The sequence below is a fragment of the Auritidibacter ignavus genome (assembly GCF_003703835.1).
Taxonomy (GTDB): domain Bacteria; phylum Actinomycetota; class Actinomycetes; order Actinomycetales; family Micrococcaceae; genus Auritidibacter; species Auritidibacter ignavus.
In genome coordinates this window covers 1-57671 of the sequence record NZ_RDQR01000008.1, presented here as the reverse complement: position 1 = coordinate 57671, position 57671 = coordinate 1, and the positions used below count along the sequence as shown (strand labels likewise).

The 57671-nt window shown below is 61.2% G+C and carries 49 protein-coding genes (1 of these 49 running past the window's edge); 22 read left to right on the top strand and 27 right to left on the bottom strand.

Annotation, left to right across the window (positions count from 1 at the left end; all coding sequences use genetic code 11):
* Nucleotides 1-1784, top strand: the 3' portion of a protein-coding gene (gene pepN, locus DYI20_RS05870; protein WP_244924662.1) for an aminopeptidase N. 991 nt of this gene lie to the left of the window's left edge; 1784 of the gene's 2775 nt are visible here — the last part of the coding sequence; its start codon lies beyond the left edge, outside the window; the stop codon is at nt 1782-1784.
* A 65-nt stretch (nt 1785-1849) separates the two neighbouring features.
* Entirely contained in the window at nt 1850-3481 is a 1632-nt protein-coding gene (locus DYI20_RS05865; RefSeq protein ID WP_122549076.1) for a Na+/H+ antiporter NhaC family protein, read from the top strand.
* Here the strand turns inward: DYI20_RS05865 and lplAB are convergent.
* Nucleotides 3478-4596: a lipoate-protein ligase LplAB gene (gene lplAB, locus DYI20_RS05860; RefSeq protein WP_424923545.1), complete on the bottom strand. Its 1119-nt coding sequence runs from the start codon at nt 4594-4596 to the stop codon at nt 3478-3480. The two genes, DYI20_RS05865 and lplAB, sit on opposite strands and share 4 nt — an antisense overlap.
* 17 nt (nt 4597-4613) lie before the next feature.
* On the opposite strand from lplAB, the gene DYI20_RS05855 reads away from it, so the two are divergent.
* The 5 genes from DYI20_RS05855 (at nt 4614) to DYI20_RS05835 (ending at nt 10634) form a co-directional block, all read left to right on the top strand.
* Complete coding sequence (locus tag DYI20_RS05855) at nt 4614-5204, top strand: hypothetical protein (RefSeq protein WP_146206403.1); 591 nt, start codon at nt 4614-4616, stop codon at nt 5202-5204.
* Nucleotides 5205-5333: 129 nt separating this feature from the next.
* Complete coding sequence (locus tag DYI20_RS05850; protein WP_122549075.1) at nt 5334-7022, top strand: ABC transporter substrate-binding protein; 1689 nt, start codon at nt 5334-5336, stop codon at nt 7020-7022.
* A 63-nt stretch (nt 7023-7085) separates the two neighbouring features.
* On the top strand, nt 7086-8123 hold the full coding sequence (locus DYI20_RS05845; RefSeq protein ID WP_244924661.1) for an ABC transporter permease: 1038 nt from the start codon (nt 7086-7088) through the stop codon (nt 8121-8123).
* Nucleotides 8120-8935, top strand: a complete 816-nt coding sequence (locus tag DYI20_RS05840) for an ABC transporter permease (protein WP_110110136.1) — start codon at nt 8120-8122, stop codon at nt 8933-8935. Before DYI20_RS05845 ends, DYI20_RS05840 begins: the two co-directional genes overlap by 4 nt.
* A 1-nt stretch (nt 8936) precedes the next feature.
* Nucleotides 8937-10634, top strand: coding sequence for a dipeptide ABC transporter ATP-binding protein (locus DYI20_RS05835; RefSeq protein ID WP_122549073.1), 1698 nt, complete (start codon nt 8937-8939; stop codon nt 10632-10634).
* A gap of 71 nt (nt 10635-10705) precedes the next feature.
* Here DYI20_RS05835 and DYI20_RS05830 read toward each other — a convergent pair whose 3' ends face one another.
* From DYI20_RS05830 to DYI20_RS05815, 4 genes are all read right to left on the bottom strand, one after another.
* Nucleotides 10706-10963 (bottom strand): type B 50S ribosomal protein L31, encoded by a 258-nt coding sequence (locus DYI20_RS05830; protein ID WP_110100582.1) that lies wholly within the window; start codon nt 10961-10963, stop codon nt 10706-10708.
* Between the two features lie 188 nt (nt 10964-11151).
* Nucleotides 11152-11997 carry a TrmH family RNA methyltransferase gene (locus DYI20_RS05825; RefSeq protein ID WP_122549072.1) on the bottom strand — a complete coding sequence of 282 codons (846 nt, stop codon included), beginning with the start codon at nt 11995-11997 and terminating at the stop codon, nt 11152-11154.
* A gap of 53 nt (nt 11998-12050) precedes the next feature.
* Nucleotides 12051-12896, bottom strand: coding sequence for a sulfite exporter TauE/SafE family protein (locus DYI20_RS05820; RefSeq protein ID WP_110100584.1), 846 nt, complete (start codon nt 12894-12896; stop codon nt 12051-12053).
* A 163-nt stretch (nt 12897-13059) separates the two neighbouring features.
* Entirely contained in the window at nt 13060-13917 is an 858-nt protein-coding gene (locus DYI20_RS05815; RefSeq protein ID WP_110100585.1) for an ABC transporter ATP-binding protein, read from the bottom strand.
* A gap of 49 nt (nt 13918-13966) precedes the next feature.
* Here DYI20_RS05815 and serB point away from each other — a divergent pair, with 49 nt between their 5' ends.
* Complete coding sequence (gene serB / locus DYI20_RS05810) at nt 13967-14998, top strand: phosphoserine phosphatase SerB (protein ID WP_110100586.1); 1032 nt, start codon at nt 13967-13969, stop codon at nt 14996-14998.
* Between the two features lie 21 nt (nt 14999-15019).
* Here serB and DYI20_RS05805 read toward each other — a convergent pair whose 3' ends face one another.
* The gene (locus DYI20_RS05805) at nt 15020-15805 is read right to left on the bottom strand and encodes an SDR family oxidoreductase (protein WP_110098312.1); all 786 of its coding nucleotides are present in this window, start codon (nt 15803-15805) and stop codon (nt 15020-15022) included.
* Nucleotides 15806-15871: 66 nt separating this feature from the next.
* On the bottom strand, nt 15872-16612 hold the full coding sequence (gene fabG / locus DYI20_RS05800) for a 3-oxoacyl-ACP reductase FabG (RefSeq protein WP_110098311.1): 741 nt from the start codon (nt 16610-16612) through the stop codon (nt 15872-15874).
* A 189-nt stretch (nt 16613-16801) separates the two neighbouring features.
* On the opposite strand from fabG, the gene DYI20_RS05795 reads away from it, so the two are divergent.
* The 4 genes from DYI20_RS05795 (at nt 16802) to DYI20_RS05780 (ending at nt 20185) form a co-directional block, all read left to right on the top strand.
* Complete coding sequence (locus DYI20_RS05795) at nt 16802-17329, top strand: DUF3099 domain-containing protein (protein ID WP_110098502.1); 528 nt, start codon at nt 16802-16804, stop codon at nt 17327-17329.
* Nucleotides 17326-17586: a hypothetical protein gene (locus tag DYI20_RS05790; RefSeq protein WP_233242744.1), complete on the top strand. Its 261-nt coding sequence runs from the start codon at nt 17326-17328 to the stop codon at nt 17584-17586. The genes DYI20_RS05795 and DYI20_RS05790 overlap by 4 nt, the downstream gene beginning before the upstream one ends.
* A gap of 11 nt (nt 17587-17597) precedes the next feature.
* Nucleotides 17598-18494 carry an SURF1 family cytochrome oxidase biogenesis protein gene (locus tag DYI20_RS05785; RefSeq protein ID WP_110098310.1) on the top strand — a complete coding sequence of 299 codons (897 nt, stop codon included), beginning with the start codon at nt 17598-17600 and terminating at the stop codon, nt 18492-18494.
* 170 nt (nt 18495-18664) lie between these two features.
* On the top strand, nt 18665-20185 hold the full coding sequence (locus DYI20_RS05780; RefSeq protein WP_147472535.1) for an HNH endonuclease: 1521 nt from the start codon (nt 18665-18667) through the stop codon (nt 20183-20185).
* Here DYI20_RS05780 and DYI20_RS05775 read toward each other — a convergent pair.
* The 7 genes from DYI20_RS05775 to DYI20_RS05740 all read right to left on the bottom strand — a co-directional run bounded on the left by DYI20_RS05775 (nt 20158) and on the right by DYI20_RS05740 (nt 27693).
* Nucleotides 20158-21756, bottom strand: coding sequence for an ABC-F family ATP-binding cassette domain-containing protein (locus DYI20_RS05775; protein ID WP_122549070.1), 1599 nt, complete (start codon nt 21754-21756; stop codon nt 20158-20160). The two genes, DYI20_RS05780 and DYI20_RS05775, sit on opposite strands and share 28 nt — an antisense overlap.
* A 110-nt stretch (nt 21757-21866) precedes the next feature.
* On the bottom strand, nt 21867-22598 hold the full coding sequence (locus DYI20_RS05770) for an RNase H family protein (RefSeq protein ID WP_110098307.1): 732 nt from the start codon (nt 22596-22598) through the stop codon (nt 21867-21869).
* A gap of 253 nt (nt 22599-22851) precedes the next feature.
* Nucleotides 22852-23178, bottom strand: a complete 327-nt coding sequence (locus DYI20_RS05760; RefSeq protein ID WP_110098306.1) for a metal-sulfur cluster assembly factor — start codon at nt 23176-23178, stop codon at nt 22852-22854.
* 66 nt (nt 23179-23244) lie between these two features.
* The gene (gene sufC / locus DYI20_RS05755) at nt 23245-24012 is read right to left on the bottom strand and encodes a Fe-S cluster assembly ATPase SufC (protein ID WP_110098305.1); all 768 of its coding nucleotides are present in this window, start codon (nt 24010-24012) and stop codon (nt 23245-23247) included.
* Between the two features lie 83 nt (nt 24013-24095).
* Nucleotides 24096-25307 carry a Fe-S cluster assembly protein SufD gene (gene sufD, locus DYI20_RS05750; protein ID WP_110110204.1) on the bottom strand — a complete coding sequence of 404 codons (1212 nt, stop codon included), beginning with the start codon at nt 25305-25307 and terminating at the stop codon, nt 24096-24098.
* Nucleotides 25308-25372: 65 nt separating this feature from the next.
* Nucleotides 25373-26833: a Fe-S cluster assembly protein SufB gene (sufB, locus tag DYI20_RS05745; RefSeq protein WP_122549069.1), complete on the bottom strand. Its 1461-nt coding sequence runs from the start codon at nt 26831-26833 to the stop codon at nt 25373-25375.
* 80 nt (nt 26834-26913) lie between these two features.
* Entirely contained in the window at nt 26914-27693 is a 780-nt protein-coding gene (locus DYI20_RS05740) for a helix-turn-helix transcriptional regulator (RefSeq protein ID WP_183145603.1), read from the bottom strand.
* A 174-nt stretch (nt 27694-27867) separates the two neighbouring features.
* Between DYI20_RS05740 and DYI20_RS05735 the strand changes: the two genes are divergently transcribed.
* The 3 genes from DYI20_RS05735 to DYI20_RS05725 all read left to right on the top strand — a co-directional run bounded on the left by DYI20_RS05735 (nt 27868) and on the right by DYI20_RS05725 (nt 30891).
* A complete protein-coding gene (locus DYI20_RS05735) occupies nt 27868-28857 on the top strand; it encodes an ABC transporter ATP-binding protein (RefSeq protein WP_244924660.1) in 990 nt (329 codons plus the stop codon).
* Nucleotides 28854-29741 carry an ABC transporter permease gene (locus tag DYI20_RS05730; protein ID WP_244924659.1) on the top strand — a complete coding sequence of 296 codons (888 nt, stop codon included), beginning with the start codon at nt 28854-28856 and terminating at the stop codon, nt 29739-29741. Before DYI20_RS05735 ends, DYI20_RS05730 begins: the two co-directional genes overlap by 4 nt.
* A 61-nt stretch (nt 29742-29802) precedes the next feature.
* Nucleotides 29803-30891: a COX15/CtaA family protein gene (locus DYI20_RS05725; protein ID WP_244924658.1), complete on the top strand. Its 1089-nt coding sequence runs from the start codon at nt 29803-29805 to the stop codon at nt 30889-30891.
* A 132-nt stretch (nt 30892-31023) separates the two neighbouring features.
* Here DYI20_RS05725 and DYI20_RS05720 read toward each other — a convergent pair whose 3' ends face one another.
* Entirely contained in the window at nt 31024-31566 is a 543-nt protein-coding gene (locus tag DYI20_RS05720) for a Cpe/LpqF family protein (RefSeq protein ID WP_147472534.1), read from the bottom strand.
* A 113-nt stretch (nt 31567-31679) separates the two neighbouring features.
* Nucleotides 31680-32678, bottom strand: a complete 999-nt coding sequence (locus tag DYI20_RS05715; RefSeq protein WP_110101062.1) for a heme o synthase — start codon at nt 32676-32678, stop codon at nt 31680-31682.
* A gap of 425 nt (nt 32679-33103) precedes the next feature.
* Between DYI20_RS05715 and tkt the strand changes: the two genes are divergently transcribed.
* From tkt to pgl, 6 genes are all read left to right on the top strand, one after another.
* Entirely contained in the window at nt 33104-35263 is a 2160-nt protein-coding gene (gene tkt, locus DYI20_RS05705) for a transketolase (protein ID WP_122549068.1), read from the top strand.
* An 84-nt stretch (nt 35264-35347) separates the two neighbouring features.
* Nucleotides 35348-36481 carry a transaldolase gene (gene tal / locus DYI20_RS05700; protein ID WP_110110120.1) on the top strand — a complete coding sequence of 378 codons (1134 nt, stop codon included), beginning with the start codon at nt 35348-35350 and terminating at the stop codon, nt 36479-36481.
* Between the two features lie 61 nt (nt 36482-36542).
* Nucleotides 36543-38192, top strand: a complete 1650-nt coding sequence (locus DYI20_RS05695) for a phosphoglucose isomerase-related protein (RefSeq protein ID WP_110110119.1) — start codon at nt 36543-36545, stop codon at nt 38190-38192.
* Nucleotides 38193-38251: 59 nt separating this feature from the next.
* Nucleotides 38252-39847: a glucose-6-phosphate dehydrogenase gene (zwf, locus tag DYI20_RS05690; RefSeq protein ID WP_110110118.1), complete on the top strand. Its 1596-nt coding sequence runs from the start codon at nt 38252-38254 to the stop codon at nt 39845-39847.
* The gene (locus tag DYI20_RS05685; RefSeq protein WP_110110117.1) at nt 39847-40797 is read left to right on the top strand and encodes a glucose-6-phosphate dehydrogenase assembly protein OpcA; all 951 of its coding nucleotides are present in this window, start codon (nt 39847-39849) and stop codon (nt 40795-40797) included. Before zwf ends, DYI20_RS05685 begins: the two co-directional genes overlap by 1 nt.
* Nucleotides 40787-41686 carry a 6-phosphogluconolactonase gene (gene pgl / locus DYI20_RS05680; protein ID WP_166769810.1) on the top strand — a complete coding sequence of 300 codons (900 nt, stop codon included), beginning with the start codon at nt 40787-40789 and terminating at the stop codon, nt 41684-41686. The genes DYI20_RS05685 and pgl overlap by 11 nt, the downstream gene beginning before the upstream one ends.
* A 49-nt stretch (nt 41687-41735) precedes the next feature.
* Here the strand turns inward: pgl and secG are convergent, their stop codons facing one another.
* From secG to DYI20_RS05630, 10 genes are all read right to left on the bottom strand, one after another.
* Nucleotides 41736-41987 carry a preprotein translocase subunit SecG gene (gene secG, locus DYI20_RS05675; protein ID WP_110098294.1) on the bottom strand — a complete coding sequence of 84 codons (252 nt, stop codon included), beginning with the start codon at nt 41985-41987 and terminating at the stop codon, nt 41736-41738.
* A gap of 37 nt (nt 41988-42024) precedes the next feature.
* On the bottom strand, nt 42025-42840 hold the full coding sequence (gene tpiA, locus DYI20_RS05670; RefSeq protein WP_122549067.1) for a triose-phosphate isomerase: 816 nt from the start codon (nt 42838-42840) through the stop codon (nt 42025-42027).
* A 97-nt stretch (nt 42841-42937) separates the two neighbouring features.
* Nucleotides 42938-44167, bottom strand: a complete 1230-nt coding sequence (locus DYI20_RS05665) for a phosphoglycerate kinase (protein WP_122549066.1) — start codon at nt 44165-44167, stop codon at nt 42938-42940.
* Nucleotides 44168-44302: 135 nt separating this feature from the next.
* Complete coding sequence (gap, locus tag DYI20_RS05660; RefSeq protein ID WP_122549065.1) at nt 44303-45304, bottom strand: type I glyceraldehyde-3-phosphate dehydrogenase; 1002 nt, start codon at nt 45302-45304, stop codon at nt 44303-44305.
* Between the two features lie 165 nt (nt 45305-45469).
* Nucleotides 45470-46093, bottom strand: coding sequence for a superoxide dismutase (locus tag DYI20_RS05655; RefSeq protein ID WP_110110112.1), 624 nt, complete (start codon nt 46091-46093; stop codon nt 45470-45472).
* Between the two features lie 237 nt (nt 46094-46330).
* Entirely contained in the window at nt 46331-47314 is a 984-nt protein-coding gene (whiA, locus tag DYI20_RS05650; RefSeq protein ID WP_122549064.1) for a DNA-binding protein WhiA, read from the bottom strand.
* Nucleotides 47315-47410: 96 nt separating this feature from the next.
* On the bottom strand, nt 47411-48463 hold the full coding sequence (locus tag DYI20_RS05645) for a gluconeogenesis factor YvcK family protein (protein WP_122549063.1): 1053 nt from the start codon (nt 48461-48463) through the stop codon (nt 47411-47413).
* Nucleotides 48460-49371, bottom strand: a complete 912-nt coding sequence (gene rapZ / locus DYI20_RS05640; RefSeq protein WP_110098287.1) for an RNase adapter RapZ — start codon at nt 49369-49371, stop codon at nt 48460-48462. Before rapZ ends, DYI20_RS05645 begins: the two co-directional genes overlap by 4 nt.
* Before the next feature lie 103 nt (nt 49372-49474).
* Complete coding sequence (uvrC, locus tag DYI20_RS05635; RefSeq protein WP_122549062.1) at nt 49475-51400, bottom strand: excinuclease ABC subunit UvrC; 1926 nt, start codon at nt 51398-51400, stop codon at nt 49475-49477.
* Between the two features lie 6 nt (nt 51401-51406).
* Nucleotides 51407-52096, bottom strand: coding sequence for a lysophospholipid acyltransferase family protein (locus DYI20_RS05630; protein WP_122549061.1), 690 nt, complete (start codon nt 52094-52096; stop codon nt 51407-51409).
* Nucleotides 52097-52401: 305 nt separating this feature from the next.
* Between DYI20_RS05630 and DYI20_RS05625 the strand changes: the two genes are divergently transcribed.
* On the top strand, nt 52402-54324 hold the full coding sequence (locus tag DYI20_RS05625; protein WP_166769811.1) for a VanW family protein: 1923 nt from the start codon (nt 52402-52404) through the stop codon (nt 54322-54324).
* Nucleotides 54325-54354: 30 nt separating this feature from the next.
* Here the strand turns inward: DYI20_RS05625 and uvrA are convergent, their stop codons facing one another.
* Nucleotides 54355-57312, bottom strand: coding sequence for an excinuclease ABC subunit UvrA (gene uvrA, locus DYI20_RS05620; RefSeq protein ID WP_122549085.1), 2958 nt, complete (start codon nt 57310-57312; stop codon nt 54355-54357).
* Nucleotides 57313-57671: the final 359 nt, after the last annotated feature.

The window sequence follows — 57671 nt, the reverse complement described above, 5'->3', positions numbered from 1 at the left end:
AAATGTCACATATGTGGTTCGGTGACTTGGTGACCATGAAATGGTGGGATGACCTTTGGCTCAAAGAATCCTTCGCTGACTTCATGGGAGCCTTAGCCGTGGCTGAAGCTACCGAGTTCCCGGGCTCCTGGACCACGTTCGCTCACGGACGCAAGGGTTGGGCTTACCTCCAGGACCGCTACAGCACTACCCACCCGATCGTGGCCGATATTGCCGATCTGGAGGCAGCCCGACAAAACTTTGATGGCATTACCTATGCCAAAGGTGCCGCGGTGATCAAACAGCTGGTCGCCTTCATCGGCCAAGACAACTTCATGGCCGCCTGTCGGGACTACTTTGACCGTTTCGCCTACAGCAACGCGACCTTGAAGGACTTCATGGAGGTCCTGGGTCGCACCGCCGGGACCGACACCACCGCCTGGGCACAGGCGTGGTTGCATACCAGCGGATTCTCAACCCTGAGATTGCACCCCGACGAGCATCTCAGTAGTGTCACGTTGACCCAACATGGTACCGACCCGGTCACCGGCAACGATCAGCTTCGCCCGCACACCCTCGAGGTCGGTATCTACCAATCCAATCCGGAACGCGCCACCGAAGGCACCACCTGGTTAACCCGGGCCCTGTCGGAACCGGTCTTTTTTGACACGACCGAGACCACCGTGTCTCTGCAAGGTCACGAGTCCCAGGTCAGCGCCCCGCACACACCCCGGTTGCTGCTCGCCAATGACCGTGATCTGACCTACGCACGCCTTCAGCTCGATCCGGCCTCGGTCTCGGCCGCACTGACCTACCCCATAGCAGATGACCTCGCCAGTGGCGTCACCTGGGCGTCGCTGTGGACCATGGTCCGCCACGCCGAACTTCCAGCCGAAGACTTTGTGGCCGGGGTAGCCCGGATTAGCCCCCAGATCAACGATGTGGGCGTCCATGCCCGGATGCTGAACCAGGCGATTACCGCCCTGGAACGGTTTGCACCGACCGGGCAGCGTGTGCAGCTCCGACGCCGTCTTGCCGAATCTCTGACCGGTGGACTCGAAACTCTCGGTGATGGCTCCGATCGTCAGCTCAATGCGGCCCGGGCCCTGGCCCGGCTCGCCCATCACCTCCCTGAGCTCGGTGGCGACCTGGTGGTCCTGCTCGGCAGTAGCGACCCGGTCCACACCTCTGGGCTCGCCCCCGGGCTGCGGGTGGATGATGAGCTACGTTGGCAGTTCTTAATCGCGCTCGCCAGTCACGGTGCTGTCGACCAGCAGCGACTAGACCGTGAACTGGACCAACACGTCTCGGCCGCCAACCGAATCCACTATCTCACCGCCCGCGCTGCCCTGCCCGAGGTCGAACAGCAACATCGCTTCGTCGATCAGGTACTCACCGGTACCGATGATCACGGCACGGCCCTGTCTAACCACGAGCTGACCGCCATCGCCCACGGGGTGAGTATCAGCGGACAGGCTGTCCTCGACAACACCTGGGACCGTCTGCGCGATCACCTTGAGTCCATCTGGTCTGACCGGTCCAACGGCTTGGCCTCCCGGACCATCACCGGACTGTACCCCGGTCACCAGGACTTCACCGGCTCCTTTCAACAAGCAACTCAGCCGGATCAGGACAACACCAGTCAGCTCGTGGACTCCCAGTGGCTCCTGGCACAAAGCACCAGCTGGTTGACGGAGCACCGCAATGCCCCGGCCGCATTGCGTCGGGTCATCACCGAACTGGCCGAAGATCTGCGTTGTGAGCTATACGCCCAGGCCAAACGGTGGCATAATAACCGGCAATAGTTTTCTCGCGGTCCCACGCGTGCGGGCCGTGGAGGTCCGCTCACGCGCCGAAAGACTCATCACTCATGGTTGAACAACTTCCTTGGCTTACTATCCTTCCACCCGTGCTGACCATCGTGTTGGCCATCCTTACCCGTCGGGTGGTGACCTCGCTGGCATCCGGTCTCGTGCTCGCCGCCCTGCTGGTCGCCAACTTTCATCCGGTTGAGTTTCTGGTGGCGGTCTGGGAAGCTTTTGCGGCCCAGTTCTGGGCCGACGGGGAGTTCGACACCTATAACCTCTTTATTGTGATCTTCCTGTGGCAGCTGGGAGTGATGACCACCCTGATGATGATGGCCGGGGGAAATCGAGCCTTTTCCCATTGGGTCAGCACGAAGATCAGCTCCCGCCGTGGCGCCCAAGGCCTCAGTTTGGGTATGGCCTTCTTGTTGTTTATCGACGACTATTTCTCCGCGTTGGCCGTCGGCCAGGTTGCTCGGCCGGTGACCGATAAGTTCGGGGTCTCCCGCGCAAAACTCTCCTATATCGTCGATTCCACCGCAGCCCCGATGACCGTGTTGGTCCCCTTCTCCTCCTGGGGCGCTAGCATCATCGGGCTACTCTCCCCCGTCATTGCCGCCTCCACGCTGGGATTCAACGACGTGGTGCTCTTCCTCGGGGCCGCGGTGTCCAACTACTACGCCATCGCCGCAGTCATCCTGGTGATCGCCGTCGTCGCGCTACAACTAGACCTTGGCAGTATGCGGGTTGAAGAGCGCCGGGCAATCACCGAAGGTAAACCCTACCGGGACGGAGAACTGATCCCCGGCGAATTGGATGAAGACCTTCCCAGTGCGAAAACGGCCGGAGTATCCACCCTGGTGGTCCCCCTGGTGGTCTTGACCCTGAGCGTGATCGGCCTGATGTATGTTACCGGCTGGCTGGAATCCGGTGCGCTGAACCCCATCGATGCGCTCGGTGAAACGATGCTTACCGAATCGCTGGTACTCGGCGGCTTGTTAGGTACGATCGTCGCGTTGTTCTACTACATCCGCAACACCGGCACCGACACATCTTTCTCCCATTCTGCCCGCGCGCTGGGTCGTGGCGTGTTCGCCGGGCTGAAATCCATGACCCCGGCGATCGGTATCCTCATGCTCGCCTGGATGCTCGGCGCCCTGATTGAAGTGCTCGGCACCGGTGAATTCCTCGCCGAGCTGATCAGCGACTCCACCCTGGGGGTCGAGTGGTTGCCACTGATGCTGTTCCTGGTGGCTGGATTCATGGCCTTCTCCACCGGCACTTCGTGGGGTTCCTTCGGCCTGTTGATCCCGATCGCTGGAACCATCGTGGTCTCGTTGGGTGCCGATGACCATTTGATGGTCACTCTGGGCGCGGTACTGGCCGGGGCGGTGCTAGGCGACCACATCTCCCCGATCTCAGACACCACGATCCTGTCCTCGACCGGGTCCCAGGCCAACATCATCACCCACGTGCGCACCCAGCTACCCTACGCAACCGTGGCCGCCGGGGCCGGGCTGGTCGGCTATCTGGTCGCCGGGCTGACCCCGGGGCCCTGGTGGGGTCTGGGTGCCACCGTCGTGGCGCTGTTCATCGAGTTGTGGATCCTCAGCCGGATCCTGACCGATTTGGAAAAGGAAGAAACGCTCCACGGCCGGGTCCACATCGGCGGTTCCCCGCACACCAGCTGGCCCTAAGGCACCCGGTGGGTCCAGGACTCGGTGGAGAACTTCTCGGCCGCCAACGCCTCAGCACGGGTGATCTCCTCATCGGTGAGGTCCCGCACCTCGGCCTGGTAGTGCTCGGCAAAGGTGTTGATCAGCACGTCCCAGATCTGTTGCCGGCTGAGACCGGTTTGGCGCCGGAGCGGATCCACGCGCTTCTTGGCCGAACGAACACCCTTATCAGAGATCTTCTCTCGGCCAATGCGCAACACCTGGGTCATCTTCTCGGCATCAATGTCGTAACTCATCGTCACGTGGTGCAACATTGACCCAGCAGCCAATCGCTTTTGGGCTGCCCCACCGATCTTGCCCTCCGGAGTGGCAATGTCATTCAGTGGCTGGTAGAACGCCTTTACCCCGGTGGAAGCCAATGCGTCCATGACCCAAGAATCCAGGAACGGGTACGAGTCGGTAAAGCTCATCCCATCGACGAGCGAGGTCGGTAAGTACAGCGAGTAGGTTACGCAGTTATCGTCTTCCATGAACATCGCCCCACCACCGGAGACGCGACGCACCACGGTGATCCCGTGCTCGTCGACGGCCTGGGGATCGACCTCATTGGAGTAGGACTGGAAGGAGCCGATCACCACCGAGGGTTGATCTTCGGGCCACTGCCACAACCGCATCGCCGGGCGGGTGCGTCCGGCGGCCACATCCTCGGTGAGCAACTGGTCCAGGGCCACTTGGGTCTGGATCGGAATCACCTGTGGGCGGATGACCTCCCACTGGTGATCCTCCCACCGGGTGGCATAACCGGTGGCACGACGCACCGCGGTGGCGATCGCATTGGCATCAAAACCGAACATCACCGTGCCTTCGGCCACCGCGTGATTGACCGCACTGGCCAGCTCGGCATGCGAGGCATCCACCGGCAAGCCCAACAGGGCCCGGTTGATCTCGGCTAGGGCCTCATCGGGTTCCAAGAAGAAATCCCCGTTGAGGTTCATGGTGGTGATGACACCGTCGGCCACCTGCAGATCGGCGACGACGAGTTTTCCCCCGGGGACCTTAAACTCCCCGTGAAAATCTTGGGTGGCACCGTGGACGGCGGAACGGGACTGCTGGACTTCGTCATGATTTTCGCTCACATCTCTAGCCTACGCTGTTGACCGGTAACCTCGAAGGCATGGCCGAAGATTCCTCCCAGATGACCACCGGTCCCCATCCGCCGCGTCCCGGTCTGGTGGGACTGACCTGGGTGGCACTTATCATGGTGGTGGCATGGGTCGGGCTCTCTCGTGTGCTGATCGGCACCGCCGGAGCGTTGAGTGTGATCTACGCACTCACGCTGGTGCCCGTGCTGGCTATCCTCGGAATACTCACGCTGACGGTTCCGCATCTGCGAGGCACCCGCGTTCCCAGCCGAAGTCTGGGCTGGCTGGGGATCTCACTGGGTTGCGGTCTGGTGCTTGGTTTCTTCCTGCCCGACGCCCCGGGAAGCACGTCCTCTGTGGTCGGCGTAATGTTTGGAGAAGCCATGGCAGGAGCCGCCTCAGCAATCTCCAACCCCATGGCCGTAATCATGGTCTTTTGCGCGGTGATGGCCTGCGTTATGGCCTTCCTAGACTCCCGCCCTGCGGGCCCGCGCCGGACCACCGATGAGGACCGTTACCAGGGCACGGGATTCTTCCCCCTCTTAGAGACAGACAACTCAGACAAATCCGGCCACGATCCCCGTCCAGACTCGGATGCATGAGTGCCCTGTGTGACCGCTGTGACGTCGCTTCTGACGTGACACCGGGACATACGATACGTTGGAGTTCGGTATTAAGTTCGTGCCAACATTAGGTTTACTCTCATCACAGATCTTGGAGCACACCCCCTCATGTCCCATCGCTCACATCGTTCCCGTTCACGACGCGCCCTGCTCAGCGCTCTGCCACTCAGCGCGCTGATCCTGGCCGGTTGCTCCGGTGATAACTCCGGGCCGGCCGCCGATGAATACCGCGAACCGGTTGTCGGTGGCACGCTGACCTATGCGACCGGTGATGCCGAACCCGACTGCCTGGACCCGCATAATGGGGGCAATTATCCGCAGTCCCTGGTCTCCTCCCAGTTCTTGGAGACGCTGTTCACCCGCGATGAGAACGACGAGATCATTCCGTGGTTGGCCGAGTCCGCCGAGCTGTCCGATGATGGGCTGACCTATACGATCACCGTGCGCGAAGGCATCCAGTTCTCGGATGGCACCCCGCTGACCTCGGAGGCTATCAAGGCCAATGTCGAGCACCTGCAGGATCCCGAAACCAAGTCCTCGACCGGGTACCTGGGGGTCGAACAGGTCGAGTCTGTGGACGTCGTTGATGATCGGACCGCCGAGCTACACATGTCCCGCCCCGATAACTCCTTGCTGGAATCCCTGGCCATGCAGTGGACCGCGATCCACTCTCCGGAGTCCCTGGACCGGACCGAAAATGAGATCTGTGAACAACCGATCGGAACCGGGCCCTTCGTCGTCGAATCCTGGGATCGGCAACAGCAGATCATCTTGCAACGCAACGACGACTACGTGCTCCCCAACCGCGATGAGGGCCGGGACGCCCGAGCCGAAGACAACGACGGCCAAGCCTACCTGGATGAGATCATCTGGCGGTTCATCCCCGAAGCATCCACCCGCTATGCCGCCCTGGAATCCGGCGAGGTCGATGTGATCGACAATCCCCAGCCCGATAACGTCCGGCAAGCCATCGATACCGGCACCTTCGGCCATCTCGACGCACCCCGTCCGGGATCATCGAACCGCCTCGAGCTGAACTCCGCCAAGGCGCCCTTTGATGATCCCGCCGTGCGCGAGGCGTTCATCAAATCCCTGGATATCAACTCCTCGATCGATGGCCTGTTCTTCGACACGGTTGACCGCAGCTACTCGCTGTTGAGCTCGGTGGAACCGTTGGGCATCTCCGCCGAAGAGCTGTTTAGCCCGGATGTCGATCGGGCCAATCAGTTGCTCGACGAGGCTGGATGGGACACCAAGGATGACGACGGGATTCGCACCAAAGATGGCGAACGCCTGGAATTAACTTTCCCGGTCTCCACCAACCAGTCCGTGCCGGCCGAGCAGTCGCTGTTTGAACAGATTCAGGCCACCGCCGCGGAGGTGGGCTTCGATGTCCAGATCGAATTGCTTGACCTGTCCAGTTGGTACGCTGCGCTGGGTGAGCACAACTACAATCTGGTTTCGGCCCCCTACACCAAGGTAGGTCCGTCGGTGTTGCGGATTCTCTACCACTCCGAGGGCACGATCCCGGCACCGTCGGGATATTTCGCCAATAACGCCCAGGTCACTGATGACGAGATTGACCAGCTGTTGATGGATGCCGAACAGACCACCGATGAGCAAGAGCGGGCCGATCTGTACGAGCAGGCTCAGCGGCGCATCCTGGAGGATTACTACGTATTGCCGTTGTACAACCAACAGAACCAGTTCCTCTATCGGGCTGACGTCGGCGGTATGGGTGATACCAACGCGGTCGCGAACCCGCTGTACTACAGCGTCTTTGTTGATGCGCAGTAAGACAACCGGCCACCGGTCAGCGCATGACGAGGCCGGGGTGGCTTGATGAGGAGGGCCTCCGCCGTGCTCAAACCCCTCGGAACCTGGTTGGTGCGCCAACTGGTCCGCGCCGTGGTGGTGCTCTGGCTGGTAGTGACCGCGATCTTTATCGGGGTGCGGGCGATCCCCGGAGATCCGGCTGAAGCCATTATGGGCGGGCCCGGCTCCCAGGCCTCGGCCGAAGCACTCGATATGGCCCGTGCCGAATATGGTCTCGACCGCCCACTGGTCGAACAGTATCTGATTTTTCTGGGCAATCTGCTCCGCGGTGATCTTGGGGTGTCCTATTCCTATCAGGACCCGGTGACCGAGATCATCGGCGACGTCTTCCCGCAGACACTGTTGTTGGCCGTGGTCTCGTTGCTCACCGCATGGCTCCTGGCATTGGTCTTGTCGCTGATCTCGGTCGGTCGTGGCCGGGCCAGCCGGTGGATGACGAGTCTGTTAGAAATCATCGCAGCCGCGGTGCCACACTTCTGGCTCGGCGCGGTATTGATCACCGTGTTTTCCACCAACCTGGGTCTGCTCCCCTCGATCGATAACGGTCGGGCCTCTGGTCTTATCCTGCCGGCGCTAACCCTGGCGATCCCGATGTCTGGGTTCATGGCCCAGCTGATGCGGGACTCGCTCACTCAGGCGATGTCCAGCCCCTTCGTGCTGGCTGCCCGCGCCCGTGGCGCGAGCACCGTGCAGGTGTTTTTCGCCCACGGACTGCGCCACTCGATCTTGCCGGTGCTCAATATGTCGGGCTGGTCGTTCTCGTCGTTGCTGTCCGGGGCGGTGGTGGTTGAAGAGGTCTTTGCCCGGCCCGGTATCGGACGGGCCCTGCTACAAGGGGTACTCAGTCGCGATATCCCGCTGGTGACCGGCATCGCTGTGCTGTGCGCGGTCTGCTACATCGTCGTCATGGCCCTGGCCGAAGCTACCGAGCAACTCATCAATCCCGCCGGCGCGGATCAGCATCCCGACCAGGACAGCCCCGACGGTCCACTCCCCGCCACCGTAGCCGAGGAGACCATCGCACCTAGCGTGGTGCCGGAACCGGGGGTGAGACGTTCGTGAGTCGCACCGGTCAAATCTTCTCTGCGATCTTCATCGGCGTGCTCGCCGTCGCTGCCGTGTTCCCCGGAGTGCTGGCCCCCGGCAACCCGCTGGCCGTCGATCCAGCGGCAGCGTTCAGCTCGCCCTCGGTCGATCACCCGCTGGGCACCGATGAATCCGGCCGCGATATCTACACTCGCATCATTCACGGCACCGCCGACTCGCTGCAGATCGGATTATTGGCCACCGCACTCGGCATGAGCGTCGCCCTGGTCCTGGGCTCACTGGCGGCCTTAGGACCGCGGTGGATCGACCAGGCCATCCTGGCCGTGTTGGAAACACTCTACGCGGTTCCCGCCCTGTTGCTGGCTCTGATCATTATCGCCTTCACCGGACCCGGACCCGAACCGGCGATTATCGCTGTGGGCTGCTCAACGGCCCCGGGCTACGCCCGCCTGATCCGTTCCCAGATCCGGATCCTGCGCGGTAGCGAGATGATGGAGGCAGCCACGGTACTGGGCCGGGGACCGGTGCGCAAAACCGTCAACCACCTGATCCCCAATGCGCTGCGGACCTTGATGGTGCTGGTCACCCTCGGGATCGGTCAAGCGGTGGTATGGGCCTCAGCTTTGAGCTTCTTAGGGCTGGGCACCCCGCCTCCGGCCCCGGAATGGGGAGCGATGCTGGCCAGTGGCCGCACCTACCTAAACCTGGCCTGGTGGATGACCGTCTTCCCCGGGCTAGCCATCGTGGTTGTTGCCGCCGGAGCCACCCTGATTGGTCGCGGGATCGGTGCCGGATCGGCCCATTCGTCCGGAAAGGTCACCCTCTAGCATGCAACACCGCCTCCCCTGCTCCAACCGCCCAGAACCTGTCGATCGCCCCGCACCCAGCGACCCGCTGATCACCGTCGAAAACCTCACCGTCAGCTTTTCGGCCACCCCGGCGGTGCAAGGCATCAGCTTCAGCGTGCACGCTGGGGAGTGTTTGGCCCTGGTGGGTGAATCCGGCTCCGGCAAATCTGTGACCGCCCGTAGCCTGATGGGCTTATCGGGTGGCACGGTCCACGCCGACACCCTGGAGATCTTCGGTGCTGACGCCCGGGCCTATGGCGAACGGGACTGGCGGGCTCTGCGCGGTAACCAGATCGCGATGATCCTCCAAGATGCCCTGTCCGCCTTGGACCCGTTACGTCCCATCGGTCGGGAGATCGACGACGTCTTACGCCGGCACGGCTGGCTGGATCGCACGACGCGTCGCGACCGGGTGCTCCAGGCCCTGGAAGCGGTCAAAATGCCGGATCCGGACCGACGTGCTCGACAATACTCCCACCAACTCTCCGGCGGGATGCGCCAACGAGTGTTGATCGCCCAAGCCCTGATTGGAAACCCCGAGGTGGTCATCGCCGATGAAGCCACCACCGCCCTCGATGCGCCGCTGACCGCGGTGGTGCTCGACCAGCTGGCTACCATGCGGGACCAGGGCCGCGCGGTACTGATGATCAGCCACGATCTGGCCCAAGTTGTCCGGGTAGCCGATCGGATCGCGGTGATGCGCCACGGCGAAATTGTCGAAACCGGTACCACTGAGACCATGCTCACCGCCTGCGAACACGACTACACCAAAACCCTGCTCAAGGCGATGCCCCGCGGGGTTCCCCGACACCAGCCGCTGTCGCCGACCACGGTCGAACCCTCACGCCCCAAACAACCAGCCGACCGCCCAGAGCTCTCCTCAGCGACAACCACCCAGCAGCAGTCCTGCCCGGTGCTGGTCGTGGACGGGCTGAGCAAGTCCTTCGGCTCTCTGACCGCCGTGGACGGGGTCAGTTTCAGCCTCAACCGAGGCACCACCCTAGGGATTGTTGGCGAATCAGGGTCCGGCAAAACCACGACCGCCCGGCTCATCCTCGGGTTGGAAGAACCCGATGCCGGCACCGTCAGGCTCGGCCAGACGCAGTTTACCCCCGCCACCGAATCGGATCGACGCGCCCACCGGGAACGGCTCGGTGCGATCTATCAAAACCCACTGGCCAGTTTCGATCCGCGCTACAGTGTCGAAAATATCCTCGTTGATGCGCTCAGCCGTGGCCGTCACCGACGCGGGGCACGCTATCGTGACCAGGTCACCGACCTACTCAACCGCGTCAGGCTCGCCCCCTCATTGGCCTCCCGCAACCCGGCCCAACTCTCCGGGGGGCAACGTCAGCGACTGGCTATTGCCCGGGCCCTGGCCACTAGCCCCGAGGTGCTCGTGCTTGACGAACCGGTGTCCGCCCTCGACGTTTCGATCCAAGCCACCATCCTGGACCTGCTAGATGAGATTCAACGCGCGCGTGGGACCAGCATGGTGCTGATCTCCCACGATCTGGGAGTGATCGAGCACATGAGCGACCAGGTGGCGGTGATGTATCGGGGCCGGTGCGTGGAACAAGGGGCCACCAGCGATATCTTCGCCGCGCCGCGCGACCCCTACACACAACAGTTGCTCACCGCGGTGCCCGAGCTACAGATCGACCGCTCCCGGCTGTAAACAAAAGCTCCCACCCGGTCGTCGAAACTGACCGAATGGGAGCTATCTGAGCGTCGAGTTGATCAACAAGCTTACTTCTTACCGCCGAAGCCTTTGAAGCGGGCGTTGAAGCGCTCCACACGACCAGCGCTGTCCATAATGCGCTGTTTACCAGTGTAGAACGGGTGAGAGACTGAGGAGATCTCGACGTCGATGACCGGGTACTCGTTGCCGTCTTCCCACTCCATGGTGCGCTCGGAGGTGACGGTGGACCGGGTCAGCACTTTTTCGCCGGAGGCCAGATCGTTGAAGATTACCAAGTGGTAATCGGGGTGAATATCAGTTTTCATCAGGATTCCTTCGCTGGGTGTCCCTGGATTTTGCCAGGGACACGAAAGATCGATCAATCATCGTGCAATAGCCCATCAGGGCCAGCTATTCATCATACACCGTTGGTACCGTGCACGGCCAATGGCCCTGGCGACACCGACATCACGCCGGGTCTGTCAGTGCTGGGGCTGGGGCCGTGCCAGGCCGATCAGAGCGATGGGGCGCGCAATTGCCACATGGCGATCGAGGCCGCGTGGGCGACGTTGAGCGAGTCGACCCCGGTGTGCTCGATGGCCCCGGTGTGCTGCGGGATCTGCACGTGGGCATCCACGGCTTCCAGGGTCGGTTGGGTGATTCCGGGGCCTTCAGCGCCGAGGACCAAAGCCAGCCGATCGAGATGTTGCCACATCGGATCACCGATATCCTGGGCCTGATCGGTCAATTCTAACGCGATCGTGGTGAACCCCTGGGCCTGCAGTCGCTGGATCGCCGAGACCGTATGGGTTACCCGAGCAAAGGGCAACGTGAAGGTCGCGCCCATCGACACCCGCAATGCGCGCCGATAGTACGGATCGGCTGCGGTGGGAGTCAGAATGACCGCGTCCCAGCCCAATGCCGCGCCGGTGCGAAAAATTGAGCCCACATTGGTATGATTATTGACCCCTTCGGCCACGATCACCCGCCGGGTGCCTTTCCCGGTGACCGCCTCCAACGTCCTCGGTGCGGGTCGTTCCATCGCCGCCAGCGCCCCGCGATGCAGATGGAATCCGGTCAGTGCCGCAAGCAGGTCGTCATCGGCGGTGAATACCGGCACCTCGGGGTACGCCGCCAACACATCGGCAAAGGAGTCCAGGTACCGGTGGGCCAGCAGAAAGGAGCGCGGGGTGTGCCCCGCCATCAACGCCCGGCGCACCACGGTCGATGATTCGGCCAGATAGATCCCATAGCGGGCATCAGTACGGGTGCGTAGCGTGGCGTCTTTCAGGTTAAAGTATACCGCCAGCGTGTCCGCAGGATGCTGAAGATCCTGTGGAGTTACCTCATAGCGGGTCATGGTCGACACCTTCGGGTGTTGTTGACTGGGTTGTCGGTGTGAAAAATATTGGGCTACGCTCCGGTCCCAAAGGGATCGAAGACCAGGTTGATCAGACCGGCCACGGCTACGATCACGATCACGATCCGTAGCACCAACGGCGAGATCCGGCGACCAATTTGGGCTCCGACAGAACCACCGATCAGGGATGAGACCGCGATCAGTAGCACCGCGGTCCAGTTGATCCGGTCGAAGGCGAAGATGATGTATCCGAGCGCTGCCACCACATTAACGACCGTGGACAGCCAGGTTTTGACCGCATTAGCGTGCACCAGCAAACCATTGAGGAACACCCCCAACACACCGATCAGCAACACGCCTTGGGCAGCGACAAAATACCCGCCGTAAACACCGATCAAAAACACCAGCACCCACAGCAACGGTGACACCGGACCGGTGGGCACCGGCACGATGGACTCGGATTCGGCCGGCGGTGCATCGTCTTGCTGCTGTCGGGCCTTGCGCGCTTTCACCCAGGCGGACATTTTCGGTTGCAGGATGACAAAAATGATCGCGAACACGATCAGGATTGGTGCCACGAAGCTGAACACGGCCTCGGGGAGCACCATGAGCAAACCGGATCCGATCAGTCCACCAAGCAATGAGGCGGTGGTCAGCACTGGGACGACGGCTTTAGCCTGGTACAGCTCGCGACGGTAGCCCCACGTGCCGGAGAATCCGGCGGCGACCAGGCCGATGGCATTGGACATCTGGGCTGTTACCGGCGGGAAGCCCACCGAGACCAAGACCGGGAACGTTACCAGCGTGCCCGAGCCCACCACCGAGTTAATAGTTCCGGCCCAAAAGCCGGCCAAGAGCACCAGCAGAACCTGCCATAGTTCCAATCCGAGTATTTCCACCCAAGGTAGTGTACCGTCCGGTGGGCCAGAAGTAACGTCGATCGCACTGCCGTGGCTCGATCCGGCTCAGGTGAGGGTTTGCGTCCCCCTGCACGGGAACCCATCCGAGGAATGGGCCGGACGTGCTCTGGGGGTGTTGCGGTCGCGCGTTTGCGAACCGGTCCTAGCCGCGGGCGAAGGCGGTGAATCGTCCCTCGGCGGTACGCGAGACGTGCAACGGCAACCGGAAAGCCTCCGAGAGTGTTTCTTCGGTCAGTGCCGTTTCGATCGGTCCGGCCGAAACCACCCGGCCGTTGCGCAGCACCAAGGCGTGGGTGAAGCCTTGGGGGATGTCCTCCACGTGATGGGTGACCAGCACCGGGGTGGGGGCCAAGGGGTCCTCAGCCAGCTGGGCTAAGGAGCGCACCAGCGTTTCACGCCCGGCCAGGTCCAGTCCGGCCGCCGGTTCATCCAAGAGCAGTAGTTCTGGGTCCGTCATCATCGCCCGGGCGATCAGCACGCGCTTGAGTTCACCCTCGGACAGAGTTCCAATGCGCCGGTCGCCGTCGTGAGCGATGCCCCACCGACGCAACAACCAGCGCGCCCGATCCAGGTCAAGCTGATCATATTCTTCAGTCCACCGGCCGGTAACACCCCACGACGCGGTGACTACGGTATCCAAGATCTTCTCCGTGGCCGGGATCTGGCGGGCCACCTGCACTGAGCTCACACCCACCAGCGGGCGCAACTCGAAGACATTCACCGCGCCTAAGGTCTCCCCCAGAATCGCGACATTACCGCGAGTCGGGTGCATCCGGGTGGCAGCGAGGTTGATCAGCGTGGACTTACCGGCCCCGTTGGGGCCCATCACGATCCAGCGTTGCCCTTCTGTCACGGAGAAGCTCACCGCATCCAGGATGGTTTGCTGGCCACGCACGACCGTCGCGTCGGCAAATTCCAGCACCGCGTCGGGTTGGGGATCAAATTCGTGGGGTGATGGCAGGGACGTGGCGGGCGTGTCAACTGTATCGGAAGAGGCCATGTCTCCAGACTAGGCTAAAGCACGGTTGTAGGTCTTGAAAGGAATCGGCATGGCAACGAATCAGTCCTGGAAAAGCTTTCCCGCGTTGCAATCCTGCGAGCAGAACGTCGGCGAGCTCGCCGGGCGTGAACTGGCCGGGGTGTCGGATATCCCTGCCGGATCCCGCATCGTGCTCTACCGCTCAGATTCCGCCCCCGAAACTGCTGATGGTCCACGGCCCGTTGCGTGTCAGCATCCCAGAGCCCGCCACGTTGAGCCAGTCGCCGGTCCCGGGTGGGCCGGTTATCGTTTCGTGGTTGCAGATCAAGGGCAGGATCACCAGACTGAGGACCATGACGAGAAAGGTACTGCCTCATTAGAGTCCGCTCTGGCCGGGGATCGTGCCGAAGGGTTCCATGTTGCTGTGCTACCGGCTGATTTGGTACAACGCCTCAACACCGCACCCGTTGTGTTGGTTTTTGATGTGGACTCCACGCTGATCCAGCAAGAAGTCATTGAACTATTAGCCGCCCACGCGGGCCGGGAAGCCGAAGTGGCCGAGGTGACCGAGCGTGCCATGCGTGGCGAAATCGACTTCAGCCAGTCCCTGCACCACCGAGTCGCCGCGCTGGCCGGACTGCCTCGCCAGGTCATTGCCGAGGTGGCCCAGCTGGCTACCCCGACCACCGGCGCGACAAACCTGATCAACGCGGCCCACGCCCACGGCGGAACTGCCTGCGCGGTCTCGGGTGGCTTCACCCAGGTGCTGCAGATCCTCCGCCACCGACTGGGATTAGACGAGTTCAGGGCGAATACCCTGGAAATTGTCGACGACCGTCTGACCGGTGCCGTGGTGGGCGAGGTTGTTGACGCTACCGTGAAAGGACAGCAACTTACTCGCTGGCGCGAGACCCTCGGAACCACCGACCCGCCCACTGCTGCGGTGGTCGTCGCCATCGGTGACGGTGCCAATGACATGCAGATGGTGCAACGTGCCGACTATGGCATTGCCTTCAACGCCAAACCAGCACTGCGCCCGCACGCGGATCTAGAACTCGATATTGCGTCCCTGGATCCGGTCCGGGCGCTACTGGGTTACTGATCCGCCCCCAGCGCGGTCTGATCAGTTCTCTGCGTGGTCTGGATCGCCGGCCACGGCCAAGAAGTCCTCGGCTCCCCCGACATATTCAGTGTGACCGGTCTGAAGATCGGTGCGACCTACCAATCCGGCAATTTCTTCGGCAAATTCCGCCACAGTATAGAGCTTTCCGGCAGCTTGGCGACGTGCCTCGATCGCTCCGGGACGCATGCGGTTGAGCAAGGTGGCGGTAATGGTGCCTTCGATCATGTCGGCGGTGGCGACCACCAGCCGGATGCCCTTGGCAGTCAATGCCGGGATCTGCGCGCGCAGGGCCACTTCTCCGGCGCGCTTGGACCGGGCAACCTGCTCGTATTCCGGCAAGGTATCAACCTGATCGATGAAGTGTGCCTGGTGGCTGGTCACAAACACGACCTCGGACTGTTCGGGCATCACCTCAGCGGCTTCGGTCAACAGCGCCACCTGGGCGTCACGGTTCAATCGCATGGCGTAATCTTCACCCAGATCGGATTCCATGCCCCCGGAGGCATTCAGGATCAGGATCGACAGCTCTCCGAAATTCTCCGTGGCTGCCTGAATCATGGCGGTCCGGCCCTGAGCCTCAGTGATATCTGCGCCAACAGCCACCGCCTTGCCACCGGCTTCCTCGATGGCGGAGACGACCTTCTTGGCCCGCGGTGCTTTCTGGCGGTAGTTCACCACCACCCCGGCGCCACGCTCGGCTAAAAACTTCGCGGTATCGGCTCCGACCCCGCGAGACGACCCGGTGACGATCGCCCCGCGACCGGTGAGATCTGGTAATTCGGTCATGATGCTCTTTCTCCTCGTATCCATTCCCTCTGACGATATCTCACGATCAGAGCTGATCAGTTCGGGTCAGTGTCCCATCCCCAAACCACCGTCGACCGGAATGATGGCCCCGGAAATATAGCTGGCCTCATCGGAAGCCAACCAACGCACCACACCGGCCACTTCGGACGGCTCGGCGAAACGCGCCGCCGGAATCTGGGTCTTGTACTTCTTCTTCAAGTCCTCGTCCAGCGACTCGGTCATCTCCGTATTGATATATCCCGGTGCCACCACATTGGCGGTCACATTTCGGGATCCCAGTTCCCGGGTCAACGACCGGGCCATGCCGATCAGTCCCGATTTCGAGGCCGCGTAGTTGATCTGCCCCGGCGAGCCCAACATGCCCACCACCGACGAGATCAGCACCACGCGACCTTTCTTGGCCCGGATGAAGCCCTTAGCAGCGCGCTTGAGCACCCGGAAAGCACCGGTCAGATTGGTATCGACCACGTTGGAGAAGCTGTCCTCGTCCATCCGTAGCAACAACTGGTCGTCGTTGATCCCGGCATTGGCCACCAGCACCTCGACCGGCCCGAATTTTTCTTCCACCTCGGTAAAGGCCGCATCGACTGAGGCCATATCGGTCACATCGGCTGTCACGCACTCTAGCCCCTCGGGACCGGTACCGGAGCGGGAGGTAATCACCACGCGCTCTCCGGCATCCCGGAAGGCTTCGGCAATGGCCAGGCCGATCCCCCGGTTACCACCGGTAACCAAAACGGTGCGGGCGGTTATGGACTGCGGGCTCTGATCAGACTGCTCGGACATCTCTGCTCCTTGGTGCGAGGGGACGATTTCACGACGGTACGGGATTGGGCGTTCACCGGGGAAGAAACACCCGGATTGATCAGTGTCCACTCTACGGGCGAAAGTGGGACAATGGAGGATGACTTGCAGGATAACGAGACAAAACGGGACAACCAACCGCGCTATGGCACCCACCCAGAAGGCAAGCCGATGACTGAACACCACCGAGGTCGCTCCTCGCGGCCGGCCTCCGGTCGTGGCGGGCACGACAACGAGGTGTACGAGATCACCTCGGCCGACACCTCGTTAACCGAAGATCAGTCCGGCCGCATCCGGCGTTACACCATCCAGATGACGATCCGTACCGTATGCTTCATCGGTGCGGTGCTCGCCGACGGCTGGTTGCGTTGGATGCTCTTCATTGCCGCGATGGTCTTGCCTTACTTCGCCGTCGTGTTGGCCAACAACACTCGACAGATCGGATCCACGACCGTCGAAGATCAACAGGCACTTCCGCAACCCGAGCCCAGTCCCGGTTCTTCCTCCTCGTCGTCGGCGCAGGGTTCGGCGCTTTACGGGCAGCTCATGCCCTCTGAGGAACCGGATGCGTCTGAGGAAGCGGAGGCGTCGCCGGGGGCACCGCAGAACCAACACGCCGATCCTCTTGCGGATGATCCCGGCCACAACCGGGCCGACCGCGCTGACCGGGTCGACCGCGCTGACCGGAGCACGTCATGACCGATCATGGACACGACGTGCTGGGCCAACTGTTTGCAGCCAGCTCGGCAGCCACCGATGCTGGGCAGACCGAGGTCGAACAGAAATGTTCCCGTCGCGGATGCCAAGAAACCGCCCGATGGAAGATAGTCTGGAATAACCCCAAAATTCACGCCCGCGAGCGGGAAAAGACCTGGCTGGCCTGCGATGCCCATCGCCAGTACCTGGAACAATTCCTCGCCGCGCGCACTTTCTGGAAATTCACCCGACCCCTCTGACAGAGACGTCCATGGTTTCACACACCACCGACCCGAAACCGAAGCTGGACTTCCGGTTTCTCTTATCCGGCCCCTGGATCGCCGGATTCATATTCTGCATCCTCTTCGCGGTGGTCTGTTACTTCCTTGGCGACTGGCAGATGGATCGTCGCATGCACAAGCTCGATGAGATCAACAAAATCGTGGCCAATTACGATCAAGACCCGGTCCCCTACGCCGAAAATTCCTCAATGTTTACCGAGTTCGACGAGCAGGACAAATGGACCCCGGTCAGTATAGAGGGCGAGTACCTGACGGACGACACCTTGCTGGCCCGCAACCGGCCCCGAGCTGGAAGCCCCGGTTATGAGGTGCTGGTACCCTTTCGCACCGTTGAAGGCGATACGATCCTGATCGACCGTGGTTGGTTGCCCACCGGTGCTGGCGCCGATGGTCCTGACGCCGTCCCCGACCCGCCGGGAGGCACCGTCCAGCTTATTGCCCGTGTGGTCGACGGCGAGCCCACCCTGCAACGTCAGGCCCCCGCCGGCCAAGTCGCCTCGATTGATCTACCGGCGATCAATAATCTCGTCGACGACGATATCGCCGAGGCAGCCTATGGGCTGATGGCCAGCGAAACCCCCGATGCCGAATCCACGCCCCAACAACTGCCCCCGCCCGAGCGGGATGAAGGACCGCACCTGTCCTATTCGATGCAGTGGTTCACTTTTGGGTTGATGAGCTTCGTCGTCTGGGGTTATATGGCCCGTCTGAAGGCCATTCAACGTCGCGAAGACGAGATGTCCGGAGAAACCGAAGAACAAGGTTTCCTCTCCGCCCAGCGAATCGAGCGCGCCAAGCCGGTCAAGCGTCGCCGTGATGGTTCCAAGACCGATGAGGAAATTGAAGACGAGATGATGGGATACTGACCGCACGTTGCACCGTGCGCGATCGTCCCTACGTGCTCAATCTTCCCAACCTAGTACTGCTTTCGCATCGGTCGGCGGTAGCCTCCACATGTGGCGGTTTTGCGGCCAGGACTCCACAATCATCATCCCCATCAGCCGTCCATGATGGTCCCCCACCTAGTGTGGTGGCCATGAGCCCACAGATTCCCCGCGAGAACTCCGATCAGACCGTGCTGGCAGAGCTCACCACGCTCCACCAGCACCATTGGGCGCTGGCCGAATCCTTGACGCTCACCGACGAATCCACCGCGATCGATGTCATCTCAACCTTGGAAAAAATCCAAGCCACGGCTGTGGCCATGCAGGCTCAAGCCGCCTCCCAGTTAGAGAAGCTCCGTCTGGACCGCGAAAAAGCCGCCGGCATCCCCAAGAATCGGCGTGGTTCGGGGCTCGGGGCCGAGATCGCCATGGCACGCAAACAATCCCCCGAACGTGGCAATGGATTTCTCAACGCCGCCCGTACCATCACCGACCACATGCCCGGTGCCCTCGGTGCCATGCGCTCCGGGGAGCTCTCCGAAGCCCACGCTATGACCCTATCCCGGGAAGTTCGTGGCCTGGCCCCCAGGATCATCACCGAGATCGACGATCTGCTCAGCGACCAATACGGTCGGCTCTCACCCAGACAGTTGGGCAAGCGGTCACGTGGCCATGCTCAACGGCTCGACGCCGACCAGCTCGCTCGTCGCGCGGCTACAGCCCGCAAGAACCGACGTGTGACCACGGGGAGCGCTGGCCCCGGTATGGCCAACCTTAACGCGTATCTGCCCTCCGAACAGGTTGCAGCTGTTTACAACACCTTAGAACGTGATGCCAAGAAACTCCTCGCGCCCACCCAACGCACGACATTAGAACGGCACGGTCCGGCCGATCACCGCACTCTTGAACAAATCATGGCTGACCTGTTGGTCGAACGCATCACCGGGCAGTCCAAGGCCGGTAATGTCGCTGCCCAGGTCAACATCGTGCTCACCGCCGACGCATTCCTCGGCGACGATAACACCCCCGCCATGATTGCCGGCCAGGGCCCCGTGCCCGCAGCCACCGTTCGGAAATGGTTGGCCAACCCCGAGGCCAAGCTGTTCCTTACCAAGCTCTTTGTCGATCGACAGACCGGCAAAATGGTGTCCATGGAATCCGGTTCCCGGCTCTTTCCGGCAGGACTGAAGAAGATGATCAGTCTGCGCGACGATATCTGCCGCACACCGCACTGCGAGAACCCGGTAGAAGAAACCGACCACGCGCAGCGACACACCGATGGTGGCGCCACCAGCTATGACAACGGTCAGGGACTGTGTCGGGTGTGTAACCAAACCAAGGAGAAGATCGGCTGGAAGCACGAGTCCGATGCCGACGGGCTGCAGGTGACCACTCCCACCAATCATACCTATGAAGCCCCCACCGACCCGTTGCTTCCCGGTAGCCTCAGGCCGTTACCGCCACCCAAACCACCGTTTCAGCAGAGACAATCACCGCGCTGTGAAACCTGCTCCAACGACCCACCCGATGACGATTCTCCCGCCGGTCCGGCCGATCCCAACGCTCCGACACCTTCCGAGGACCTGCAAGGTCGCGACCGATCGGATGGGGAAGCTAACGATTACTTCTCCGGCATGGGCGCAGCTCAGGTCAGTGAAACCAGGTCCAGATAGTCCTCTGACCACATATCCTCATCGGCGTCCGGCAGGATCAACACGCGGTCGGGGTCCAAGGCCTGGACCGCACCCTCGTCGTGAGTCACCAACACGATCGCACCTTCATAGCGACGGATCGCGTCCAAGATTTCCTCACGAGATGCCGGATCTAAGTTGTTGGTTGGCTCATCGAGCAACAACACGTTGGCCGAGGACACCACCAAGGTTGCCAAAGCTAAGCGAGTTTTCTCGCCACCCGAAAGGACCCCGGCTGGCTTGTAAACATCGTCGCCGGAAAATAAGAATGATCCGAGCACAGTTCGCACCGCGGTATCGTCCAGGTGCAACGAGGAGCGTTGCATATTTTCCAGCACCGTGCGGTTGACATCCAGCGTCTCGTGTTCCTGGGCGTAATACCCCAGTCGCAGGCCATGTCCGGGAACGACCCGTCCCGCATCAGGCTGTTCCAATCCCGCTAAGAGCTTCAGCAATGTCGTTTTACCGGCCCCATTGAAGCCGAGGATGACCACGCGAGACCCCTGGTCGATAGCCAGGTCCACCCCGGTGAACACCTCCTGGGTGCCATAGGATTTGGTCAACCCCTCGGCCGACAGAGGCACCTTACCGCACGGGGCTGGAGCCGGAAATCGTAGGTTGGCCACCTTTTCGGTGTGACGCTCTTCGGCCAGTCCCTCCAACATCTTGTCGGCCCTTTTAGCCATCTGCTGGGCGGCCACCGCTTTGGTCGCCTTCGCGCGCATCTTATTGGCCTGCGCATACAAAGCCGCTGCTTTCTTCTCCGCTGAAGCCCGTTCCCGGCGACGCCGACGTTCATCATCCTCACGCTGTTTCAGGTAGGCCTGATACCCCATGTTGTAAATGTCAATGACACTGCGCGTGGCGTCGAGAAAAAAGACGGTATTGACCACTTCATCGATCAATGCCAGATCGTGAGAGATCACGATTAGCCCCCCGGAGTAGGTTTTGAGGTAGTCGCGTAACCATTCCACCGAGTCCACATCCAAGTGGTTAGTGGGCTCGTCTAGAATCATGGTGTCCGGAGCTGAGAAGAGGATCCGGGCCAATTCAACTCGGCGACGTTGCCCACCAGAGAGCGTTTTCAATGGCCGTTCCAGCATTTCGGCGTCGATCCCTAAGTTCCCGGCGATGGCATTGGCCTCCGATTCGGCAGCGTAGCCTCCGGCGGAAATAAACGCGGCCTCAGCGGCGGGGTACCGCTTGATGCCTCGTTCCATCACGTCGGGATCTGGCGACGACATCTCCGCCTCGGCCTTGCGCATCCGGCGGAGTAGTTCTCCGAGCTGACGCGCTTCTAAAATCCGTTCTTGCGCCGTTTGCTCGGGATCGCCCGACCGTGGATCCTGTGGCAGATATCCGACCGATCCGGTTCGGGTCACCTCGCCGGTGGCTGGGACTACCTCGTCCATCAACACCTTGGTCAACGTGGTCTTGCCGGCCCCGTTGCGCCCGACTAAACCGACCCGGGTACCGCGGTCCACACGGAAACTCACGTCCTCTAGCAGGGTGCGCGAGCCAACGGTGACGGTCAGATTATGAGCAGAAATCATCAGGGTTACCTTTGGGGGTTGTGGTCGTAGCTGAAAGGGTTCCGCACGGAGGCACACCAGGGTGGCGCAGAGGTGCACATCTGGGGCAACTCCAGACTAGAATAATAGGCTCAATGGCCGGGCGGGCTCTGGTAATCGTGGTTCATTGCCAGTCGGATCAGGCGGGCGAGCTCTTGTTGCGGACTACGCTGAGCCTGTCGGGCTCGGGCAATAATCGTCTCCGATTCATCGTGACTGAGCTCGGTCGTCACCTGCACCCCGGGTCTCGGTTGCGTCGTGGTGGTTCCAGACGCGAGACGGTCGGCTGAGGCTGGCTGTGCGACCGACTCCGAGGCCGTGAGATGCGATGATCTCCCCGCGCTGTTTAATCCCGGGCCATAATCAGGTACGGTACCGTCCCGGAAGGCTTCGGCAACGGCCCGTGCCCGTTGATCGGCGGCCTCATTCAGCTCATGCCCGGTGTGACCTCTCACCCAGTCAAACCGGATTTTTCGTCCGGCCTGCTGGGCTTGAGTCATCAGCCGATCCAGGTGGATCATCATCTGCTGGTTCTGCACCGGTTTGCCGTCCTTCTTCTTCCACCCGCGTTTCTTCCAGCCCGGCATCCACTGGGTGATGGAGTTGATGACGTATTGCGAATCCGCCACGATGTGCAGGTCGGTGTCCAGATTTGCCGTGGTCGCCAGCAACTCAATCACAGCCTGTAACTCGCCCTGGTTATTGGTGGCCTCGTCCCACCCGCCAGCGGCCCAGTGCTCGTCAGAGATATACCAGCACCATCCGGCAGGACCGGGATTGCCCAGGGCCGAACCATCCACGGCGACGGTCAACAGCTCAGTCATGTGCGGTCCTTTTCTGTGCGGGACGTGACGATGTCACGAACGGGAGTTTACGAGAAGAAATGGGGTGGTTGGAGTAGATGGAGACGATCAAGGACCGTATCCACCGGTGTCAGGTGACAACACAGGTGAACACGGCCCTCGAGGTGGATCAGGAGTCACTGCAACAGGTGGGGGTTGCCCCCTCCTGCCGGACAGTCCGATCAGCTGGATCGATCGGACGTGCCAGATCGGCACACGATCGCCCTGACCGATCTTAGATGTTGAACCCTAAGGCCCGCATCTGATCGCGCCCGTCTTCAGTAATGCGTTCTGGGCCCCATGGTGGCATCCAGACCCAGTTCAGTCGCCATTCGTCCACCATCGTGCCGATAGCCCGACCGACCTGATCTTCGATTTCATCCGTCAGCGGGCAGGCTGCAGTGGTCAATGTCATATCCACGATCAGCACACCGTCTTCGGCGTAGTTCAGACCATAGAGTAACCCCAGATCCACGACGTTGATACCCAGTTCGGGGTCAATCACGTCTTTCAGGGCCTCTTCGAGGTCCTCGATCGGTGTTTGTGCACTCACGTCAGTCATGATGGGAACACCTTCTTCAGGTCGGTCGTGGCTTTCGCGCTGTCAGGCTGTGGCCACACGGGCCGACTAGGCCTGAGCTACGGCAGCCTTTTCGTAGTTGATGTAGCCTTCTTCTTCCAGCTTATCGGCCAGCTCAGGACCTCCGGAGTCCACCACGTGACCGTCCACGAACACGTGCACGAAGTCTGGCTTGATGTAGCGCAGAATGCGGGTGTAGTGGGTGATCAACAGGGTGCCCAAGCCGTTGGCGTCCTGTGCCCGGTTGACACCTTCGGACACGATACGTAGCGCGTCAATGTCCAGCCCGGAGTCGGTCTCATCCAGGATGGCGAACTTAGGCTTGAATAGTTCCAGCTGCAAGATTTCGGCGCGCTTCTTTTCACCACCAGAGAACCCTTCGTTCACGTTACGGGTGGAGAACGCCGGGTCCATCTGGAGCCGTTCGAAGGCGTCCTTGACTTCCTTGGACCAGTGACGCAAGGAGGGCGCCTCACCGTCGATGGCGGTCTTGGCGGTGCGCAGGAAGTTGGTCATGGTCACGCCGGGGACTTCCACCGGGTACTGCATGGCCAGGAACAGACCGGCCTGAGCGCGTTCGTCGACAGACTTTTCCAGCAGGTCCTCACCGTCGAGCAGGATCTCACCTGCGGTGACTTCATAGGCCGGGTGACCGGCGATGGCCGAGGCCATAGTGGACTTTCCTGAGCCGTTGGGGCCCATCAGCGCGTGAGTCTCACCGGAATTGACGGTCAGGTTCACGCCTTTCAAAATCTCTTTGACGCCGTCTTCGGTCTCGATCGAAACGTGGAGGTTCTTTACCTCAAGGGTTGACATAGCTACAAATTCTCCTTGATGCCTTGGTTTGGTGAAGGCCAACCGGCCTCCGGTCGTCGTTGGTAGTGGGTAGCTCGCGGGAATTAGAATTCTAGCCCGCGGATTTCGGCTTCCATGACTTCCACGAGTCGGCGTTCCACATCGTCGATACCGATCTTCTGGATGATTTCGTTCAAAAACCCACGCACGATCAGCTTGCGGGCCTGGGGCTCGGGAATACCCCGGGCCATCAGGTAGAACAGCTGATTCTCATCGAAGCGACCGGTGGAGGATGCGTGTCCGCCACCTTCAATGACGCCGGTTTCGATCTCCAGGTTCGGAACCGAATCGGCTTGCGCGCCGTCGGTGAGCAACAGGTTCTCGTTCTTCTCGTAGGTATCAGTGCCTTCTGCCTCTTTACGGATCAGCACATCGCCAACCCACACAGTACGAGCCGAATCACCCTGTAGCGCTCCCTTGTACAGCGCATCGGAGACGCAGTTCTCGGTGGAGTGATCCACGAAGATCCGGTGCTCCAGGTGCTGGCCGGCATCAGCGAAGTATAGGCCATACATCTCCACGTTGGCGCCGGGACCGGCGAAGCGGGTCGTCGGCGTCAATCGGACTAACGAACCGCCGTAGGTGACCAAGGTATGGCGGTACTTGGCGTCGCGACCCACCTTGGCCTGCTGGGATCCGGCGTGGACCGAACCCTCGTCCCAGGCTTGGATGCTGACCACGTTCAGTGAGGCACCCTCATCCACAGTGATCTCGATATTTTGACCCAGCACCGCTGATCCGGACTGGTTGATCACCAGCACCACCTGGGAATGGCGACCTATGTGAATTCGCACGTGTTGAGCGGCTGGCTCCTGGGACTGGCCAGCGATATCGACCAGCAACGGCTTGTCGAGTTCGGTTTCGTCAGCCACAGTGATCACGGTGGCCTCCTGAAAGTTGTGCCAGGCAGCCGCTGAGACGCGATCATCAGGAATGAAAGCCTGCCCCAGACGCTGATCGTCGCGGCCGACGGTTTCGACCGTGACGCCCTGGGTTTCTTCCACGGTGACCTGCGGAGCCGGTCCGGTCAGTCGCTGCTCATCGCCACCGGGCAACTCCAGACCGGAAAGCCGCTCGATCGGAGTGAACCGCCATTCCTCTTCGCGTCCGGTGAGCTGTGGGAAGTCCGCCAGATCGTAGCTGATGGTCCGGTCGGCGCGTGAGGTACCGAATTTCTGTTTGGTCTCGGCATCCAGGTGGGACGCCTGGGTGGCATCGGCGATCTCCGTGGACAAGGTCTCACCCTCATCCGTCATGCCTGGAATCAGGGGAGCCGCTCCCCCGGTTTCCGTGTCACGAGCGTGTGTAGCGTTGGTCACCGTTAGCCCACCGATCCTTCCATTTGCAATTCGATTAGCTTGTTCAGTTCCAGTGCGTATTCCATGGGCAAGTGCCGGGAAATCGGCTCCACGAACCCGCGGACGATCATCGCCATCGCATCCGTCTCGGACAGGCCACGACTCATGAGGTAGAACAGCTGCTGTTCAGAGACCTTGGAGACGGTGGCCTCGTGGCCGAGAGCGACGTCGTCTTCGCGAATATCGATGTAGGGGTAGGTGTCGGTGCGCGAAATGGTATCAACGAGCAGTGCGTCACAGATCGTGGAGTTCGCGGAGTTCTTCGCCCCGGACACGATCTGGACCAGGCCACGGTAGGCTGCGCGCCCCCCACCACGCGCCACCGACTTGGAGACGATGTTCGAGGAGGTATTCGGAGCCAGGTGTACCATCTTGGAACCGGTATCCTGGTGCTGGCCGGCGCCGGCGAAAGCCATCGACAGGGTCTCACCGCGAGCGTGCTCACCGGTGAGGTAGACGGCTGGGTACTTCATGGTGGTCTTGGCGCCAATGTTGCCGTCGATCCACTCCATGGTCCCGCCCTCTTCGCACACGGCACGCTTGGTGACCAGGTTATACACGTTATTCGACCAGTTCTGAATGGTGGTGTAACGCACGCGGGCGTTCTTCTTGACCACGATCTCCACCACAGCTGAGTGCAACGAATCGGTCTGGTAGATCGGGGCGGTGCAACCTTCGATGTAGTGGACGTAGGAGTCCTCGTCGGCGATGATCAGCGTCCGTTCGAACTGACCCATGTTCTCGGTATTGATCCGGAAGTAGGCCTGCAACGGGATCTCGACGTGTACGCCCTTGGGGACGTAGACGAAGGACCCACCGGACCAGACCGCGGTGTTCAGCGCGGCGAACTTATTATCGCCGACCGGAATCACCGAGCCGAAGTACTCCTCAAAGAACTCCGGGTGTTCTCTCAAAGCGGTGTCGGTATCCATGAAGATCACGCCCTGGGCCTCCAGATCTTCACGGACCTGGTGGTAGACCACCTCGGACTCGTACTGGGCGGCCACACCGGCGACCAGGCGCTCACGCTCGGCCTCGGGGATACCCAACCGCTCGTAAGTCTCCAAGATGTCTTCGGGAAGTTCTTCCCAGGTGCTGGCCTGACGCTCGGTGGAACGCACGAAATACTTAATACGATCGAAATCGATCCCGGACAGGTCGGCACCCCAGGTCGGCAACGGTTTGCGGTCGAAGTAGCGCAGACCCTTCAACCGGGTTTTCAGCATCCATTCGGGCTCTTCTTTGATGCTGGAGATGTGCCGGACGACGTCCTCATCCAGGCCACGTTTGGCAACAGCGCCGGCCTCGTCGGAGTCGTGCCAGCCGAATTCGTAGTTACCCAGGGACTTCAGTTCTGGATTGTCGTCCAGAACTCTTTGAATGACCCGTGGATCGGCGGTGTCTTGACTGATCTGATCGGTCATCATCAACCTCTTTTATCGCTGGTTGTCATGGTCGGGTGGTCGCAACGGCTTGCCTCCGGATCACTCCGGATGGTCACCGCTTAAGCTCGGGCAGCATTCTGTTCGGCTTGGGCAGTCAACGACGCATAGGCCTTGCGCCCTAGGGGCACGTGCGTGGTGCACACATGCCCGCCGGTGGGCAGGGTCGCCAATCGGCGCACATCTACCTGCAACAACCGGGCGAACAGTTCGGTTTCTTCTTCACAAAACTCGGGGTACTGCGCGGCCAGATCCTTGATCGGGCAGTGTCCCTGACAAATCTGGGCTGCCCGCAGGGTCGTCACGCGTGCACCGCGTCCGGCGCGCCGGGTGGTGGCCGCGTAACCGAGTTCATCCAACACGGCGGTGAGCACCTTGATCCGCTCCGACAGCGTCATCTCGTCGGTGGCTCGATCCAGGAATAGCGTCTCGACCTCGGCGAAATGGTCCCGGGCGAACCGGCGGACCGCCTCGGGCCCACCCAGCTCGGCAATCATTTCCATGGCAGCGCTCGTCACGGCCAGGTAATCATCCCCGAGCTGTTGTTGTCCTTCGTGCGTGACGACATAGCGTTTGGAGGGACGCCCGGCACCCGCATCGCCGGAGACCGACTTAACCTCGATCAACCCCTCGGACTCGAGAGCGTCGAGGTGGCGTCGCACGGCCGCGGCAGTCAGATGCAACTCACTACCGATGGCAGCGGCGCTCACCGGCCCGCGCGTCAGCACGGCATGGAGCACCTTCTCGCGGGTGTTTTCCCGAGAGCTACCGGCCGGTTCGCCAGACTGCGTCGCAGACTTCGTTCCGGAAGTCTCTTGGTGACGGGGAAAATAAGTAACCATGATATTTCCTAATTATACGCGGGATCGTGCGGACTGATAGTTTGGCATGCCTAAGTTCGCGACGAGATGACGCCGGATGACCGGTCAAGACCGGCCCCCACCTGCTCCACGTCTGATCTCCGAATAGCTTCTGCTGTCCGAATAGCCATGATCCAAGTAGCTATAGTGAACACCGTGACTTCTGCATCCTCTCTCCATCCAGACACGAGCAACGCTGGATCAGATCAGATCCTGCTCGACGTTGATGATGTGTGGCTGAGCGTGAATTCTGACGAAGGCACCGTCAACATTCTGCGGGGTATGAGCCTGCAAGCCCGCGCCGGGGAGGTGACGGCCCTATTGGGGCCCAACGGTGCCGGCAAAACCACCACGTTGTCGATTGCCCAGGGACTGGTCAAGCCCTCTGCCGGTAGTGTCCGGCTGTTAGGTCAGGACCCCTTTACCGCCACCGCAGCGCTGCGAAGCCAGGTTGGGGTGATGTTGCAGGATGGCGGATTACCACCGTCGGTGACGCCCTTGCGCCTGATTGAACATCTGGCTCACCTCTACCGAGAGCCCCTGGATATTTACGCTTTGATCAACCGGTTGGAGATCACCGAGTTTCAGGATCGGACCATACGCCGACTGTCGGGGGGCCAGCAACAGCGGGTTGCAATGGCTGCCGCGCTGATCGGTCGGCCCTCGGTGATCTTCTTGGATGAGCCCTCGGCCGGACTCGATCCAGTCTCTCGCCGGGTCGTGTTTGAGCTGATCCAGCAGATGAAACACGCCGGACTGGCCATCGTACTCACCACCCACCTCCTCGATGATGCCGAAAAGCTAGCCGATCGGGTCATCCTGATCAATCACGGCCGGGTGGAGCGTGAAGGAACCGTTGCCGAATTGACGGATCATCATGACCGTCCCGCTGTGCTGTTCTCGGTCGAAACTCCCCTGTCGGACCACGCCCTGGCCGATGTGCCCGAGGCGTTGAGCGTACACCGGGTTACCGCTACCGAAGCGACCGGTATGGTCGGGATGGAAACCTGGCAGGTGCGCGGACTGCAAGAACCAGCCGACTACGTGGAATTGACCCGGTGGTGGCAACGCTGGGATATTCTGCCGCGTGATCTGTCGATGTCCCGGCGGTCGTTAGAAGATGTGTTTTGGGAGGTGACCCCGTGAGCCAACAGCACCCGGACCAACCGGCACGGCCCGACCCACACCCGGATGACCGGCCCGATGGACAGCTCCGTGAACAGGCCGATGAGTTGACATACCGTTCGCACTATCAGGATCGTATGCTGGATCTCACGCCGGTGGCCAGGCCTCACGCCTCAGGTTTGTTTCGGCGCGTGATTGCTCAGGGCGGCTATGAAACCCGCACCACCTTGTCCAATGGGGAACAGCTACTGGTGTCGATCATCTTGCCACTGATGGTGCTGATCGCGCTGTCGGTGACTGACTTCATCGTCGCTGAAGGGTCCACGATCTCGCCGGTGAACCTCGCGACCCCCGGCGTGTTGGCCTTGGCGGTGTTGTCCTCGGGACTAACTGGTCAGGGCATCGCGACCGGATTTGACCGACGCTACGGGGTGCTTCGCTACCTGTCCACCACTCCCCTGGGACCGACCGGACTCCTGCTGGGCAAGGCGGTCGCGGTGGTACTGGTGCTGATCGTGCAACTGATGGTTTTAGGGCTCGCCGCGCTGTTTCTCGAGTGGCGACCGGTCGCTGTCGGGGTGTTATACGCTGGGATCTTCATCGTACTGGGAGCGGTCACCTTTACCGCCTTGGGCCTGCTGATTGCTGGAACCGTCCGCCCGGAAGCAACCTTAGCGATCACGAATCTGCTCTGGGTGATCCTGGGGGCCGCCGGTGGCGTGGTTTTTGCCGTGCCCGAGAACCTGTTCGGTGAGCTCTTGCAGTTTTTGCCCTCGGCTGCCCTGGGTGAGGGGTTGCGGGCCGCCACGGTGCGCGGTCAATTCGATCTGCTCAGCTTCGTCATCTTAGTGGTCTGGGCGGCGATCTTCACCGGGTGCACAGTACGCTGGTTTAAATGGCGATAACTAAGAGTTTCGCTCCGATTGCCGTGACCCCTGGGCCGAATGTTGAAAGAGGTTGATCAACGTGTCTGGTTTCGCGCTGCGGGATGATGTCCACACTCAGCACCATACTGAAACGTCCCGGTCCCCGCTCCAGCGGACCAAAGACTGGTTGATGCCCACCTCGGTGACCGGGTGGACCATGGCGGTGGCGGTGGCCTCACTGATAACTCAAATCGGCATTATCGTCACCGGTGGCGCGGTGCGACTGACCGAATCTGGGCTGGGCTGTCCGACCTGGCCGAAATGTACCCCCGAGTCTTTGACGAACACCCCCGAAATGGGAATCCACGGTTATATCGAGTTCGGCAATCGGACGCTGACCTTTGTGCTCACCGCGGTCGCGGTGCTGATGCTGTTGGCGATCTGGCGACTGCGGGCCACCTACCGTGCAATCTTCTGGCTATCGATTATTCTGCTGTGTGGCATTCCCGGGCAAGCGGTGATCGGTGGAATGACGGTCCTGACCGAGCTGAACCCCTGGGTGGTCTCCCTGCACTTCTTGTTATCGAGCTTCTTGGTCTGCCTGGCCGCCCTACTGGTCAACCGGGTGGGACTGGAGCGTCGCATCGGCGGCGGCGAGGTGGAGCAGGTCCCGTCCCTGGTGGATGGCGAGACCACCGCCACGACCCGCGGGTTGGCACGTGCGGCTTTCGTGCTGGGCTGGATCACCTTGATCCTCGGCACCGTCGTCACCGGTTCGGGCCCCCACGGCGGAGATGCCGAAGCGCCCCGCCACGATTTTGATCCGGCGATCGTGACCCGCTGGCACGTCATCCCGGTTTACCTGCTGATCGCCGTGGTGATCGTCCTGCTGGTGTTGGTGCATCGGTTGGCGTCCTCCCAGCGCCAGCGGATCAGCGTCTGGGCCATGGTTGCGGTGATCGTCCTGCAGGCCAGCGTGGGCTACTATCAGCACTTTAACGGTCTGCCCATCGTGGCCGTGCTGGGGCACATGCTCGGAACCGGGCTCCTAGCGTGGCTGATGACCAATATGATGGATCGGCAATGCTCGTCCTATTCCTGGCACGACACTGTGGTGGATCCCCGCTCTGGTGGATCCCCGCTCTCCGAGATTCGCGGCCAACATGGACCCGGCCAATCTGGTGGCTGACGCCCAGGCCGAAGGCGCCTCTCCCGGCCCGGCCCGCTAACACCCGCTTTCCCTCCTGCACCCCTTGATGGTGGGTCAGGATCACACCTTCCGACAGGCCAGACCGGTGTCGGTGAGTGGGGAGGCCAGACCTTAGCTGGGATCAGCGCTGGCGCTCGGATCGTTGGTATCGCGGTACCACAGCTCGGTGAGTCGTCCGGCCTCGTCGATACTGAAGTGCAGATCCAGTGGCTGGGCGGAGATATCGGGAGTCAACGTCATCATCGCGCTAGCCTGGTCGGTCTGTTCGTAGTGGGTCATCACATACGGCTTCTGGGGGCGTAGCTCGGCATTGAGGGTGCCCACCAACGAGTCGACGGGGATCTGTTCAGTCAGTTCAGGGGCCACCCGGTCGTACCAGTCGGAGCGGTCAATGGCGCGGTTGCCGTTAATTTGGTTCAGGATCCAGCGCCCGGTGTCGCCGAGTTGGTTGTCCGGAAAGTGGTCGGGTGCGACATGGGTGGGGGCGGCATTGCCATCCGGGGTGGCCTCGCGGTGCTCGGATTCGACGCAACCGCTCAGCCCCAAAGAGCCCACCAGCGCCAGCCCAGCGAGCAAGGCCAGCCCACGGTGCGCGCATCCGGATACGGACGTCGCGGTGTGCGGAGAGTGTACGGCACGGTACCTGAATGTCACGATGAGTCCTTTATCTGCTATCTGCAACAGCTTGACCTGCAACAGCGTGCCCACAGCGACCGAGCCTGTCCCGGAGCGATAACCGTACCGGACCGAGACCCGGTCTATCGGGGCTAAAGCGCCGGGGCGGTCACGGCCTCGGCCATCAGCGGCTCACCCACGAACGGGTCGATGGCCAGGCCGATGAACAGCAGGGTCAAATAGGTAATCGACAAGTGGAAGACCTTCATAGCCTGTTTGTCCTGAAAATCCGGTTTCTGCGATTCCCGGTAAAGAACGTGGCTCTCATAGATGAACCAGCCACCCACCGTTGCCGCGATCACGGTGTAGACAACACCAGCCCACCCCAACGGCACCAGCAACAGCGAACACATCACCGTCGCCCAGGTATAGAGCACACACTGGGTGGAGACTTTCCGGGCGGTGGCGATTGCACCCAGCATGGGGACGTTGGCCTGCCGGTAATCGGATTTGTACTTCAGCGACAGCGGCCAGTAGTGCGGAGGGGTCCATAAGAAAATCACCGCGAACAGCACCACGGCTGGCCATTCGATGGTCTCGCGCACGGCCGCCCAGGCGATCAGTACCGGGAAACAGCCGGCGATCCCGCCCCAGACGATGTTCTGTTCGGTGCGGCGCTTAAGGATCAGGGAGTAGACGACCACGTAGAAGAAGATGGCCAGTGCCCCCAGCGCGGTGGCCAGCCAGTTGGTGCCGACCGCGAGGATGACCAAGGAGATCGCGCCCAGCACCGATGCGAAGATCAAGGCTTCGCGCGGGGTGACCTCACCGGTGACCAGCGGCCGGGATCGGGTGCGGTCCATCACCTTGTCGATATCGCGATCGATGTAGCAGTTGAACGCGGCCGAAGACCCGGCCGCCGCGGCACCGCCGACCATGGTGGCTAGCATCAGCCACCCCGAGGGGAAGCCCTGGGCGGCGAAGATCATGGTTGGCAACGTGGTGACCAGCAACAGCTCCATCACGCGGGGCTTGGTCAAGGACACGTAGGCGGCGATCTTACGCTTCAGACCGATCGAGCCTGGCCGTGAGGTGGTTTCGGAGGCGGAACCCGGTGTGGTCTGCTGAGTGCTTTTAACGGAAGTCGACATCTATCGTGAGTCCGATTCGGTAGGGTGCGGTCTTGGCCCACGTCGCGATGATGCAGTCAGGCAGATGAGGTGTGGTGATGCCAGCAGATACCGCCACGGTGGGTGTCGGGACGCGTGGTTAATATTCTCGTCGTCTGGTGTCTGTGTCTAGTCTACCCGGTTGAGCTCGGTGCTGAGTTTTCTGACATGCTGATGGTGCCTGCCATGCCGGTGGTGCCGGCTACGGCGACCGGTTTGTCTAGTGCGGGCCATCGGTTGGGGGCGAACCGATGGGATCTGCTGGTTTTCGGGATGATCCATCGCATGGACGGCTCGATCGGCGCTAAGCTGAAGACGCAGCACTTTTCTCCAGAGCCTGTCCGGAGACGATCCGGGTGGCAGGGAAAGTCATCGTCGCACAAGTTCACCCTGCAGGAAGGTCCTCCGTGGTCTCACAAGATGCACAGACACATCATCACCTAAACCGGCTCCAACCGGCCCGAGACTATACCTATACCGAGCAGGATCAGCGCACCGTCGATTCGCTGCGCGTGCTGGCTGCTGATGCGGTCGAAAAGGTCGGATCTGGGCACCCCGGAACCGCGATCTCGCTGGCTCCGGTGGCCTGGCAGTTATTTCAGAACGTCATGCGCTGGGATCCCACCGATGCCGGCTGGCACGGTCGGGACCGGTTCATCCTCTCCCCCGGTCACACCTCGCTGACCCTGTACCTGCAGTTATTCGCCGCCGGAGCTGGTCTGGAGATGAGCGATCTGGAAGCGTTGCGCACCTGGGGCTCGAAGACCCCGGGGCATCCCGAGTACAGTCATACCGATCATGTGGAGATCACCACCGGGCCGCTAGGTCAGGGCCTCGCCTCGGCGGTGGGTTTCGCCTACGAACAGCGTCGGTTGCGCGGATTGTTGGATCCCGAGGCTGCGACCGGGACTAGCCCGTTTGACTATCACGTGTTTGTGATCGCCTCCGACGGGGATATGCAGGAGGGGATAACCTCCGAGGCGTCCTCATTGGCCGGTACCCAGGAACTGGGCAATCTGGTGGTGATCTACGACGACAATAAGATCTCGATCGAAGATGACACCGAGATCGCCTTTAGCGAAGACGTGGCCGCCCGCTACCGGGCCTACGGCTGGCACGTGGAAGAGATCGACTGGACGGCCGGGGGTGACTACGTTGAGGACACCAGGTCGCTGTACCAGGCGATCGTGGCGGCCAAAGCAGAAACCCAGCGGCCCACGCTGATCATCTTGCGCACCATTATCGGGTGGCCGTCCCCGACCAAGCAGAACACCGGGGCGATCCACGGCTCGAAGCTAGGCCCCGAGGAGCTGACCGGGCTCAAGCACGCTCTGGATGTTGATCCCGAGCAACACTTCCACATTGAACCTGAGTTACTCGAGCGCGCCCGCGAGGTCAAACACCGCAACGGCCAGTACCGGGCTACATGGGACGAGGCTCTAGCAGTGTGGCGGGCTGCCAACCCGGAACGCTCGGCCCTGTATGACCGCCTGATCGCCCGAAAATTGCCCGAGGGGTTTGCCGAGGCATTCCCGGTATTTGACGCCGACCAGAAGGGGATCGCCACTCGGGCGGCCTCCGGCCAGGTGCTCAACGCGCTGGCCGATGTGATGCCAGAACTGTGGGGCGGATCGGCGGATCTGGCCGGATCCAATAACACCACCATGAAGGACAACCCCAGCTTCATTCCTGAACGCCGGTCTACCGGAGCCTTCAGCGGACACCCCTATGGGCGGGTGTTGCACTTCGGAATTCGAGAGCACGCTGCCGGGGCGATCATTAACGGCGTGAACCTGGGCGGGCTGACCCGGGCCTATATGGGAACGTTTTTGATTTTCTCCGACTATCAGCGACCCGCCATCCGGTTGGCCGCGCTGATGGGCGCCCCCTCGGTGTTCGTGTGGACCCACGACTCGATCGGGTTGGGTGAAGACGGTCCGACCCACCAGCCAGTGGAACACCTGGCATCCCTGCGCGCAATACCCGGACTGGACGTGATCCGGCCTGCCGACGCTAACGAGGTTTCGGTGGCCTGGAAAACCCTACTGTCCCACACGGACCGGCCGGCCGGGATGGTGCTGTCGCGTCAGGCGTTACCGATCATGCCCAGGGACGAACGGGGCTTCGCCTCGGCGGAGCATGTCGCCCGGGGCGCCTATGTGCTGATTGATGCCCAAGGAGCTGGCGGTCCGCAGAGCGTTATGCCGGATGTGGTGTTGCTCGCGACCGGATCCGAGGTACAGCTGGCCGTGGCAGCGCGCGACCAGCTCGAGGCCGACGGGATTGGCACCCGCGTGGTTTCGGCACCCTGTCTGGAATGGTTCGACACCCAGGATGCCACCTACCGGGCGGAGGTGCTACCGGCCGGTGTTCCCACCGTCTCGGTCGAGGCCGGGGTGGCCCAGGGTTGGCAACGCTACACCGGACCAAACGCCGCCCATATTTCGCTGGAGCATTTCGGTGCCTCAGCCGACTACCAGACCCTCTTTGAGCAGTTCGGAATCACCGTTGACGCGGTGGTGGCCGCCGCCAGAAACCTGGTGCGTGGCGGATCCGGCGATGGGTGAGCCGGCGACCGAACACCGAGCGATGACCGCCTGCCGGCACGACGTTGATCCCGCGTGGTCCCACGCAGAAAGCGAGCGTAACCCGTGACAGTACAACCCAGTCCCCGCACCGCAGAGCTGAGCACCGGCCGGGGTGTCTCGATCTGGTTGGACGATCTCTCCCGTCCGGCGATCACCTCAGGACTGTTGCGCGAGATGATCGAGTCCTACACTCTCACCGGAGTCACGACCAACCCCTCGATTTTCGCCAAGGCGCTGGCCGATGGGGTCGGCTATGAGTCCCAGCTGCGCGCCCTGGCCGCCGAGGGAGCCGATACCGAACGGGCCGTGAGGGAACTGACCACCCGGGACGTGCGCGAAGCCTGCGATCTGTTTGCAGAGATCTACCGGTCCACCCACGGTGTGGATGGTCGGGTCTCGCTGGAGGTCGACCCGCGACTGGCGAAGGACACCCAGGCCACGATTGATCAGGCACTCCAGCTGGCCGACGCGGTGGGACGCGAGAATCTGATGATCAAAATCCCGGCCACCACTGAAGGCCTGCCGGCGATCACTGAAGTCTTGGCGGCTGGAATTTCGGTGAACGTGACCCTGATCTTCTCGCTGGTGCGCTATCGGGAAGTGATCAACGCCTGGTTGCTGGGGCTGGAAGCCGCCCACCGGGCCGGACGCGATCTGAGCACTATCCACTCGGTGGCCAGCTTCTTCGTCTCTCGGGTTGACACCGAGATCGACGCGCAATTACAGCAGACCGCCCTGGAACCGGCTCGAATCGCGGAATTGCAGGGCCGGGCCGGACTGGCCAATGCCCGGCTGGCCTACCGGATCTTCATCAACGCCCAGGACACCGAGCGGTGGCGGTATCTCCGCGATGCCGGCGCGCGAGTCCAGCGGCCGCTGTGGGCTTCCACCGGCACGAAGAACCCCGCCTATTCCGATGTGTACTACGTCGAGGGGTTGATCGCCGAGCACACCGTCAACACGATGCCACTGGCTACCCTGGAAGCTTTCGCCGATCACGGGGAGGTCGACCAGCCAGAGATCTCGACCTATTTTGCCGACGATGATCAGCTCCTCGACGATCTGGCGAAGGTCGGGATCGACTACCAGCAGGTGGTCACCACCCTGGAAGACGAGGGCATCGCCAAATTTGAGACCGCGTGGTTAGAGCTCTGGACCACCGTAACCGACCAACTAGACCGCGCCAAGACCGCCTGACCGATCCACCCGTTCCCACCAATCTCAGCGCACGGACACCCCGTATCGACAGGAGCCAACGATGAATTCTCTGGGGATCAATCTTTCCGGTAACGCCCTCCACGGTGTTGACCAGCGTGTTGAGGAATTGCTCAGCAACCACTTCGCCTCCCGCCTGTTGGAGCGTGATCACACACTGTGGGGCCCCGAGGCCGAAGCTGAAGCGTCGCAACGTCTGGGCTGGGTCGACCCCTTCGACGCAGCCTTCGAGCTGATCCCACAGATCACCCAGTTACGCGAGCAGCTGGCTGACAAGGGCATCACCCGGGTGGTGTTGGCCGGGATGGGTGGCTCCTCGCTGGGTGCTGAAGTCATGGCCCGCGCCGCCGGGGTCCGGCTGGATGTGGTGGATTCCACCGACCCGGAATTGGTGGGCTCGATTTTGGCCGCCGGGGTGGCCGATACGGTCTTCGTGATTTCCTCCAAATCCGGCTCCACGGCTGAAACCGACGCGGCCCGGCGTGCGTTTACTCAAGCACTGCAGGATGCCGGGCTGACGCCCGGCGATCACCTGATTGCCGTCACCGACCCCGGATCTCCGTTGGAGTCGCTGGCCCGAGACCACCAGTACACCGCAGTGTTTGAAGCCGATCCCACCATTGGCGGGCGCTACTCGGCCCTGTCGGCCTTCGGGCTGGTGCCGGCCGGACTGGCCGGAGTTGAGCTGACCACGATCGTCGACGATGCCGAGGCTGCTTCCCACAGTCTGTACGAGGACGACGAGACCAACCCGGCGTTACGGGCTGCCGCAGTCTTGGGGGCCGGGGCGCCGAGTCGCAATAAACTTATCATCACTAATTTTGATCAAGCTCTGCCCGGATTTGGGGACTGGATTGAACAGCTCATCGCCGAATCCACCGGAAAACACGGGACCGGATTCTTGCCGGTGATCGTCGAGCCCGGTGCCGCGGAGAACCGTAGTCACGACGAGGACGTGATCCATCTGCACCTGATCGCCGACCCCGGGGATTCCCAGGCGACGTTGAATCCGGAAGATCCTCGGGACGACGAGGTGCAGATTTATGGCAGTTTAGGTGCCCAGCTAGTGTTCTGGGAGGTCACCACCGTGGCCGCAGCCAGCCTGATCGGGGTCAACCCCTTCGATCAGCCTGATGTGGAATCGGCCAAGGTCGCCACCCGCGCAGTACTGGCCGAGCCGACCACACCGGAACCACCCCAGATCAGCACCGCCGAATTCGATCTATTCGGCCCGGCTGGGTTGCTCGGCGATGTGGAAGCCACCGGTGAAGCCCAACAGATCCTCACCGAAGTGTTCACCGTACTCGGTACGGTGCTGGAGGACGATAGCTACCTGGCGGTGCAGGCCTACACCAACCGGTTGCGGCAACAGCACCTCACCCGCCTGCGCCCGGCGCTGGCCCGTCGTTACGGTCGGCCGGTGACCTTCGGCTGGGGCCCGCGGTTCCTGCACTCCACCGGACAGTTCCACAAGGGCGGTCCGGCCACCGGCGTGTTCATTCAAATTACCGCCGATTCCGAACTCGACCTGCAAATCCCGGGGCTGAACTACAGTTTCGCAGAGTTGATCACCGCCCAAGCCGCCGGAGATGGCTCGGTGCTGACCGAAACCGGACAACCGGTGGTGCGGATACATCTCAAGGACCGCTCGGCAGCGATCGAGACCCTGATCAACGCTGCCGAACAGATCTAGCCGCATCTGTCGATCACCACCGATCAACACACCCTACGTAGCAGGAAGGCACAGCACACGTGGCACCAGCATGGCCCGCAACACCCCAGGATCCGCCCCGCCCGTCGCGTCATACCAATCCGTTGCGTGACCCGGCCGACCGGCGCCTGACCTCGATTGCTGGACCCTCGGCCATGGTCATGTTCGGGGTCACCGGCGATCTGGCGCGCAAGAAACTGTTGCCGGCCATTTACGATCTGGCCCATAACGGGTTGCTGCCACCGAGTTTCTCCCTGGTCGGGTTCGGTCGACGCGACTGGGACCAGCAGGAATTCACCGCCTTCGTGCAGGCCTCTGTGCGGGCACACGCCAGGACGAGTTTCAACGAGATCGTCTGGGCCCAGCTGTCGGGTGGATTCCGATTCATCTCGGGCGGTTTTGACGACGAGCAGGCCTACCAGCGACTGTCCGCCACGTTGGAGGAGTTGCAAGACCAACGTGGCACTGGGGGCAACACTGCGTTCTACCTGTCGATCCCGCCGGCGTGGTTCGAAACGGTCTCCCGTCATCTGGTCGATCACGGGCTGGCTGGCAAACAGCTCGGTGCTGACACGGATACTGCGCTGGCTCCGTGGCGCCGGGTGGTGATCGAAAAACCCTTCGGGCATGATCTGGCTTCGGCTCGGGAGCTCAACGAGGTGATCGAGCAGGTCTTCTCCCCCGATGACGTGTTTCGGATCGACCACTACTTAGGGAAAGAAACCGTCCAGAATATTTTGGCCCTGCGATTTGCCAATCGGCTGTATGAACCGTTGTGGAATGCCCAACACGTCGACCATGTGCAGATCACGATGGCTGAATCGATCGGGATTGAGGGCCGTGCCGGCTACTACGACGGGGTCGGGGCCGCCCGGGATGTGATCCAGAACCACCTGTTGCAGTTGCTGGCGCTGACCGCGATGGAAGAACCCCTGTCTTACCGGGCCGATGATCTGCGGGCAGAAAAAGAAAAGGTGCTCAAATCCGTGGTGGTGCCCCAGGACCTGGGACACTGTTCGGCCCGGGGCCAATACGCCGGGGGCTGGCAAGGCGGAGAAAAGGTCCTGGGCTTTTTGGACGAAGAGGGATTCGATCCCCATTCCCGGACCGAGACCTATGCCGCGCTCAAATTGGGGATCCACAACCGACGCTGGGAGGGGGTGCCCTTCTACTTGCGCACCGGCAAGCGCTTAGGTCGGCGGGTCACCGAGATCGCGGTGGTGTTCAAGAAGAGCCCGGATCTGATCTTCCCGTCCCACGGGACCACAGACTTCGGCCACAACACCGTGGTGATCCGAGTCCAGCCCGACGAAGGGGTGACGATCCGTTTTGCCTCCAAGGTGCCGGGCACTCAGATGACGGTGCGCGATGTAACCATGGACTTCGGCTACGGTCATGCTTTCACCGAGGACAGCCCCGAGGCCTATGAACGCCTGATTTTGGACGTATTGTTGGGTGACCCGCCACTGTTCCCCCGGCACGAAGAGGTCGAGCAGTCGTGGCGGATCCTGGACCCATTTGAACAGTACTGGGAGTCGTTACCGGACCAGCCAGAACCCTATGAGCCAGGGTCCTGGGGGCCGGCCGGAGCGGATGACATGATGGCCCGTGACGGGCGCGCTTGGAGGAGACCGTAATGATTGTGGAGCTATCCGATACCACCGTCGATCAGGTCCTGAAGGAGATCGGCCGGCTGCGTGAATCTGGTGGCGTGGTCGCCTTAGGTCGGGTACTGTCGCTGATCATTGCAACCACCGCGGACAGTGTAGAAGAAGCCATTGAGGCAGCCAACCAGGCCTCGCGGGAACATCCCTGCCGGATCGTGGTGCTGGCTACCGGCGACCAGCGGAAGCAGACCGGGCTTGATGCTCAAATCCGCGTTGGTGGCGACGCCGGAGCCTCGGACGTGGTGGTGCTTTACACTTCGGGCCAGAACGCGGTGGAATCGGCGACGTTGATCAACGGGTTCCTGCTCCCCGACGCGCCGATCGTCGTGTGGTGGCCCGGCACGGCTCCCACAATCCCGGCTGAGTCACCACTGGGCCGGATCGCCCATCGCCGGATTGTCGATACCAGCGCACCCACCGGCGTGGACGCCCCGACGGCTCTGAAGCTACTTCGTGAAGGCTACCGGGCCGGGGATACCGATCTGTCGTGGACGCGGCTGACCATGTGGCGCAACCAGGTGGCGGCGATTTTTGACACGATCGACCCGGCGTCGGTGCTGGCAGCGACCGTGGACGGGGCCGAGAATAATGCGGCCACGATTTTGATGGGCGCATGGTTGCAGATGCAATTGCAGATCCCGGTCACCTTGGCTTCGACCGGGACTGGTCCGGGGCTGCGATCGGTGCGTTTGGTGCGGCGCGGCGGAGACATCGTGCTGGCGCGCAATGAGGAATCCCCGGTGGCCTTTCTGTATCAACAGGACCGGAAAGTGCAGCGCATTTCGTTGCCTCGCCGGTCACGCCAGGAGTGTTTGACCGAAGAATTGCGTCGCTTGGACCCGGATGAGTTCTTTGGTCGCGTGCTGGCCCAAGGATTGCCAGCTACCAATATTAAGGCGGTGCATCCCAGTGCCCGATAACGACACTCCAACCGCATCACACCACGGTGGGCTCGCTCATGCCATGCGCCGGGAAAGTACAGGTACCGGAGCAACTGTGGCGGTGTTCCCGGATAAGGCACAGTTGCTCGAGGCGGCCGCTGTTGAGCTGGTGGCGGTCATTAATCGGGCCTTGGACCAGCGTGGCCGGGCGCAGATCGTGCTCACCGGAGGAACCTCCGGTATAGGGTTGCTGGAACGGCTCGCGGATCCACAGAAGAACCTTTTGGGACAGGTCACTGATTGGTCGGGCGTGCAGTTGTGGTTCGGCGATGAGCGCTATCTGGACGCGACTGATGCGCAGCGCAATGCGCGACAGGCCTGGGATGCGCTGGTGGGCACACTCGTTGCGTCCTACGGCCTCGGCCGGGAGCAGTTTCACCCCATGCCGGCTGCCACAGCAGGGCATGCTGACCGAGACCACCACGACGTGTTGGCAACCTCTGCCGAGCAGTACGCCACGGAGCTGGCAACGGCAGCCGAGCGGGATCCCGGAGTTGATCAGCGACTGCCACGGTTTGATGTGGTGCTACTGGGAGTTGGCGAAGACGGTCACGTGGCAAGCCTCTTCCCGGGGTTGCCGGGTGTCACGATAACCGGGCGCACGGTCATCCCGGTGACGGGATCGCCGAAGCCCCCGCCGGAACGGTTGTCGTTGAGCCTGGAAGCGCTGAACAGTGGCGACAACGTCTGGCTTTTTGCCCCGGGAGCGGGCAAGGCCGGACCGGTGGGTGCGGTGCGCTCTGCTGACACGCCACCACCAGCATCCGGGCAACAGCGTGCGATGGACGAGGTGCTACCGGCTCTGGTGGTGCGGGGACGGGTCGAAACGCTGTGGTGGGTGGATGAGCAGGCCCTGTCTGAGGGCTAGTTGCAGGATGTGGCGGAAGCTGACCGGGCTGAGAGAAAACTGGCAGGGATCAGAATTCGCGCATGAACTGGGGCAACAGCGCCAGGACGATGATGATCGCACCCCACAGTACGCCGAGGAAGACGGTCAGGCGAGTGAGGTTGCGTTGAGCAACGCCCGAAGAGCTGAGTCCGGAGGTTACGCCACCACCAAACATATCGGACATACCGCCCCCGCGGCCCTTGTGCAATAGGATCAACAGCACCATGGACACACTGATGATCACCAAAAGGATCTGCAGGACAATCTGTAAAATTTCCACGAAAAGATTCTTCCTTTACGCCGTGGGTGACGGCCAGCTAGTCGGTCAACAAATGATGCTCGAACCTAACAATACTAGCAAATTCGGCTTCGTCGAGACTGGCCCCACCGACCAGGGCACCATCGACGTCTTTCTCGCGCATGATGCTGGCCACATTAGCGGCCTTCACCGAACCGCCGTAAAGGATTCGTACCGAGCGGGCCACCTCGGGCCCGTGGTCTTGACTCAGTAACTCACGGATCGCTGAGGCCATTTCTTGAGCGTCCTCAGGGCCAGCGACTTCGCCAGTGCCGATTGCCCAGACCGGCTCGTAGGCAATAACCAGGTCTTGCACGTGCTGGGTGGGTACTTTGGCGATCCCGGCGCGGACCTGGCCCAGGGTGTGCTCGAGATGGCGATGGTCTTCACGCACCTGGAGGTCCTCGCCGACACAGAGGATCGGCACGAGCCCGTGCGTGAAGGCGGCCTGGACTTTGGCGGCCACGATCTCATCGGATTCCTGGTGGACGCTACGACGCTCGGAGTGGCCGACGAGCACGTACCGGCAGTCGAGTTTAGCGAGGAACTGGCCCGAGATATCACCGGTGTAGGCTCCGGAGGCGTGTGGGGAGAGATCCTGGGCTCCCAGAGAGACCGGGAGCTTATCACCGCGGATCAGGGTCTGCACACTGCGGAGATCCGTGAAGGGCGGGAAAACCGCGACCTCAATGGTGTCGAAATCGTGATCGGCATCGTTGAGGGTCCAGCAAAGCTTTTGCACCAGCGTGACGGCCTGCTGGTGGTCGAGGTTCATCTTCCAGTTACCGGCCATCAGCGGGGTGCGGTCATAGGCTCCGTTAGTTGTGGAGGTCATGCACAGATCAGTCCTTCATCTTCTCGGGTCCGGTCAGCAAAGGCTCGACGAGCTACGCCGTGCCAACGGTCGGGTTGCACGTGCTACAGAGCCTGTCTTAGTTCTGCAGGGCCTGCACACCGGGTAGCTCGCGTCCTTCCAAATATTCCAGGGAGGCCCCACCTCCGGTGGAGATATGGCCGAACTGGTCGTCACCGAAGCCCAGATTGCGCACGGCAGCTGCTGAATCGCCACCGCCAACCACGCAGAGTCCATCAACCGCGGTGAGGGCTTCGGCTACGGCCTTGGTGCCGGCCGCGAAGGCGGGTAGCTCGAAGACACCCATCGGGCCGTTCCAGAAGACGGTGTGAGCTGCGCGGATGGTCTGGGCGTAATGGGCTGCCGAGTCGGGCCCGATATCGAGGCCCATGGCCGACTCTCCATAGGTACCAGTTGCCAGACCATCGACGGGGCGAACTTCATGCCCGGCGTCAGCACCGAACGTTTCGGCCATCACGATATCGGTCGGCAACACGATGGTGGCCGCGCCGCCTTGGCCGGAGCGCTTCAGGTATTCGGCCACGGTATCGATCTGGTCTTCTTCGAGTAGTGAGGAGCCGACCTGATGCCCCTGCGCGGCGAGGAAGGTGAAAACCATTCCCCCGCCGATCAGTAGCGTGTCGGCTTTGTCGAGCAAGTTATCGATGACCGCAAGCTTATCGGAGACTTTAGATCCACCCAGGGCCACTACGTAGGGGCGAGCCGGTTCGGTGATCAGCTGGTCGAGTACCTGCAACTCGGTAGCGACCAGGTCACCCTGGTAGGCCGGAAGGTGCCGGGCGATATCGAAGACAGAGGCGTGCTTGCGGTGCACCGCGCCGAAGGCGTCGTTAACATAAACCCCAGTGTCGCCGACCAAACTTGCCAGTTCAGCTGCCAACTCAGCCCGTTCGCTGTCATCTTTGGAGGTTTCGCGGGGATCGAAGCGGACATTTTCCAGCAACAGGATCGATCCGTCGGCCAGCGCATCGGCCTTGGAACGAGCATCTTCACCGGTCAAATCGGTGGCACGCTGGACCGCGATCGTGGTGAGTTCAGCCAGCCGGGTAGCCACGGGGGCCAGGGAAAATTCGGGGTTGGCCTCACCCTTGGGGCGTCCCAGGTGAGCCATGACGATCACCTTGGCTCCTGCTGTGGCGAGCTTTTCCAAAACCGGCAATGAGGCGCGGATCCGACCGTCGTCCGTGACGGTTCCGGAATCCAGAGGCACGTTCAGATCAGACCGAACCAAGACGTAGCGGGAGCTGACTCCCTGCTCAAGCAAGTCGTTGAGGTTTTGTGCAGGCATAGGAGGAGACCTTTCAAACGGCGATATTCAGGAGCATACACCGGCCCGAGCGGTCCACCGAGCAGTGGACTCGCCCGGGCCGAACGTCTGGTGATCCAGGGGGCTGATGATGGTGTCAGAGCCGAGTTCCAGGGGTTAGAGAGTGTCGGCGGCACGCTCGACGAGGTCAAGCATTTGGCAGGTGTAACCGTACTCGTTGTCGTACCACCCAATAACCTTCACCACGCGACCAATGGACTTGGTCAGCGGGGCGTCATAGGTGCAAGCTGCGGGGGTGGTTGCGATGTCAGCCGAGACCAGCGGGTCGGTAGAGTACACCAGGCGTCCGGAGAGCTCGGGGGTTTCGGAGGCCTTTTTGAAGGCTTCGTTGACCTCCTCGATGGACACCTCATGGTCGAGCTCGACGGTCAGGTCGGTGGCAGAGCCGGTGATCACCGGCACGCGCATTGCGAAACCATCGAGCTTGCCCTTCAGATCCGGGATCACTTCGCCGATGGCTTTGGCGGCCCCGGTGGAGGTCGGGATCATGTTTTGGGCCGCGGCCCGAGCGCGACGCTGATCCTTGTGCGGGGCATCGACCAGCTGCTGATCGCCGGTATAGGCGTGGATGGTGGTCATAATGCCGTCGACGATGCCGAAGCTATCGTGCAGGGTCTTGGCCATTGGGGCCAAACAGTTGGTCGTGCAGGAGGCAGCGGAGATGATAGTCATCTCTTCGGTGAGGTTCTGATCGTTGACACCGACCACGAAGGTGCCATCAACGCCTTTTCCGGGGGCAGAGAGCACGACCTTCTTGGCTCCGGCGTTGAGGTGGGCGCTAGCGGCCTGGCGATCCCGGAACTTACCGGTGGATTCAATCACGACATCGATACCAAGCTCGCCCCAGGGCAGGTTGTTCGGGTCCTTTTCCTGGAACACGCGGATCGTTTGGCCGTTGGCGATGATATTGCCGCCGTCGTAGCTGATCTCGTGTGGGTAGTTACCCAGCACCGTGTCGTATTTGGTCAGGAAAAGCAGGTCTTCGGGTTTGGTCAGATCGTTGACGGCCACCAATTCAAGATCGGGGTGGCGAGATTCGATAACCCGTAACGCGTTACGTCCAATACGTCCGAAACCATTGATGGCGATTTTTGTCATGTCAGGTCAAGCCTGCCTTTCGCAAAAGACTGTGTTGCCGTAAGCATGGTAGCGAGGTCGAGATGCTACGCCGGCCTCCCGTTGTCCAGTCTAAACAGCACCGGGGGCACCCTGCTAGGTGCAAGGTGCCCCCGAAGCATGGTTCACGCTACGACAACGCGATGGTTACGGGGTGACCAGACCGGATGCCTGGGAGCGTGCTACCTCAAAGCGCCGCTGAACATCTTCCCAGTTGACGATGTTCCAAATGGCCTTAACGTAATCGGCCTTGACGTTCTGGTAGTCCAGGTAGAAGGCGTGCTCCCACATGTCCAGCTGGAACAGCGGGATGGTCGCCACGGGGACACCGTTCTGCTGATCGTAGAACTGCTCGATGACCAGGTTGCCACCGATCGGCTCGTAAGCCAGGATCGCCCAGCCCGAACCCTGGATACCCAGAGCAGCTGCGGTGAAGTGGTCGCGGAAGGAATCGAAGGAACCGAAGTACTCGTCGATGGCGGCAGCCAACTCGCCGGTGGGCTTGTCGCCACCGTTTGGGGAGAGGTTCTTCCAGAAGATGGAGTGGTTGGTGTGACCACCCAGGTTGAAGGCCAGATCCTTGGAGAGCTGGTTAATCGCGGAGAAGTCACCGGCTTCGCGAGCTGCCTCCAGCTTTTCCAGCGCGGTGTTGGCGCCTTTTACGTAGGTATTGTGGTGCTTATCGTGGTGAAGCTCCATGATGCGGCCGGAGATATGGGGCTCCAGGGCTGCGAAATCGTAGTCTAGGTCGGGCAGAACGTACTTTTCCACGTTTCCTCCTCATACATCCCCCACGATGGCGTCTGGCGGTGGGGCCACGCACGCAGGGCAGGGTTTTTGATCAGTTCTGTCAGCCGGTGCGGTGTGTCGACCATAAGCTGTCGTGATCGCTCCGGCGAACAGCGACGGGACGCGTCTTCAAGGCCACGCCCGTTGATTCTCATCCTAGACAACGTGACCCGGTAGCGATCAAGAGCACACTGACTCGGATCAGCTCAGGGCGAGAGTTTAGTCATCTTCGCGTAATTCTTCAGGCACGGCGTCGTGGGTATTGGGAATGTTTTCCTCGGCGGCACGCTTATCGGCCATGGCCAATAACCGGCGAATACGGCCGGCGATGGCGTCTTTGGTCATCTGCGGTTCGGCCAGTCGCCCCAGTTCATCCAGGGAGGCATGCTGGTGCTCGATGCGGAGCCTGCCGGCGTATTCCAGGTGCTCGGGCACATCGTCTTCCAGGATCTCCAGGGCGCGAGCGACCCGGGCGCCGGCGGCCACGGCGGCCTGGGCGGAGCGACGGAGGTTCGCGTCGTCGAAGTTCGCCAGCCGGTTGGCAGAGGCCCGAACTTCTTTGCGGGTACGGCGCTCTTGCCAGACTTTAACGGTTCCAGTGGCCCCCATGGCAGTGAGCAGGTCGGCAATGGCATCTCCATCGCGAATCACGACTCGATCGGATTGGCGTACTTCGCGCGCCTTGGCCATCACGCCCAACCGACGGGCAGCACCGACCATGGCCAGAGCAGCCTCGGGTCCGGGTGCGGTGACTTCCAGGGCGGAAGAACGGCCCGGCTCGGTCAGGGAACCATGGGCCAGGAAGGCCCCGCGCCAGGTAGCGGCGGCATCGGCCGTGGAGCCGTTGACGATCGCCGGTGGCATGCCACGAACCGGACGTCCGCGGGGGTCGACCAAACCGGTCTGGCGGGCCAGTTCGGCTCCACCGGCCAACACACGGATCACATAGCGGTCCCCGTGGCGCAAATTTTGGCCGGAGACGCGGATCACTTCGGTTTGGTGGCCGTAGAGCCCTTGGATCGTCTGGCACAGACGCTGGGCCGCTTCGTGGTGGTCGAGTTCGGTCTCGACCACGATGCGACCGGAGATGAGGTGGATACCACCGGCGAAACGCAACATGGCCACGGCCTCAGCGGCGCGCTCCGAGGAGGTGGTGACCGGAATCTGGCACAGCTCTTGCTTCACAGCGGCTGTCAGTGCCATGCAATACCCTCTTTCGACAACGGCACATCGGCAAGATGGCCCGAGTGTTTTACCGAGTGTTTCCGCGCCACCAGGTGTGACGCAACTGGCGAGCAATCATGAGAACCGCGAAAAGATCTCGTCGAAAGCCACCGCCAGTTTCAGTGGATCGTGGACCCCATCGCGCTGATCGTCCAATACCCTACTAAAAACTGCTTCAGCACCAAGTTTTTCTGCTGTCTGCTCAAACTGGTCGCGGTCGGTATCATCGACCACGGAGTGATCGACAATGATCGCGTCAAAACGCAGTTGGGGAGCGTACTGATGGAGCACCTCCAGGTGGTCGGCGGCGCACATGTTGTTGGTCTCGGTGGTATTGGGTTGCAGGTTCATCACCAGGGCGCGTTGTGCGGTGGTTTGGATCAGCGCGTTGCGCAGCTGGGGTAACAGCAAGTGGGGCAAGACTGAGGTGAACCAGGACCCGGGACCCAGCACAACCCAGTCGGAAAGATCGATGGCTTCTAGCGCTTCGGGGGTGGCCGAGGCGGTGTCCGGGTCGAGACGGATCGAGACCACCGAGCCGGCGGCAGCGGCGCGGGCCAACTCAGCCTGACCGGTGATGGTTTCCCGGATCAGTTCTCCCTGATCGTTGCCCGAGAGCACCGTACCGGAGATGGTCAGCGGGACCCGGGACATCGGCAGCACCGTGCCGCGGGCTCCCAACAGGGCTCCGGCCCATTGCAGTCCGGCGACCGGATCGCCCAGTAACTCGCCCAGAGCCACGATCAACAGGTTGCCCAGCGCGTGGTTGTTCAGGGTCCCCGGAGTGCCATCGGCGCGTTGAGTTATGAAACGGTGTTGCATCGTATCGCGCCACGTTCTCCCCCAGTCGGTGTCATCACACAGCGCCGCCAGAGCCATCCGGAGGTCCCCGGGAGGGATCACGTCGAGTTCTTGGCGGATCACGCCAGAGGAACCGCCGTCATCGGCCACGGTCACCACGGCGGTGAGTTCACCGGCGATGAGTCGCAACGCTGACAGAGTCGAGTACAGTCCGTGGCCACCACCCAGTGCGGTGACTTTCAGCGCGGGAGCATGGTGCCCGGATTTACGGGCCGCATTAGAACGGGAGGGGGTCAGCGGTAGCTGACCGGTGTAATGCACGCTCATTCTCGGCCCCGATCTCGGTGGGAAATGGTGACTTTCAGCCCGGGCTGTTGTCGTAAGCGACGCCCCAGTTCTTCGGCAATCGCCACCGAGCGGTGTTTACCACCGGTGCACCCGATGGCCAGGGTGGCATAGTGCTTATTTTCGGCCCGGTAGCCCTCCATCACCGGGTGCAGGGCTTGGACGTAGTGATCCAGAAAAATATTCACTCCGGGCTTGGCAAGCACGAATTCTGACACGGGCTCATCGAGTCCGGTCAACGGGCGCAGCTCGGGCACCCAGTGCGGGTTGGGGATGAAGCGCACGTCGGCTAAGAAATTGGCGTCTTGAGGCACCCCATACTTGAAACCGAAGCTCAGGACATTGATGCGCAGCACGATCGGGCCCTGATCTGAAAACAGGTCCCGGGTGGCCTTGGTGAGGTCGTGGACATTCATCTTCGAGGTGTCGAGGATGAGCTCGGCCTGGTCGCGAAGATCTTCGAGCAGTTCTCGTTCGCGACCGATCCCGTCATTAATGCGACCATCGCCCTGCAACGGGTGCGGGCGACGTCCGGATTCGAAACGCCGGACCAGGACCGCGTCATCAGCGTCAAGGAACAGCACCCGCAGCTCGGTGCCATCGACCCGCAACTGGTGCATGGCTTCCTGGACCGAGGTGAAAAATTCTTTGCTTCGCACATCAACCACGAGGGCGAGCTTGAGACCCGTGCTTTCGGTGGTCTTGGAGATCAGCTGTGACATGGTCACGAACAGTTGCGGTGGCAAATTATCGACCACATACCAGCCCTGGTCTTCTAAGGCGTGGGCGGCGGTAGTCCGTCCGGCACCGGACATTCCGGTAATGATCAGGACCTCGGTGCGGGGTGGTTTGACAGGTTCCAGCTCGGAGGGTTCCACGGGTGTCGTCATGCCGTTAAGCCTACTCACTTCGCGCCCGAAGATCGCCGGGAGCACGACGGTTAATCTGCGCAAGAGTCTCAGCTGCTCAGGAGTCCTGGGAACCTTCGGCTTGCTACGTCTCGTCCGGGTGTAGGGCCGTATAAATCGTCTCAGCCAGCGCCGGCCCGATCCCTTGGGCATTTTGGAGTTGGTCCACAGTCGCGGCGGTGATCTTTTTGACAGACCCAAATTCGGCCAACAGCGCTTTGCGTTTGGCCGGGCCCAGTCCAGCAATGTCGTCGAGAGCGGAGTGGGTCATGGCCTTGGCGCGACGTTTGCGGTGGGCGGTGATCGCGAACCGGTGGGACTCATCGCGTAGCCGTTGCAACAGGTAGAGCCCCTCCGAGCTGCGTGGTAGCACCAACGGGAAGTCATCACCGGGGACCCACAGCTCTTCGAGGCGCTTGGCCAAACCGACCACTGGAATATCGTCGATCCCAAGGTCGGCCAGCGCCTGGGCGGCCGATGCGACCTGCGCCGGTCCCCCATCGACGACCACCAGAGAGGGCGGATAGGAGAAGCGTTGACGGTCCTGATCGTCCTCGGCGGCCAGCTCAGCTGGATCCAGTTGCCCTGAGAAAGGCTCAGGGGTGTTAGCTTGTTCCTGCAGATACTTCTTGAACCTGCGGGTGAGCACATCGTCCATGGCTCGCGTGTCGTCCCGGGCGGCTTCGCCGGTGACGTTAAACAGTCGATAGTCGCGTTTTTTGGGCAGACCATCTTCAAATACCACCATGGACCCGACCACATTGGTGCCCTGGGTGTGGGAGATGTCGTAGCATTCGATCCGCAACAGCGGTTCATGCAGGCCCAGAGCTTGCTGGAGTTCTTTCAGGGCCGCTGATCGGGCGGTAATATCTCCGGAACGACGAGATTTGTGCAACCGTAGGGCCTCCACGGCGTTGTCTTTGACGGTATGCATCAGATCCTTTTTGGCGCCTCGCTGCGGGACCCGCAAATTCACGTGGGCGCCACGACGCTCTTCAAGCCAGGATTCTAAACCCGACACCTCGCCGGGCAAGACCGGGACCAAGACCTCGGCAGGGATGCGGTCTTGATCATCGAGCTGGCCATAGACTTGCTGAAGGAGTTGTTCGATCAGATCTTGTTCGGAGACGTCTTCGACCTTTTCCACCACCCAGCCACGCTGACCACGAATCCGGCCGTCGCGAATGTGAAAGACCTGGAAAGCGGCTTCTAGCTCGTCATCGGCGAAGGCAAAAATATCGGCTTGGGTATTTTCGGGTAGCACCACCGCGTTGCGTTCAAAGACTTTGTTCAACGCGGCAATGTCGTCGCGATAGCGGGCGGCATCCTCGTAGCGCAACTCGGCCACGGCCTCGGCCATTTTGGTCTCGAGTTCCCTGACGTAAGGCCGGATGTTGCCGTTCATAAAACTGATGAAGTCGTGGGCAAGTTGGCGATGGTCGGCTTCGGAAATATTGCCCACACAAGGGGCGGAGCACTTGTCGATGTATCCCATCAGACACGGTCGACCGGACAGTTCGGCCCGGCGAAATACTCCGGCCGAGCAGGTGCGGACCGGGAAGACACGCAACAACAGGTCCATGGTTTCACGAATAGCTTTGACCGGGTGGAAGGGACCAAAGTACTTCACACCGGGACGTTTATCTCCCCGCATCACCATCACCCGCGGGAAGCGCTCATTGATGGTCACCGCCAGATACGGATACGACTTATCGTCGCGGTACATAATGTTATAGCGCGGGGTGAACTGTTTGATCCAGGTGTATTCCAACTGGATCGCCTCTTGCTCACTGGCGACAATGGTCCATTCCACACCGCTGGCAGAGGTGACCATGGCTCGGGTTTTCGGGCTCAGTTGTTGCGGCGAGGCGAAATAGGACGTCAGCCGGTTCCGGAGGTTTTTTGCTTTGCCCACATAGATAATCCGGCCGGTGGCATCTTTGAACCGGTAGACCCCGGGGTCGGTGGGAATATCCCGGGTACGTGGTCGATAGGTTGCGGGATCAGCCACAGCTGATCAGTTCTCCGTATCCTGCTCGGCCGAGGCGGCGGAATTATAGGAATCCACGCGTTCTTGGCCGGTTAACTGAGCGATCGCGTCCATAATCTCGTCGGTGATCTGGCGGCGAAGCTTGGGCTTGTGCTTCGGGCCATTTTTTTCAAACTGCAGGGGCTCTCCCACCGTAAGCCCGAATTTATGGGGCACGATCAAGTTACGTCCCGGAGGTTGCAGACGGTCGGTTCCAGTCAATCCCACCGGAATGACCGGTGCGCCGGTGGTCAAGGCCAACCAGCCGACCCCGGTCTTGCCACGGTAGAGTCGGCCATCGCGGGAGCGGGTGCCTTCGGGGTAGATGCCCACGCCTTCACCGTTGTCCAGGAATTCCACCAGCCGATCCAGGGCAGCCACTGAGGCGGCTTTTTGTCCACGATCCACCGGAATAGATCCGACCGATTCGAAGAAACTCTTCTGGAGCTTGCCTTTGATCCCCGGTGCGGTGAAGTATTCGGCTTTGGCGAAAAACCGCACCAGACGCGGGAGCATACTTTGTAGCAACACCGAGTCAAAGAATGACAGATGATTGGAGGCGACGATGAACCCTCCGGTGTCGGGAATATGGTCCAACCCCGAAATGTCAGGGCGACACGTGACCTTCACGAGGCCACGAAATCCGATCCGCACCGGATTTCGTTCGCGCAATCGCATGAAGCTCCTCACAAATGATGGTGGTAGTGATGACAACCGAAATTGCTACCCAGCATGATCTCAGCCGGTGGACAGCACGATTATACCCGTTGACCAGCAGCACCAGCACCGTTGCGTGATCAGCTCACCTTACGGAGCGCTACCGTCGGGTCACTACGATCCCAACACACGCATCGTTGCAGTGTGCGGAAGCGATTTTCCTCGGTACAATCCTTAGGTGTTGCCAGCCTGTACAGGCTCCGACTGCTCCCATCGATCACCATATGTGCACTCAGAGTGCACAGAATTTTCTGGAATCACACAGTATGCCCATTGAACACGATCATCCCGCTGCCCATCACGATTCGGCCGGCTCTGCCACCGAGTCCTCTCGCTCACGACGCATCTGGCCATGGGTTCTGGGCGGTGGCATCGTCGTGTTGGGCGTGGGCGTCTATGTCGGCACTGCCATGGCTTTTGAGGATCGCCTACCAGCGAACTTCACCGTCGAGGGAATCGATGTGTCGGGTATGAATGTTGACCAAGCCCAGCAGAAGGTCGAGGACGAGTTGGACGAACGAGCCTCTCGTGAGTTGACCCTGGTGAGAGACATCCAGTCCCAGGACAGTGCCACGGGGGACGAAACCCCCACAGTAGACGATGCGACTCAGGACGATGTGACCGCCACCGTGGTGCCCGAAGAGATTGGCTTGGACTACGACGTCGACGGTGTACTGCAGGAGTATCGTGGCCTGAATTTCTCCCCGGTGGTGTTGTGGCAACGCCTCACCGGTGAAGGCCACCGTGAGGCGGAGACGACGATCGATGAATCTCAGGCCACCGAGGCGTTGCGCGGTCTTTCCGAGCAGATGAGCCAGGAACCCGTCGAAGGGTCGGTGACCTTCAACGCCGGTGACGTGGCATACCAGGCTCCCGTGTCGGGCGTGGGAATCACCGCCGAAGGGCTCGCAAGTCACGTGGAGGAGAACTGGTTGCAGGAATCCGAGGAGATCCATGTTCAGGGCGAGACGCTGGAGCCTCAAATCTCCGCTGACACCTGGCAGAGCTTCGTGGAAAACACAGCCGAACCACTCGTCGCTGACTCTTATACGGTCACCGCCGGCGAGGCCTCCACTGAGCTCACCCCGGAGCAGTTGGGGGAAGCAGCCCAGGTGGACACCGGAATGCAGGGCCCTTCAGCCACCGCAGACAGTTCGGAAGATAGCGAGGAATCTGAGGCATCAACGGACTCGACGGGCTCGACAGCGTCGATGCAGGAGTCATCGAGCGAGGGCACCGGCGATGCGACACCGTCTTTGGAACTGGACGAGGACTCGTTGGTCGCATCGCTGGAGGCCAATGAGGACGGGTTCGCTTCCTCGGCTACCGATGCGACGGTCAAGCTCAGTGGAAAGGCTGGATCGGCTCGTCCGGAGGTAGTCCCGGGAGAAAGCGGCACCGGGATAGCGGGTGAGGAGGTCGCTGACGCTATTGAGCAGGACCTGGCGCAGGATCAGACCCGCAGTGTCGAAGTCGAGGTCAAATCCCAGGATCCGGAGGTGACCACAGAGGATGCTGAGGCCTGGGATGTCACCCACGAGGTCGCAGAGTTTTCGACGCCGTATCCGGATGATCCCACGCGTACGCCGAACCTTGAGGTGGGTGCTGAACGCGTCAACGGGACCGTGATGATGCCCGGCGAGGAATTCAACCTGGCCGAGTCCCTGGGCCCGGTGACCGAAGTCAACGGTTACGTTTCTTCCGGTGTCGTCCAGTCGGGTGTGACCGCGCAAGCGGTCGGTGGCGGTGTCTCGCAAATTGCGACCATGGCCTATAACGCTGGCTTCTTATCGGGGATGGACATTAAAGAACACCGTCCCCACTCGCGCTGGTTTGACCGCTATCCTAAGGGCCGGGAATCGACATTCTGGGAAGGCCAAATCAACGTCCGCTGGCTCAATGACACCGATGCTCCCGTGATTGTCGAAATGTGGCTGGACGATGAGAAAGTTCACGTGCGCGTGTGGGGCAACGACTACTACGATGTGTCGACGTCAACCTCAGAGCCGTATAACTACACCAATTCGCAGACCATCACCTCGAGCGAACCCAACTGTGTTCCGGAAGCCGGTGGCCAACAGGGGTTCACCGTGGACGTTACACGCTCGCGTACCGATCCTGAGGGCAACACCGATGACGAGTCCTGGACCTGGACCTACTCGGCATGGCCTCGGGTGATCTGTCAATAGGACTCGGGACTCGGGGAATCCTCCACGTGGTTAGTCCTGTGCGCCATGGAGTAGCGGGGCCAGGTATTGACCGGTATAGGATCCCTGGACGGTGGCCACCTGTTCGGGGGTTCCGGTGGCGACGACCTGGCCACCACCGGAACCGCCTTCGGGTCCCATATCGATAATCCAGTCGGCTGATTTCACCACGTCCAGGTTGTGTTCGATGGTGATCACGGTATTGCCCTTATTAACCAGCCGAGTCAACACCAACAACAGCTTACGGATATCTTCAAAGTGCAGGCCAGTGGTCGGTTCATCAAGCACATAGACCGCCCGCCCTGCCGTGCGTTTTTGCAGTTCGGTGGCGAGTTTGACCCGCTGAGCTTCACCACCGGATAGTGTGGTCGCCGGTTGGCCTAGCTTCACGTAGCCAAGGCCGACATCGACCAGTGTGTTCAGATAACGAGAGATCTTTCCGTAGGCGGAGAAGAACTCGGCGGCCTCAGCGATCGGCATATCCAGCACTTCGGCAATATTTTTGCCCTTATAGTGGACCTCGAGAGTTTCGCGGTTATACCGGGCTCCGTGACAGACCTCGCAGGGCACATAGACATCCGGCAAGAAGTTCATTTCGATCTTTAGTGTGCCATCACCGGAGCAGGCCTCACAGCGACCACCCTTGATATTGAAGGAGAATCGGCCGGGCTGATAGCCACGCACTTTTGCTTCGGGGGTGTCAGCGAAGAGCTTACGGATCGCGTCGAAGACGCCGGTATAGGTAGCTGGGTTGGACCGAGGCGTACGTCCGATCGGGGACTGATCGACGTGGACCACCTTGTCCAACTGGTCCAGACCCGTGACTTTCTTATGCCGGCCCGGCACCAGGCGCGCGTTATTGAGTTCATTGGCCATGACCTTGTACAGGACCTCATTGACCAGGGTGGACTTCCCCGATCCGGAGACACCGGTCACCGCGATGAAAGTTCCCAAGGGGAAGTCGACGGTGACGTTATCGAGGTTATTTTCGCGGGCGCCGACCACTCGGACGATCCGCTGGCGGTCAATCGGTCGGCGGGTCGCGGGAACGTCGATGGTGCGTCGATGGGCCAAATAGTCGCCAGTGATCGAGCGGGTGTTGTTTTTGAGATCTTCGAGCGAACCGGAGTGGACCACCTCTCCCCCGGCCCGTCCGGCAGCCGGGCCAATATCGACAATCCAGTCGGCAGCTTCAATGGTTTCCTCATCATGTTCGACCACGATCAAGGTATTGCCCAAGTCGCGCAGGCGCAATAATGTGCCAATCAGGCGGGAGTTATCGCGCTGGTGGAGCCCGATCGAGGGCTCGTCGAGTACGTAGAGCACCCCGACCAGACCGGATCCGATTTGGGTGGCTAGCCGGATACGCTGGGCTTCACCACCCGAGAGAGTGGCTGCCGGGCGTTCCAGGTTCAGATAGTCCAGACCGACATCGACCAAGAAGTGCAACCGGGCGTTGATTTCTTTGAGCACCTGGTCGGCGATTTTGGCGTCCCGGTCACTGAGCTGCAAGTTCTCCATGAAGTCAATGGTGTCCTCCATGGGCATGGCCGAGACCTCGGCGATTGATTTTCCCCCAACCATCACCGAAAGCGAAGTGGGGTTCAGCCGGGCACCGTGGCAATCCGGGCAGGCCACCTGGCGCATATAGGACTCATACCGATCACGGGCGTGATCGGATTCGGTTTCGGCGTATTTGCGCTTAATGTAGTCCACCACGCCCTCGAAACCGGACGTGTAACGCCGTTCCCGACCCCACCGGTTGCGGTATGCCACTTCGACTTTGTAATTATTGCCGTGCAACAGTGCTTTTTTGGCCTTGGCGGGCAACTCTTTCCACGGGGTGGTCATCGAAAAGCCCAGCTCATCGGCCAGACCTGCCATCAGCCGTTGCCAATACTGGGAGGCAGCTTTACCCATGTGCCAGGGTGCGATCGCGCCTTCTTCCAGGCTCAGATCCGGGTCTGGGATCACTAAGTCCTGATCAACCTGCAACCGGGAGCCGATACCGGTACAGGTCGGGCAGGCGCCGAAGGGGCTATTGAAGGAGAACGAGCGGGGTTCGATTTCGTCAATGGTCTGCACGTGCCCGTTGGGGCAGGACAGCTTTTCGGAAAACGACCGATATTTGGCCCGGCCCTGCTCATCTTCGGCGACCCATTCGGCGGTGTTCTTTTTCTCCGGGTCAATCTCGGCTTTGACGTCGACGAAATCGACGACCAAGATCCCCTCGGCAAGTTTCAGGGCGGTTTCGACCGAGTCGGTCAGTCGGGTGCGGATACCGTCGCGGATCACCAGCCGGTCAACGATCACGGCGATATTGTGCTTGTACTGTTTCTGCAGCTTGGTGGCCTCGGCCAGCTGGATCTGCTCTCCGTCCACGATGGCGCGGGAGAAGCCTTGCTGGGAGAGCTCGGCAAAGAGGTCGGCGAATTCGCCCTTGCGGCCGCGCACCACCGGGGCCAGGATCTGGAAGCGGGTTTTCTTCGGTAATTCCAGCAACTGATCGACGATTTGTTGCGGGGTCTGCTGGGAGGCAGGCTCACCGCACTCCGGGCAGTGCGGAGTCCCGATCCGGGCCCACAGCAGGCGCATATAGTCGTGGATTTCGGTGATCGTGCCCACGGTGGACCGAGGGTTCTTCGAAGTGGATTTCTGGTCGATCGATACCGCCGGGGAGAGTCCCTCAATAAAATCAACCTGGGGCTTATCGACACGGCCCAAGAACATCCGGGCATAGGCAGACAGTGATTCCACGTACCGGCGTTGGCCCTCGGCGAAGATGGTGTCAAACGCCAAGGACGACTTACCGGAGCCAGATAGTCCGGTAAACACCACGAAAGCATTGCGAGGAATATCGATACTGACATTTTTCAGATTGTGCTCACGGGCGCCGGCCACAATGATCCGGTCGGCTTCGACCGAATCGTGGTGAGCGACGGTCTGTCCCGGGTGGGGTCCCGAGGCCAGCGAGTAGTTCTCTGAACCGGTCGAGGTAGTGGTCACGGTATCGTCTAGGTCCTCTCCGACTTACACGGTCGCAGTTGTTCTCAGGTCGTTGTCAGTCAGATCGCGAGCAGCTCGTGATCAGGAATTCTCCCGCTGTGCTACCAGGGCACAGGCAGTGACACGGCGCGGAGCCGACAAGCCTACCTGCTCTATGGTAGTCCGGTCTGCCGGTATGTTTGCCGACAGCTAATCCGGCTCTTCACAATCGAGGGTGTAGACGGGGGTCTCGGGGAAGTGGCGCGTCGATAGCTGGATAGAGGTCGAGGCCTTCCGATGATGGAAGTTCCTACACAAGCCATCTGAAAGACCTCGACGTGCCT

Bases quoted from the DNA above. Each gene is read 5' to 3' on its own strand.
- DYI20_RS05865 (WP_122549076.1), top strand. From the start codon at position 1,850: ATGGTTGAACAACTTCCTTGGCTTACTATCCTTCCACCCGTGCTGACC.
- tpiA (WP_122549067.1), bottom strand. From the start codon at position 42,840: ATGACCTCCACAACTAACGGAGCCTATGACCGCACCCCGCTGATGGCC.
- DYI20_RS05850 (WP_122549075.1), top strand. From the start codon at position 5,334: ATGTCCCATCGCTCACATCGTTCCCGTTCACGACGCGCCCTGCTCAGC.
- fabG (WP_110098311.1), bottom strand. From the start codon at position 16,612: ATGTCCGAGCAGTCTGATCAGAGCCCGCAGTCCATAACCGCCCGCACC.
- DYI20_RS05775 (WP_122549070.1), bottom strand. From the start codon at position 21,756: ATGATTTCTGCTCATAATCTGACCGTCACCGTTGGCTCGCGCACCCTG.
- DYI20_RS05770 (WP_110098307.1), bottom strand. From the start codon at position 22,598: ATGACTGAGCTGTTGACCGTCGCCGTGGATGGTTCGGCCCTGGGCAAT.
- DYI20_RS05665 (WP_122549066.1), bottom strand. From the start codon at position 44,167: ATGCCTGCACAAAACCTCAACGACTTGCTTGAGCAGGGAGTCAGCTCC.
- DYI20_RS05685 (WP_110110117.1), top strand. From the start codon at position 39,847: ATGATTGTGGAGCTATCCGATACCACCGTCGATCAGGTCCTGAAGGAG.
- sufB (WP_122549069.1), bottom strand. From the start codon at position 26,833: ATGACCGATCAGATCAGTCAAGACACCGCCGATCCACGGGTCATTCAA.
- DYI20_RS05825 (WP_122549072.1), bottom strand. From the start codon at position 11,997: ATGACCCGCTATGAGGTAACTCCACAGGATCTTCAGCATCCTGCGGAC.
- sufD (WP_110110204.1), bottom strand. From the start codon at position 25,307: ATGACGGATGAGGGTGAGACCTTGTCCACGGAGATCGCCGATGCCACC.
- DYI20_RS05830 (WP_110100582.1), bottom strand. From the start codon at position 10,963: ATGAAAACTGATATTCACCCCGATTACCACTTGGTAATCTTCAACGAT.
- DYI20_RS05740 (WP_183145603.1), bottom strand. From the start codon at position 27,693: ATGGTTACTTATTTTCCCCGTCACCAAGAGACTTCCGGAACGAAGTCT.
- DYI20_RS05780 (WP_147472535.1), top strand. From the start codon at position 18,665: ATGAGCCCACAGATTCCCCGCGAGAACTCCGATCAGACCGTGCTGGCA.
- DYI20_RS05760 (WP_110098306.1), bottom strand. From the start codon at position 23,178: ATGACTGACGTGAGTGCACAAACACCGATCGAGGACCTCGAAGAGGCC.
- rapZ (WP_110098287.1), bottom strand. From the start codon at position 49,371: ATGACGACACCCGTGGAACCCTCCGAGCTGGAACCTGTCAAACCACCC.
- DYI20_RS05625 (WP_166769811.1), top strand. From the start codon at position 52,402: ATGCCCATTGAACACGATCATCCCGCTGCCCATCACGATTCGGCCGGC.
- DYI20_RS05805 (WP_110098312.1), bottom strand. From the start codon at position 15,805: ATGACCGAATTACCAGATCTCACCGGTCGCGGGGCGATCGTCACCGGG.
- DYI20_RS05795 (WP_110098502.1), top strand. From the start codon at position 16,802: ATGACTGAACACCACCGAGGTCGCTCCTCGCGGCCGGCCTCCGGTCGT.
- DYI20_RS05645 (WP_122549063.1), bottom strand. From the start codon at position 48,463: ATGAGCGTGCATTACACCGGTCAGCTACCGCTGACCCCCTCCCGTTCT.
- whiA (WP_122549064.1), bottom strand. From the start codon at position 47,314: ATGGCACTGACAGCCGCTGTGAAGCAAGAGCTGTGCCAGATTCCGGTC.
- DYI20_RS05785 (WP_110098310.1), top strand. From the start codon at position 17,598: ATGGTTTCACACACCACCGACCCGAAACCGAAGCTGGACTTCCGGTTT.
- DYI20_RS05630 (WP_122549061.1), bottom strand. From the start codon at position 52,096: ATGCGATTGCGCGAACGAAATCCGGTGCGGATCGGATTTCGTGGCCTC.
- DYI20_RS05835 (WP_122549073.1), top strand. From the start codon at position 8,937: ATGCAACACCGCCTCCCCTGCTCCAACCGCCCAGAACCTGTCGATCGC.
- sufC (WP_110098305.1), bottom strand. From the start codon at position 24,012: ATGTCAACCCTTGAGGTAAAGAACCTCCACGTTTCGATCGAGACCGAA.
- DYI20_RS05790 (WP_233242744.1), top strand. From the start codon at position 17,326: ATGACCGATCATGGACACGACGTGCTGGGCCAACTGTTTGCAGCCAGC.
- serB (WP_110100586.1), top strand. From the start codon at position 13,967: ATGGCAACGAATCAGTCCTGGAAAAGCTTTCCCGCGTTGCAATCCTGC.
- DYI20_RS05695 (WP_110110119.1), top strand. From the start codon at position 36,543: ATGAATTCTCTGGGGATCAATCTTTCCGGTAACGCCCTCCACGGTGTT.
- DYI20_RS05815 (WP_110100585.1), bottom strand. From the start codon at position 13,917: ATGGCCTCTTCCGATACAGTTGACACGCCCGCCACGTCCCTGCCATCA.
- gap (WP_122549065.1), bottom strand. From the start codon at position 45,304: ATGACAAAAATCGCCATCAATGGTTTCGGACGTATTGGACGTAACGCG.
- DYI20_RS05715 (WP_110101062.1), bottom strand. From the start codon at position 32,678: ATGTCGACTTCCGTTAAAAGCACTCAGCAGACCACACCGGGTTCCGCC.